The following is a 55,702-nucleotide window of genomic DNA, read 5'->3' on the forward strand; positions in this document are numbered from 1 at the left end:
CGACAGCGCCCACGCCAAGCGCTCATCGCAGGTTCTTCTTCGTGGGCGGCCAACCTGCTAGTCTGCGCCGCGTGCAGAACCTGCTAGTTCACTTCAGTCAACAACAACAGCCCGACCAGCCGCTACGGCCCGGGGTGCAGCGCATCGTGCGCCAGGCAAATGGCAGCGTGCGCCTCGGTGATGCCGGCAATGGCGCACTGCTGCTCGCGCAGTTCTGCATGGACGATCGCGGCCTATGGCTGCAGGTCGGCAACGGTATCCGCGGCATCCATGTGAACGGCCGCCCGGTACGGCGCATGGCCCTGCTGCGCGCCGGCGACGCGGTATACGTGGACGGCGTGGAAATGGTCCTGCAGGGCGAGGTCGACACCCTGCTGCAGGCACCGGCGCCGGCCTCCAGCATTGAAGGCAACGGTGACGAGCAGCGCCTGCTGCGCGGTGTCGGTGGCCTGCATCACGGTCGCAGCTACCCCCTGTCGCGCACGCGGGTGATCGGTCGTGGCAGCGATGTCGACATCGAGATCGATGAGCCTGCCTTCGCCGAACAGCACGCGCGGGTGGAAGTGCACGGCGAGCGGGTATTGCTGCGTGACCTGGGCAGTGCCGATGGCACCCGGGTCAACGGTGTTGCCGTGCGCCACTGCTGGCTGCAGGCTGGCGACCAGGTGGTGTTCGATGGCCAGCACCGGTTCGTGCTGGAAGTGCCGCACGACCCGCGCCGTCGCCCGCCGCTGGCCGATGACGAAGGCAACGACGAAGCCGAACAGGCGCCCGTGGTGCCTGCGGCCCCACGCCGGGTGCGCCGCTGGCCGTGGCTGCTGGGCAGTGCGTTGCTGCTGGCGGCGGTGCTCAGCCTGCTGCTCTGGTTCGGCGCGCGCTGAGCCGCATCCGCCGGGCATGGCCCGGCGCTACCGGCCTTCGCTCTGGTAGATGCCAACCTTGGTTGGCACGTTCCCTCCGCACCCATGACGCCTGCCGGCGTACGCCAACCAAGGTTGGCGGCTACCAAGACCATGCACGGCCCCGCACCGCGCGCGGCCAATGGATACGGATGCAACCAAATTTCCCTTGCGCCACAAGGCCGCAAGGCTGGTGCAGTGCGGCATACTAGGGGTCTTGCCCCACAGGTGTGCCATGACGCGCGCGTTCAACTTCAGTGCCGGCCCTGCAACGTTGCCGGAATCGGTCCTGCGCCAGGCGCAGGCGGAAATGCTGGACTGGCACGGTAGCGGTGCCTCCATCGTGGAAATGAGCCATCGCGGACCGGAATTCATGTCCGTGGCGGCCGAGGCCGAGGCCGACCTGCGTCGCCTGCTCGACATCCCCGAGGACTATGCGGTGCTGTTCCTGCCCGGTGGCGCCACCACCCAGCAGGCCTTGATCCCGCTCAACTTCGCCAGCCCCGGCCAGCGTGCCGACTACGTGGTCACCGGCCACTGGGGCAAGACCGCAGTCAAGCAGGCCAGCCCCTACGTGGACGTCAACGTCGCCGCCAGCAGCGAGGCCGAAGGCTATCGCCAGCTGCCCGAGCGCGCCGGCTGGCAGCTGTCGCCCGATGCTGCCTACGTGCACATCACCGCCAACGAGACCATCCACGGCGTCGAGTTTCGTGATGTGCCCGAGACCGGCAACGTGCCGCTGGTGGCCGATTTCAGCTCGTCCATCGCCAGCGAGCCGCTGGATGTACGCCGCTATGGCGTGATTTACGCCGGTGCGCAGAAGAACCTGGGTCCGGTCGGCATCGCGGTGATGATCATCCGTCGCGACCTGCTGGAGCGCAGTGGCCAGCCGCGTGCGGACATCTTCGATTACCGCTCGCACGTCGCCCGCGATTCCATGCTCAACACGCCGCCGACCTGGAACTGGTACCTGGCTGGCCTGGTGTTCAAGTGGATGCTCGCCGAAGGTGGCGTGGTCGAGTTCGCCAAGCGCAACGCCGCCAAGGCCGCGCTGGTGTACGGCGCCATCGATGCCTCCGGCGGTTTCTATCGCAACGAGGTCGCGCATTCGGCGCGCTCGCGGATGAACATCCCGTTCTTCCTGCCCAACACCGACCTCGATGCCCGCTTCGTCGCCGAAGCCAAGGCCGCCGGCCTGCTGGCGCTGAAGGGCCACAAGGTGGTCGGTGGCATCCGTGCGTCGCTCTACAACGCCATGCCGCTGGCCGGGGCCGAGGCGCTGGTCGCCTTCATGGCCGATTTCCAGCAGCGTCACGGCTGAGCAATGAACGGCGCGCATCGTCGGGTGCGCGCCCCGCAACAAGGAATTCCGATGGCAAGCAAACCCAGCAAGAAGGCGTCGAAGAAGGCCGAACCGGCCAAGGACAGCGCCACCTCCAAGCCGAAGGGCAAGTCGAAGGCAACCGCGGTGCCGACCCTGGCGCCACTGGCGCTGGCCGATGTGCGTTCGAAGATCGACCAGATCGACCGTGACATCCAGAGCCTGATCGCCGAGCGCGCACAGTTCGCCCACCAGGTCGGCAAGGCCAAGGGCAAGCTCGCCGCCGCCGTCGATTACTACCGCCCCGAACGCGAAGCGCAGGTGCTGCGCATGGTGGTGGACCGCAACGAAGGCCCGCTCAGCGATGAACTGCTGGTGCATGTCTACCGCGAAATCATGTCGGCCTGCCTGGCCCAGCAGGAGCCGTTGAAGATCGGCTACCTCGGCCCGGAAGGCACCTTCAGCCAGCAGGCCGTACTCAAGCACTTCGGCCGCTCGGCGCTGGGCCTGCCGATGGCCAGCATCGAAGAAGTGTTCCAGGAAGTGGAAGCGGGCAACGCCGATTTCGGCGTGGTGCCGGTGGAAAACTCGGGGCAGGGCACCATCCAGATCACCCTGGATATGTTCCTCACCTCCAACCTGAAGATCTGCGGCGAAGTGGAACTGCGCGTGCAGCAGTACCTGATGTCGCGCAGTGGCCGCATCGAAGACATCGAACGCGTCTACGGCCATCCGCAGTCGTTCATGCAGACCTCGGCATGGATGCGCGCCAACCTGCCCAAGGCCGAGAAGATCCCGGTGGCCAGCAATGCCGAAGGCGCGCGCCGTGCGCGCAATGCCGACGACGCTGCAGCCATTGGCGGCGAAAGCGCAGGCCACGTGTACGGCCTGAAGAAGGTCGTCACCAAGCCGATCCAGAACGATGCCGACAACACCACCCGTTTCCTGGTGGTGGGCCGCAACATCTTCCCGACCTCCGGTCACGACCGTACCTCGGTGCTGGTGTTCATCCATGACAAGCCGGGTGCGCTGTTCGATGTGCTCAGCCCGTTCGCGCGCCATGGCATCAGCATGAACCGCATCGAGTCGCGGCCCTCGCACCATGGGAAGTGGGAATACGGCTTCTTCATCGACCTCGCCGGCCACATCGACGACGCGCCGATGCAGGCCGCACTGGCCGAACTGGAAGCGCACTCGGCGCAGATCAAGGTGCTTGGCTCCTATCCGGTGGCCGTGCCCTGATCCCTGCTGCGGCGGCTGCGGCCGCCGCCCCTGATGCACCGCCGGTGACCCGGCGTTTACGGAACAATTCAACGATGAGCAACGTGCAGCACTGGATCGCCCGCAAGGGCCAGCCCCTGCAGGGCAGCCTGACCATTCCCGGCGACAAGTCGGTCTCGCACCGCTCGGTGATGTTCGCCGCGCTGGCCGACGGTACCTCGCACATCGAAGGCTTCCTGGAAGGCGAAGACACCCGCGCCACCGCGCGCATCTTCAGCCAGTTGGGCGTGCGCATCGAAACCCCCAGCGCGTCGCAGCGCATCATTCATGGCGTCGGCATCGATGGCCTGCAGGCACCCAGCGCGCCGCTGGACTGCGGCAATGCCGGCACCGGCATGCGTCTGTTGGCCGGCCTGCTGGCCGGTCAGGCATTCGACTGCACGCTGGTCGGCGACGAATCGCTGTCCGGCCGTCCGATGCGCCGCGTCACCGGTCCGCTGTCGCAGATGGGCGCGAAGATCGACACCGAGGCAGACGGCACGCCGCCGCTGCACGTGCATGGCGGGCAGACGCTGAACGGCATCGACTTTGCCTCGCAGGTGGCCAGCGCGCAGATCAAGTCCGCCGTGCTGCTGGCGGGCCTGTACGCGCATGGCGAGACCAGCGTGACCGAACCGCACCCGACCCGCGACTACACCGAGCGCATGTTGTCCGCGTTCGGCGTGGACATCGCGTTCTCGCCGGGCAAGGCGCGCCTGCGTGGCGGCCAGCGCCTGCGCGCGACCGACATCGTGGTGCCGGCCGACTTCTCCTCGGCCGCATTCTTCCTGGTCGCGGCCAGCATCATTCCCGGTTCCGAGCTGCGCCTGAAGCAGGTCGGCCTCAATCCGCGCCGTACCGGCCTGCTGCACGCGCTGCGCCTGATGGGCGCGGATATCACCGAAGAGAACCCGGCAGAGCAGGGCGGGGAACCGGTGGCCGATCTGGTGGTGCGCTACGCGCCGCTGAAGGGCGCGCGTATTCCGGAGGAACTGGTGCCGGACATGATCGACGAGTTCCCGGCACTGTTCGTGGCTGCTGCCGCCGCTGAAGGGCAGACCGTGGTGACCGGCGCCGCCGAACTGCGGGTGAAGGAATCCGATCGTCTGGCGGCGATGGCGACCGGCCTGCGCGCGCTGGGCATGCAGGTGGACGAAACCGAAGATGGCGCCACCCTGCGCGGCGGGGTAGCGCTGGGCAGTGGCACCATTGAAAGCCACGGCGATCATCGGATTGCGATGGCCTTCGCCATTGCCGGCCAGATCAGTCATGGCGAAGTGCGCATCAACGACATCGCCAACGTCGCAACCTCCTTTCCGGACTTCGACGGCCTGGCCCGCAGCGCCGGCTTCAACCTGTCCTGACCGGCACCGCATCCGCCGGGCGTGGCCTGGCGGATCACATGGCCTGGTAGGTGCCAACCTTGGTTGGCACGCTTCTGCGCACAAAAAAACGGAGGCCGAAGCCTCCGTTTTCATTTCAGATGCTACCGACGATCAACGCTCGGTACGGAAATCCACCGGTACACGCACCACGCTGGCCACGGCACGGCCCTGCTGCACCGCCGGCTCGAACTTCCAGCCCTGCACGGTATTCAACACGGCACGGTCGAGGTCGCGGCTGCGTTCGCCGCTGCGCGACACGATCGCCGCATCGGTCACGTTGCCACGGGTATCCACGTTCAAGCTGGCAACCACGCTGCCCTGCACCCCACTACGCAGAGCGGCGGCCGGATAGCTGGGCTTGCTGTTGCTGGCCAGCGGACGCGCCTCACGGTTGCGTACGGCCGGGGCCGCCTTGCGCTGGCTCTGCACAGGCGCGGCCTGGCGCGTAGCCGGCGCCGGTGCGATGGCAACCGGCGTTTCAGTGGCCGGCAGCATGTCAGTGGCCGGCAGCATGCGCTCGCTCACCGGCGCAGGCGCAACGTCGTCATGGTTGGCAAAGCGCAGCCAGACCAGTGCCGCTGCGAACATTGCCACGATCAGTGCCAGCCACAGCCAAGGAGACGCCGAGCGGGGCGCAAGCGTGCCATCCTGCTGCAGCTGCGGGGAATGAAGGTTTTCGTGGGTAGTAGCAGTCATCGCAAGCTCCTCGCGTCAGTAACGACGCCCAGAGTGTTGCCCGAGGCGGCGTCGCAGCGTGTCAGCATTGCGTCAACGCAACTTGCAAGGTTCAGCTTTTCTGCGGGGAAACGTTCAGTTACTGCGGCTTGAAGTCGAACGGCACTTCAATGCTGCCGGGCACCGGCTGCCCATTGCTCACTGCCGGGCTGAAGCGCCAGCGACGCACCGCATCCGTTGCCGCACGGTCCAGTTCACGCGAACCGCTGCGCTGGATCACCGTCACGTTGTTCGGGTATCCGGTGGCGTCCACCTCCACGCGCACCACCACGCTGCCGGCTTCGCCGCGTCGCAGGGCGGCGGCCGGGTAGGCCGGCGGCGGCGACTGGCCGGCAATCGGCATCGGCTGCGCATTGGCAGTTGCCGGTGCCGCAGTACCCGGCGCGGCCGGGGCGGGTTCAATCGTGGCTGGGGGCGGCGGCGGGGCCGTTTCCACCAGCTTCGGCGCATCGTCTTCGTCCGGCACCGGGGCCGGCTTGGCGTCGGGCATGTCGCTGGAACCCGCCGCTGCGGCCAGCGGCTCGGGCAGCGGTTCCACCTGGGCGGTTTCCTGCGGCGTCTGCGCGGCCGGATCGGCGCGGAAGAATTCCTTGTCGCGACCGGTCAGCCAGACCAGCACGAACAGCAGGATGCCCACGCCGAAGGCGATACCGGCGATCTTCAGGGCGTTGCGCGGGATATGCACGGTGAACGACTTGGCAGGCGACGGACGGGGAGCAGACATGGACCAGACCAGTACGGAATGCTTCGATTCTGCCACGGCCGGAATGAACCGGGCGGCAGAATTCCGTATAACAGGCGATAATCCCGTTCCTGTTACCCACCACGACGCCCGCCATGCTTGATCCAGCCCTGCTCCGCCACCAGCCCGCCGACCTCGCCGAACGCCTGCGCACCAGCCGCGGCTTCGAGCTCGACGTGTCTGCCCTGGAGTCACTGGAGGCGGATCGCAAGCGCATCCAGGTGCGTACCCAGGAGCTGCAGAGCCTGCGCAACAGCCGCTCCAAGGCCATCGGCCAGGCCAAGGCCAAGGGCGAGGACGTTTCGGCCATCATGGCCGAGGTGGCTGCCTTCGCCGATGAGCTGAAGGCCTCGGAAGTGGCCCTGGACGAGCTGCGCGAGAAGATCGACACGATCTCGATGGGCATCCCGAACCTTCCCGCCGATGACGTGCCGGCCGGCGCCGACGAGAGCGAGAACGTCGAGCAGTCGCGCTGGGGTACCCCGCGCCAGTTCGATTTCAAGGTGCTCGACCACGTTGAACTGGGCGCGCGCAACAAGTGGCTGGACGGCGAGACCGCGGCCAAGCTGTCCGGCTCGCGGTTCACCGTGCTGCGTGGCCCGATCGCGCGCCTGCACCGTGCCCTGGCCCAGTTCATGCTCGACCTGCACAGCGGCGAGCACGCGTACCAGGAAACCAACGTGCCGGTGATCGTCAACGCCGACAGCCTGTACGGCACCGGCCAGCTGCCCAAGTTCGAAGAGGACATGTTCATCACCGAGCTGGGTGAGCAGAAGCGTTACCTGATCTCGACCTCGGAAATCTCGCTGACCAACATCGCCCGCGACGAGATCCTCGACGCCGAGCGCCTGCCGCTGCGCATGACCGCCCACTCGCTGTGCTTCCGTTCCGAAGCCGGCAGCGGCGGCCGCGACGTGCGCGGCATGATCCGCCAGCACCAGTTCGAGAAGGTCGAGCTGGTCTCGATCTGCCGCCCGGAAGACAGCGACGCCGAGCACCAGCGCATGACCCGCTGCGCCGAAGTGGTGCTGGAAAAGCTCGGCCTGCCGTACCGCAAGGTGCTGCTGTGCACCGGCGACATGGGCTTCTCGGCGATCAAGACCTACGACCTGGAAGTCTGGCTGCCGTCGCAGGAGACCTACCGCGAGATTTCCTCCTGCTCGAACTGTGGCGACTTCCAGGCCCGCCGCATGCAGGCGCGCTGGCGCAACCCGGCCACCGGCAAGCCGGAACTGGCGCACACCCTGAACGGCTCGGGCGTGGCGGTCGGCCGCGCGATGATCGCGGTGATGGAGAACTACCAGAACGCCGACGGCAGCATCACCGTGCCTGAAGCCCTGCGCCCGTACATGGGCGGTATCGACACCATCGGTTGAACCCGGTAGATGCCATGCTTGCATGGCACTACTCTGGCTTTGGTGGGTGCCATGCTTGCATGGCCCCGCATCCACTCATGGCGTGGATCTACTGACGCGGTGCTGCATCCACGCATGGCGTGGATCTACTGAGGCGGTGCGGCCTCCACGCATGGCGTGGATCTACTGAGGCGGTGCGACATCCACGCATGGCGTGGATCTACTGAGGCGGTGCGACATCCACGCATGGCGTGGATCTACTGGGGCGGTGCGGCATCCACGCATGGCGTGGATCTACTGACGCGGTGCGTCATCCTCGCATGGCGTGGATCAACTGGGCGGTGCTGCATCCATGCGCTAGGGGCCCGAGGCTTTGCAGTAGATCCACGCCATGCGTGGATAGCGCAATCCATCAACCCACTACGCGCAGCTTCTCCAGCGGCACCCAGCCCGCCTCCCCACTCTCCGGCACGCACCACGCCCACCCATTGAGCGTGCGCACGCCGCGCAACGGCTGCCCCGGGTCCACATCCAGCTCCCGCGCGCAGTAGTCCTCCGTGGCAAACGCGCCGCCCTGCGCATCGCAACCGATCACCGGCGCCGGCACGAACCCGGGCTGCTGCCCCTCGGCCTCGCACAGAAACCAGTCTTCCCAGCCCTCGGGCCCTTCATAACGCTCACCCACCACCAGCGCCTGCCCACGGTGCAGGGTGATCGGATGCGGAAATTCGCTGCGGTGCGCAGCCGTCACGATGTAGTTCATCGCGCCATGGTGACAAAAAAAAGCGGCCCCGCAAAAGCAGGGCCGCTAGGGTAGGGTGGGCCGGGATGGGGGAGGGAATCCCGGCCCGCGTTCAGCGCCCAGACGAGGGAGAGAGGCGCCGAACGATGGAACGCGTTACGCCGCTGCCACTTCCGCTGCCTCATGCGACGGCAGCGCTGCCAGCGCACCGGCAATCGCGTCTTCGCGGTGCTGCGGCGAATAGGCAATGCCCTCGGCACGCACGAACTCGATGTCGTTGATGCCCCAGAAGGCGAACGTCTGGCGCAGGAAGGGCTCCTGGAAGTCCGCCGGCGAGTCGGTGTAGATGCCGCCACGGCTGCTGACCACGATCACCCGCTTGCCACCGGCCAGGCCCACCGGGCCGTTCTCGGTGTACTTGAAGGTGCGCCCGGCCACCGCCACACGGTCGATCCAGGCCTTCAGGGTGGAGGGCACGCTGAAGTTGTACATCGGCGCGCCGATCACCACGATGTCGGCAGCCAGGAACTGCTCGAGCACCTGTTCAGCATCAGCGGCCTCGGCCGGATCGGTCTTGGCCAGCGAGCCACTGCGCAGATGCGGTACCGGATTGGCGTCAAGATCGCGATAATCAACCTGAAGGCCGTCGATCTGCTGCTTGAACTGGGCCACCACGGCGGCGGTCAGGTGGCGGGAGACGGAGTTGTCGCCAAGCACGCTGGCGTCGATGTGCAGAAGCTTCATGGCAGTACCTATGTTCGGGAGAGGTGGCGGGCTTGCCGCCGACGGAGAGAACAATAGGTTGTTGCAAGGGCGGGATAAAGGTGGTTGAATGCCACGTATTGTTCTACTAATGGAACTCGGGTATGCATGACCTGAATGATCTGTACTACTTCGCGATGGTGGTCGACCACGGCGGTTTCGCCGCCGCCGAGCGCGCACTGGGCATCCCCAAGTCGCGCCTGAGCCGCCGCATCAGCCAGCTGGAAACCGACCTGGGCGTGCGCCTGCTGCAGCGCTCCACGCGGCGCTTTGCCGTTACCGACGTCGGTACCAGCGTGCATCGCCACGCCCAGACCATGCTGGCCGAGGCGCAGGCCGCGCGCGAGGTGGTGGACCGCCTCAGCGCCGAGCCACGCGGCCTGGTGCGCGCCAGCGTGCCGGTCTCGCTGGCGCAGATGCAGCTGCCCAAGCTGCTGCCCAAGTTCCTGGAGCAGTACCCGAAGGTGCGGCTGCAGCTGAACATCAGCAACCGCCGCGTGGACATCATCAACGAAGGCTACGACGTGGCCCTGCGCGTGCGTTCGCGCCTGGACGACGACGGCAGTCTGGTGATGCGCAGCTTTGGCCAGGTGCAGGAACTGCTGGTGGCCAGCCCGAAGTACCTGGACCGCGCCGGCCGCCCGAAGGACCCGGAAGAACTGGCAAACCACGTCACCTTGAGCATCAGCGAAGACGAGGCACGCCAGCGCTGGGAACTGCACGGACCGGAAGGCGCGGTACGCCGGGTGGACCTGCAGCCGCGCGTGGCCGGTTTCGACTTCCCGCTGCTGCAGAGCATGGTGAAGGACGGTTTCGGCATCACCATGCTGCCGGAAACGGTCTGCGCCGATGCCGTGCGCAATGGCGAGCTGGAAGTGGTGCTACCGGACTGGTCGCTGCCGCAGGGTGTGTGCCACGCCGTGTTCGCCTCGCGCCGCGGCCTGCTGCCGGCGGTGCGGGTGTTCATCGACTTCCTGGCCGAGCACCTGCCGCCGCAACTGGAGGCCTCGCGCCTGGATTGCGGTGGCGCCTGCGAAAAGGCCAAGGAGCGCATCAAGGCCAGTGCACTGGGTGCGTTGGCGGTGGACGCGGGCTGAGGCTTGCCTCCGATGGAACAACGGTCTTGGGCAAATCGCCCGGCCGTGCGAGAATGCGTGCCCGGCCAGCAGGCTGGGCCGATACGGAGAGATGGCCGAGCGGTTTAAGGCACCGGTCTTGAAAACCGGCGAAGGGTTAAACCTTCCGTGGGTTCGAATCCCACTCTCTCCGCCACTGAATTAATTCAAATCATTGATTTAAGAAAAAATATCTATCCTCCGGTTTTTCTGGTATGCCATCGGGTATGCCGCGACGGATTGGCTGTGTGTGGAGAGCCCCAAACGTCCGTGGACGTCATCTATCAGTGCGGAAGCCTAGCGTTTTGGTAGTGCTGCCAGCCAAGGACTTAGCTAGCGCGTCTCGCTATGCCACTCGGGCCGGAATTGGGCCTACTTGGTGTGGAGGATGGGTTCGATGCTGACGGAACATGGCAGGGTGCTGGTCAGTGCGCAGCACAAACTTCTTGTTTTTCCTCCTCAAATGAGGGAGGATTATCGGAAGTCCCCCTGAGGCAGACCCCGATGCTCCCAAACATCCTTCACGACGCTCCCGAAGAAATCGCCAGTCGCCTGGAACAGTTGGGGGTCACCGAGGTGGCGCTCCGCGAAGCCATCTATCAGGGGCACTTGCAGCGCTCCCGATTGACCCCTAACCACCCCCGTAACTTCCCGGGCTTGGTCATGTGGGGCGAGGTCGTTGCCGCGCTGAGGGACCAGCTGAGGCCGCTGGACTGGATTCGGCAGGATGTCGGCAGCTTCCCGGTGACCGTGAACGAGTCATTGAACCTGGCTATCGCCGTGGCCTCGGGCGACGAGGGGACGGGCAACCCGTATGCCCATCCGTCGAACCGTTCGAAGAAGGGTCGCAACACCGTTGAGGCCATCGAGGCGAATCGTCAGATGGTGCTCTTCGAAGAGTTCATGCAAGAGATCAAGGACGACGCCGAGGGCAACCAGACGTGGATCTTGATGCACCACACGGATACGTCCAAGGGTGAGATCCGCTTTGAACTGTCATTGCCGGCTGAAATCGGTAATGACGGCAAGATCACTTCGTGGTCGGAACGCATCGTGCTCGGTAGCATTCCGTTTGACGATGACCTGACGGAAATCCTCGAGCCGGGTGGTCCTGACATCGACATCGAGATCCGCCGCAAAGCGTGACGAGGTTGCTATGTTCAATGCTTTACGGCTTACCCTCGCCCGCAAACGGCGAGGGATGAAAAAGCGTGAGTTGGCCGAAAAAATTGGGGTAACAGAGAAGTCCGTCTCCAACTACGAGACGGGCTCCCAGGAACCAGAGGCCAATACGCTTAGAAAGCTTTCGGAAGCGCTTCGGTTCCCCGAAGCCTTTTTCTTTGGTGTGGACCCGGAAGTTCCTCACCCCGATGTGGCGAGTTTCCGTTCGCTTTCGAAGATGACAGCCAGCCAGCGCGACACCGCGCTTGGTGCGGGCGCTGTTGCCCTGATATTGAACGATTGGATTGAGGCGCGGTTCGCCCTGCCAGACCCTGACGTTCCGGATTTGGGGCGCGAGGGAGGGGACAGTCGCCCCGTTAGCGTGCACAAACACGCTCAAGAGCCAGAAGCCTATCCGACATCGTTCTCTTCCCAGACCCCGGAGACGGCGGCAGAAATGCTGCGCGCTCACTGGGGCATCGGCGAGTTGCCGGTCAAGAACATGATTGCCCTGCTGGAATCCAAGGGCATCCGGGTCTATTCCCTGGCAATCGATGCCAAGGAAGTGGATGCCTTTTCGATGTGGAATGGCGGCCGGCCCTACGTCTTCCTCAATACGTTCAAGTCGGCCGAACACTGCCGGTTTGATGCCGCGCATGAGTTGGGCCACCTGGTGCTACACCAACATGCCCAACCCCATGGTCCCGACCTGGAGCGCGAGGCAAATGCGTTTGCGTCCGCTTTTCTCATGCCGCGGGCGAGCGTGCTTGCCATGGCGCCGCGTGCCCCGACGCTATCGAGTCTCATCCGGCACAAGAAGCACTGGGCAGTCTCCTTGGCAGCGCTGAACTACCGGATGCATGCCCTTGGCCTGACAACTGACTGGACCTACCGAACGCTTTGCATCCAGCTGGCGCAAGCGGGCTACCGCAAGTCGGAGCCTGAAGGTGTGCCGCACGAGAAATCATTAGTGCTTGAAAAGGTATTCGGAGCACTTCGCGAAGAAGGCTTGTCGAAAGCGGATGTTGCCCATCAGCTAGCGATCTTTTCTGACGAGATTAACGAACTTACGTTTGGGCTGATGCTCAACGCGCTGAAGGGTGGAGCGCCGAGAATGGCTGAGCCCGCTGCGAGAAGGGCCAACTTGCGTTTGGTCAAGGGCTAGTATCGGGAGTGAGACTTGGGCGGGGCCCTCGTAGCGTACGCTTGTTTTGGATTCGCGAAGGAACATCGGTCTGCTGATGGCCGGTAACGGACATAGGAGGAGCAAATGGGTTGGGGATGGTTATTGGGATAGGGGAATAGCAGCTTTCGACCCGAAGCGGACATAGGTGCAGCCCCTGAGCCTGCTGTTTGATTAGTTATACGTTGGCTTGTTAGCCGGCTCCAGCCACCCTATGATCGAGTTGTATCAGGGGGAGAGCCAACGTACGGTGATTTGGTGATAAGTCGTATAATCGGACTCACAGGTTCGTCTATTGGGTTATTAGATCAATGGTTGAAATTCACTGGACGGCCTATGTAACAGCGCTCACCGTGCCGGTTCTGGCACTGGTCGGTGCAACAATTGCGTATCGCCAATGGCGCACTGCGCAGAACAAGCTGAAACTTGACCTTTTCGACAAGCGAATGCACGTGTATCAAGCAGTTCGTGACGCCCTTGGATACATTGGCTCGCACGGGGCAATTGGCAGCGAGCAACAGATCGCATACCTGTCAGGGATACAAGCTGCAAAATGGCTATTCGGTCCTGAAGTCGATATGTATCTGAGTGAGACTCTTTGGCACAAGATTGTCGATCTTGAGCTACATCAAACAATGGTCTACGAGGGTCGGAATGATCACCCTGAGCGGAGCAAGCATGTCCAGCTCAAGGCGGAGACGCTCAAATGGCTTATTGCGCAGTACTCGGTTCTCGACAAGAAATGCGCCAAGTACATGATTCTTGGCCATTGACCTAAAAATTAATTCAAGCCGAACCGGCTTCGCGGGTCGGCTTAATTCCAGAGTTTGCACCTACATGAGACACATGATCGAAGGCCAGTCACCCTACATCGCACGAAAACACCGACTCGCGGACTTGGTAGCTGCGATCCAAGTGATGGGTACTTACAAATACTCTGGCAGAAAAATCGAGTCATGGTCGAAAATTCTCGGCGAGAAACCTAAAAGCGCGGATAGCTGGCTGATGGTGTTCAACGAACATCCTGAGTTCTTCCGTGCTGGAGTTGATGGCGCGGGATTTCAAACACTAGCTCTTCGCCGAGCTCAGCCCCGCGTCTACAACACAAGGACACGAGAAGAGATGACGCTGGAGCAACTTAAGGCTGTACCGCGGGATAATCGGTCGCATATTTCTCGCCGTCCGCTGTCTTCGGAGCAAATACTTTCTCTCATCGATGTGGCAGTTAAGCTTCACACCCAAGCTATAGCGAGACGCCAAGAGCTCAGGTGGTTGGTGGTGATGCTGATCGGGTTGACATCGTCTTTTGTCGGCGCATTCGTGGCAGCGATTATAAATGGTGGCTAGTGGGTGCTAACAGTTCATTCAAGCTGAACTCACTATGCGGGTCGGCTCAAATCCGGAGTTGAACATCGCGGCTGGCCCGAAGCGGACGGCTGCATTCGGCGTTATCCTAGGGCTCTTTTCAAAGTGATCAAGACGAAGCGAGTTGCCTTTGGGCCGAAATTGCGCTGAACCCTAGCGACTCGTTTTTCCAACCGCTAGATCGTTAGCCTGCTGGTGCGTTTCAGATAAAAGATTTCACACGCGCTCTCATGTGCATCAACATCTTGCGGATTTGCTGAGACTTCGGCTCAGCATTAATGCTGCACCACGGCATTTCTCGCTTGTGAATTTGCGCAACCGCAAGGCGATCAGCCGGCGGTCAGGCGAACCCCCATGTAGTGCTGTGATGGCGACGGGTTCTCCAAACCCGAAACTTCAAGATCCTTCCCAGGGGGCTCGTGAGTACGTGAGCAAGGAGAAATGCCTGGAGGCGGTCAAGAAGTGGCCGAGGCGGCCCCGCTCTTTTCCGTGTGGACTCCTGAGGGGGCAGCATGGGAGATGGATAAGAGCCAGCCTCTGCTCTCTGGCGCATCCGGAATTGAGAGGAAATCATCTCCACAATCGGCGAGGTGGAGCGGGGTACCGCTCTCTGGCGCTCCACCCGGGCTCTTCAGGCTGCTCGTGGGCGCGGGTTCTCTCTATAATTCCGCTTCGTCCAGAAAGGGGGGGAAGGGAATCCTATGCGCATTGAATCCGTCCGGATTTCGGGCTTTCGTTGTTTCGGGGCAAAACCGACCAAGATTTCCCTGGCCTCGGGTGTGACTGCCATCATTGGTCCGAATGCCGCCGGGAAGACGGCAGTGTTGCAAGCGCTGACCAAGCTGTTTGGCGTGTCTCGCGCGCAGCGCACGATTTATCGATCCGATTTCCATGTAGGACCGAGAGACAGCCCGGATGACCGTGACCACAAGGCGCTATTCATCGAAGTAGTCATTAGCTTCCCTGAGCTCAAGGCGGGGGGCGCGACTGCCGAGGGAATCGCGCCATCCTTCCGGCGAATGCAGGTTAGCGAACCGGGTCAGGCACCGGTCTGTCGGATGCGTCTGGAGGCGGCATGGCAGGACGATGGCACCGTCGAGGGAGAGGTGTCCCAAGAGCTGTATTGGATGGAGACCTTGGACGACGATCCAGTCGCCCCCGTCTTGACCCCGGTCCTTGCATCGGAACGTGGGCTCATCCAGCTCTACTACACTCCCGCGAGTCGGGATCCCATTGCACAGGTCAAGGCTTCGGCCGGCGCATTGGCGGCTCGCCTGCTTCGTGCGATCGAGTGGACCGAGGCAACCACCGGTGCCGTGGAGCAGGCGCCGACAGAACTTGCCGCCGTGTTCGGGAGCGAACCGGCGATTCACGCCATCAGTCAGGCTCTTGGTGAGCGCTGGGATACTCTTCACGACGAGGTGGTGGACACGCGTCCCCGGCTGAGCCTAGTTAGCACTCGCTTTGAGGAGGTCGTCAACAAGATTGCCGTGGTCTTTGCGCAAGGCCCCGATGGTCACGAGCGTAGTCTCGAGGCCCTCAGCGATGGACAAAAATCGCTGTTCTATTTTGCGCTGGTCGCGGCCGTGTTCGATCTGGAACGCCAAGTGGCAGGTGGAACTTTGGCTGGATTTGCCGACGACAGGCTGCGGGTGCCCGCGCTGAGTCTGTTCGCGATCGAAGAGCCGGAAAACCATCTGTCCCCGTTCTTTCTGAGTCGGATCATAGAGCAGGTGCGTTCCCTGACCGAGAGTGGTGGTAGTCAGGCGCTGATCACCAGTCATTCGCCAGCCGTGCTGAGCCGTGTGCAACCGGAGGAGGTCAGGTACTGCCGTCAGGATCCGAAAAAGAGGACCTCCACAATTAGGAGAATCAAGCTGCCGGCTGCAGCAGACGAGGCGGCGAAGTTCGTGCGTGGCGCACTTCTGGCCTACCCGGAGTTGTACTTCGCGCGTTTCGTTGTGTTGGTTGAAGGCGACTCGGAGCGGATCGTCCTGCCGGCGCTGGCAAGATCGCTGGAACTAGCGATCGACCCCGCGTTCGTTGCCATTGTGCCGCTGGGCGGTCGCCACGTTCAGCATTTCTGGCGACTGCTGAAGCAGCTGAAGATTCCCTATGTCACGCTGCTGGATCTGGACCTTGGCCGGTTGGGAGGTGGCTTTGGCCGAGTCAAGACCGCGATTGAGCACCTGATCGAAATGGGGGAATCGAAGGACGAACTGCTCAGGATCAAGAACGGTGTTCTTCCTGATGAGCGCTTCGCGAAGATGCATACATGGCAGACTCCGGAAAAGATGAAAATCATCTCCGGCTGGGTCGTGAGGCTCAGGGAGTACGGTGTATTCTTCTCTGGTCCGCTGGACCTTGATCTGGCGATGTTAAAGGCGTTCCCCGAGGCCTACGAGGCGATTGTTCCTCCGGGAGGCGGACCGAAGCTCACAATCCAGAGCGCGGCTGACGTAGTCCTTGGTACCACGGGCCCTGGGACGCTGCTTTATGTAGACGAATTGGAGGCGTATCCAGCTCTCTTCCCTGACTATCGGTACCATTTCCTCACCCATAGCAAGCCCGTTACTCACCTTGAAGCGCTGACGCATATTGGGCAGACCGACTTGGCGGAGAACATGCCGAAGGTGCTGAAGAGGCTGCTGAAGCATATCCAAAATGAGTTGCGGGGCAATTGAGAATGGTTGCCTCGCCCAGGCGGATGAAGCCCGAACACTGGACACCAGTGGGTGTAGGAGGACTGGAGAAGAACGCACTTGACGTCGTTCGCTCGGGGGGGCATTGCTCGGTGATCGCCGGACCCGGCGCGGGCAAGACTGAGCTGTTGGCGCAGCGTGCCGCGTTCCTGCTGCAGACGGGTGCTTCGAGATCCCCCCGGCGAATTTTAGCGATCAGTTTCAAGCGTGACGCCGCCGAGAATCTGATGGCACGAGTTCGTGCGCGTTGCCATCCCCGTCAGGCAGAACGCTTGGATTCGATGACGTTCTCGGCGTTTGCGAAAAGCTTGGTAGATCGCTTCGGCCAGGCGTTGCCGGACGCATGGCGGCCAGCCCCCGACTACCAGATTCTGATTCCGCACAGGGGATATTACGAGAGGTTCCTGAGTCGCCTGCCGAAGGTGCCGCCAGAGGTCGGTACAGAACGAGACATTCGCGCTATCTCGGACACGTCATTCGAGAGGGACTTTGTGCTGGCCAATTCGCTTCAGGAGGACGGTTTCGAGGCACCGACGCCAGAGCAATGGGCCGCTGAGTGCTTCTGGATGCAATCGCTCCATGGGCAGGAACCGAGCCAACTCACCTTCGAGATGTTGGCGCGCTTGGCAGAGTTGCTCGTACGGCTGAATCCACAGATTCGTGGCGCGCTGCAGGTTACGTACTCCCATGTGTTCATGGACGAGTTCCAGGACACGACGAGGGAACAGTACGAATTGGTGCGTGCCATCTTCCTGGGCTCGGGCACCGAGATCACCGCGGTTGGAGACAATAAGCAGCAGATCATGCGTTGGGCCGGAGCTATGCGTGATCCCTTTGTTGCCTTCGAGCGAGATTATGGCGCACAGCGAGTAAGGTTGTTGAACAACTATCGTTCTTCTTCTGATCTAGTAGAGATGCAGACCGTCCTCGCTCGGGCACTCGACCCGCAGGCGATCGTGCCTGTTTCGATGGCGCCGGCGGTGCGAACAGTCGGGACTTGTGAAGTGTGGAATTTCACAACCGCGGAACGGGAGACTCGAGGCCTTGCTGAGTTCGTTTCGCGTGTGATTCGTGATGAGGCTCTCGATCCCGACGAGGTGGCGGTTCTTGTGCGTCAGCTCCCTCAGAACTACTTTGCCGACCTAGAGCCTGCTTTCGCAAGCAAGGGTCTGAGTTTGTTCAATGCGGCGGGAAAGATTGGTGAGATCGCCCTGCAGGATCTGCTGACGGAGGAAGCCTCTCGGTGGATCATCGGTGTGCTTCGCTTGGCGATGGTCACAGATGCTGGGCGGCACTGGATTTCGAGTCAGGCAACGCTGCGACGGCTGTGGGGAGTCTCGAGTGAGGATGAACGCGCGCAGGGCCAGCTTGCCCATGATCTAGACGCCTTTGTGACTCAACTCAGGGGTCAGCACGCCGACCCTCCAGCGTCGTTGGGTGCTGTTGCCTCTTTGATTGGCGAGATCGCTGACTTCTTGGGGCGCGAATGCTTGGCTGCGGTGGTTTCCACCTACGGACAGGGCGACTGGTTGGAACAAGTGCTGGAGTGCATTGTTACTCATCTCCATCAATGCTCCGAAGGAGGCAAAGGGTGGAAGGGCGCCTTAGATGCGTATGAGGGAATTGGGGCAACACCTTTGATGACCATACACAAGAGTAAAGGCCTGGAGTTCCACACGGTGATCTTTGTCGGTCTTGATGACCAGGCGTGGTGGAATTTCTCCAAGGACGAGCACGAGGCAAAGGCGAGTTTCTTTGTCGCGTTCACGCGCGCGAAGCAGCGGGTCATCTTCACCTATTGCCATGAGCGAGGGGGGCGGGCTGACATCGCTGCACTCTATAGGCTCTTGGAGGAGGCGGGTGTAAGCAGTAGGAGCTTGACATAGATTCGTACGCTGGAAGGACGAGCGTTGTTTACGGACGCCCCTCCGTGCCACACTCGCAGCTGCGCGCGGCCTTGTCGCGGATTGAGAGGGTGTCTGCCCGCGCCTCTCGAAAATTCGGCCAATACCTGAAGTTGCGTCGTTTCCAGAGTTGAGTAAAGCGGAAGGCGGCGGGGCCTTCAACGGGTGGACTGGCCGCAGGACATTGGCAGACTTGTCGCTTGAGAGGGCGTGCTCCAAGCCCGGAGGGGATTCGGTTGCCTAGTCCCTATAGTCCTCGGGGTACTCAGCGCCATCCAAGAACCATTCGCTCTTGGCTTGGCTCTCCTTTGGCGCCTGATTGAACAAGAAGGCGGGGCACTCCTCGTGGGCATTGTCGATCAGTTGCGACAGCAAGGCGCGATTGCGGCGCTGCCGATCGGACAGGCTCGAGGTCCATGCCTCCAACTCTTCGATCGAATGCTTTTCCATGGAGCTGAAGTGCTTTCCGAGCAGCCCACACAGGACATCCGAGATCTGAATGGCGGGCTCACTCTTGGAGTTTGCGAAACAGTAGTCGACGGTCTGGCCGTCGATGACCACTCTCCTTTCGTACAAGCGTCGACGGACCTGATCCTCTTCGTCGAACACATGCTTGGCTCTGCGGAAGGTAGCCATGCGTTGAAGGAACACGTCGTCAAACCGATCCACGAGCACGTCGGACTTGTTGTCGGTCAGAAAGACGAGCGTGACATCAGCCGCGGCCTCTTGCAGGAGGTCGGATAGGGTCATCGTGTGAAAATTTCTGAAGATGAAACCATTGCGAAACAAGAATGCGCGAACCGCGTGTAGGAATTCTGCGTGTCGTTCCGGCGCGATATTGGGATAGTCAAACGTCTTCAGCAATTGGAAGTAGCCCAGAGGGTCGGTTCGAACCAGGGCATGTAGCTCAGTCTTCAAATCCTGGTGGATTTCCTGCAGCGGTCGATAGCGGTCAACCGCTAAGATGGAGTCGACCAGGTCCACGATAGCCCAATTCAGGACGCTGAAATTGGAAAAGTGTAAGTGCACGGGCGCGTCCAGCACCCACGTCAAGAAGATCTCTAGCTTGGCCGAGTCGAGGCAGGCGGCGTAATCGCCTTCTGCAAAGTGTTTGAGCTTGAGCTCTTTCGTCGATGGTTGGATGCGGGCCTTTCTTCTGAGTGATTCGATTTCTGGAAGCCGCGCTCCGGGTCTAAGTGCGATGCCACCGAGCACAAAGCAGTCCAGCGCTTGATGGTTCAGGCCTGACTCGGTCAACGCCAAGCGACGGATGTTGTTGGTCTCGTCGTAATACAGCGTAAATGGAGTGTCCGTGTTTGGGATCCAGGTCAGCTCCGGCGACCTAAAGTGGCGGAGTTCCAAGAGCGGCAGGTTCGATTTCGTGATATTCATGGATGGAACTAGCGCCTACTCAATGCGAATTCAGCTTCTGCAGCTACAGGAGCGATGGACGTTCGGGTCATATCTGGTCAGGACACAGGTCAATCAGGCATCACTGAGTTCAGGTTTTCCGTCGAGGCGTCCACCTTCGCTGCCAAGCTGACAGACCAGTGACCTCCGTCCTGCTGGTGCGCGATCAGCAGATCGTAGGTCTTAACCATGCTCAGCAGCCCAGAGTGACCGTAGGTTTGCGGGGAAAACGCAGGGTCGGTGCGTTTGAGGTACTGGCCGAGTAGGCCCATCGTGACCTTGCCGTCCGAAGTGCTCCCGGTCAGCAGAGCGACGGCTTCAACGAGGAAGCGCGGCCGGCGCTTAACGACGGGCTTAGTCTGATCGTTGGATGGCTCTGTCTTGGGGAGAGTGTCCTTTGCTGGTATTGCGGCCGTGGAGCCCGCCGTTGTGTGGGGATGCTCAGGGCGTGTCCATTCGAAGAATTGGTCGCTGGCATTGCGCAGTGCGTCAGGCGTCTTGCTCTCGCCGACGATGCAGACCGATGCACCGCGCTCTCGCAACTTGCGACACAAATAGGCGAAGTCCGAGTCACTTGTCACTAGACAGAAGGTGTCGGCACGCTGCATTGCCAATTCGGGCATCCCGGTCAAGGTTGGCCTGGCGCTGACGGCGCACAAGACTGTTGTGATGTTCATGCGCTACGTCCACACGGAAGACAAGCCAGTGCGAGACGCAGCCGAATTGGTGGCGAATCGGCGCAAGACGATCAACGGGATGCAGCGAGCCAAGGAGGTGACAGCATGACCCGGCGTAAAGCATCCGTCGAGGCACCAACGTCGGTGGCGCTGCTGGGCGACATCCGGGGGCTGATAGAGGCGTCGCACCAGCGCGCCGACTCGGCGGTCAATGCCGAGCTGACCTTGCTGTTTTGGCGCATCGGGCAGCGCATTCATACGGAAGTGCTAGCCGGTCAGCGTGCCGGATATGGCGAGGAAATCCTGCCTACCCTGGCTGAGCAACTTGCCCGCGATTATGGACGCGGGTTTGGAGAGAAGAACCCGCTCCACTTCGACTTTCCGGGGAGCTCCAAGAACGTCCACGGAGTGTTGCATGTCATTGCCACGGTTCGGTTTTTTCAAAATTTCCGATCCAGTGACATCCAGCGAAAGCCACTGACGGCCGGTCCAAACTGGTACAAAAAGTGGCCCAAACAATGCGCGAGCTTCCCGTGCCGCATTGTTGCTGGAGGAGCCGGGGATCGATGGGAAACATGGCACTCAACTCGCTTTCCAGGAGTTGGGATCATGCTTTCAGACCTCATGGTTCGGCAGGCCAAGACCACTGGCAAGCCGTACTCGTTGGCCGACTTCGAAGGCCTCTACCTCTACGTTTCCGCCATCGGCACCAAGACCAAGGACTGGCACTTCCGCTATACGTGGGCAGGCAAGCGTGAGCGCATCACCTTCGGCCGCTATCCGGCACTCTCGCTGAAGGAAGCCCGCGACCTGCGTGACGAGGCCCGTTCGTTGCTGGCCAAGAACGTCAATCCCCACAGCGAACACAAGCGCAAGCGGCACGCGATCGTCCTGGCCGGCGAACACACCTTCAAGGCGGTCTACGAGCAGTGGCTGGACCACCGCCGGCCTTCGTTGGAGGAAGGACGGCAGACCAGCCTGGAGCAGATCGGACGTGTCTTCAAGAAAGACGTGTTCCCGATGCTGCGTCACCTGACCGTCTACGACATCACCCGTGCGCACCTGCTGGACATCATCGGCAAGGTGGAAAAGCGCGGATCGTTGTCGGTCGCCGAGAAGCTCTCCCGCTGGGGCTGGGGCATGGTCAACCTTTCTTTGTATGGCCCCATTTTCGGCTCGGCATCCCATCGCATGACCGAATCGAATGTCAGGCGGGGAATCGCGTCGGGCGACGACACCTGCGCTTCGGTCAGTGCAGGCTGCGACATTGCTTCCGGCACATTGCTGGCTGCGATGATGCGCATCGTTAGAGAAGGTAACGACAAAAGCTATATTCCAGAGGTCGTGCGGGGCATCATGCTTGCGCTGGGAGTTCCGGAAGCGCGTGCAAAGGCATTAGCCAGGAAACGATTGCCTTTCATGTTCGATTTCGCCGGCTAGTATGAGCGCATCATCTTGCAGTACCGCGTCCAATGGTTCGTCACGCATGCATTCGCGAAGCGGTGGATTGATGAAGTGCTGGCATTCGGCTGGGCCTACGGACCGGGGGGGGCATGGTCGAAGGCAAGGAGTTTGGGCTTGCCTATTCGAGCGGTGGCCTTGCGGAGGCCTATCGCGCTGGTGGCCAGAATCGCTTCTCGCCCGGCGAACTGACCAAGCGGCTGGAAGCCACAGCCGTTTTCGTGCTGGCCAGACTCTTGCCCAGCTGTATCTTTTTCGGCGCCGGTCACGGCGCGAGCGACGACGAACAGGAGGCGAACCCCAGGCCTGTGCCGTCTTCCCAGAGGCGGCGGTTGAAGCTGAAGAATCGTCTCGTGGATCCGGCTGGCGGGGTATTTCCCACCAGCCGGACGGCGTTCATTTCGGTGCGAACGCGGCGAAAGCCTGTTCAAGGAACGCGCGGTTGGATTCGCTGAACGGCGGGCTGACCAGGGCCGCGGCCGGCACCAGATCGGCCTGCCGATACACCGCCTTGGCATGGCTGAAGGTGCGGAAGCCGTAGACGCCGTGGTAATGACCCTGCCCCGAATCGCCGACGCCGCCGAACGGCAGGTTCTCGTCAGAGAGATGGCTTATGCAGTCGTTGATGGTGACTCCGCCGGAGGTGGTCCTGTCCAGCACCAGACGTTCTTCCAGCGCATCCTTGCCAAAGTAATACAGCGCAAGCGGGCGCGGACGGGCGTTGACGTAGGCGATGGCCTCGTCGATCGTGGTGTAGGTGATTACCGGCAGCAGGGGGCCGAAGATTTCCTCTTCCAGGATCTGTTGGCCCGGCTGGGTATCCAGCACCAGGGTCGGGGCAATGCGGCGCGTGGCAGGATCAACCGGCGCTTCGCCGGCGGGGACCAGCGGGACGATCTTCGCACCTTTGGCGCGTGCATCCTCGATCAGGCCATTGATGCGGTTGAAGTGGCGTTCGTTGACGATGGTGGTGTAATCGGCGTTGTCCGTCTGGGTCGGGAACACTCGCGCAATCGTCCTATTGGCGATTTCGACGAAGGCCTCGCGCTTGTCCTCGGGCACGAGCGTGTAGTCCGGTGAGACACATAACTGGCCCGAGTTGAGTACCTTGGCGGTCAGCAGGCGGCTCACCGCCTGTTCCAGGTCGGCCGAATGGCTGATGATCGCAGGCGACTTGCCGCCTAATTCAAGGGTTACCGGCACCAAGTTGTCGGCAGCGGCGTGGGCGACGTGCTTGCCCACAACGGTGCTGCCGGTGAAGATCATGTGGTCGAAGGCCAGCGCGGTGAAGGCTGCGCCGACCGCCGGACCGCCGGTGACGACCGACAGTTCGCTCTCGTCGAATGCGGCAGCGATCAGTTCCTTCTGCAGTTCCGAAGTGGCCGGGGTCAGCTCGGAGGGCTTGAGCAGCGAGCGGTTGCCGGCGGCGAGGATGCCCACGATGGGGCCGATGGCAAGTTGTACCGGAAAGTTCCACGGGCTGACCACGCCAACCACGCCTTTCGGCTGATATTCGACGCGGGCATAGGCCCCTGGTGCCGGATCCGGATGCAGGTCCGGCTGCATCCAAAGGTGCAGGTGCTCGCGGGTGTGGGCGATGGAGCCGAGCAGCGCCAGCACGTCGTACAGCAGGCTGGTGGCACGGGCGCGATTGCCGAAGTCCTGCGACATCGCGTCCGCCAGCTTATGGCGGTTGTCGTGCAGCAGCGCTGACAGCCGGGCCAGACGATCCCGACGCAAGGCAAGGTTGGGAGCGCCGTCTTTGAGTACGGCGTCTTTCTGAAGTTTCAACAGCCGTGGCAGGTCAGCGATCACCGTTTGGTCTGCGGCGGGGATTTCATTGCTCATGGTCAAGAATCTCGTGTGATTGGACTTGTGAATGAATCCAAACTAGGGCGTTCCAGAGAGGACTGCGTCCTGACTTGGACATAACGACTTCGAAAAGAACACGGCCTCAGAACGACGTGATCACGCTCCGCGCGATCTTGCCGCCGTTCAGCTCCGCATAGGCCTCGTTGATTTCCGAAAGACTGATCTCCTTCGACACCAGGTCGTCGAGGTTGAGCTTGCCCTGCAGGTACAAATTGGCGTACATGGGGATATCGTGCTTGATGTTGCTCGAGCCCATGTTCACGCCCTGCAGCCTGCGCTGGGCGGAGAGCACTTCTTCGGTCACCTTCAGCTCGATAGTCGAGCCGGGCTTGTGCACGCCGATCACATAGGCGCCGCCGCCGACGCGGGTCATGCGCACCGCCTGCTCGGTGGTCTGTTTCAGACCGACGACCTCGAAGGCGTGATCGACGCCGCCACCCGTGAGTTCGAGTACTTTGGCCACGGGGTCGCCTTGCGAGGAATCGACTACGTCGGTCGCGCCGAAGGTCCGGGCCAGTTCGAGCTTGGCCGGTTGCAGGTCGATGGCGATGATGCGGGTGGCACCGGCTAGTTTGGCGCCGGAAATCGCGTTCAGGCCGACCCCGCCGACGCCGATCACCGCGACCGAATCGCCGGGGCGCACGCCAGCCGTGTTGATGACCGCGCCTGCGCCGGTCACGGTGCCGCAGCCGAGCAAGCAGGCTTGCGGAAAGGGCAGTGCCTCGGGCACCTTGGCCAATTGGTTCTCATGGACGAGGGCGCGCTCGGCGAAAGCCGAAGTGCCGAACGCTGGCGTCAGGGGTTTGCCATCCTTGCTCAGGCGATGGCCCAGCGCCGGGTCGCGCAGGGTTTCATTCGGGTGCTTGCACTGGTAAGTGCGGCCCGCCAGGCAGGACTCGCAGTGCCCGCAATACTGGATCAGGCAGGCCACGACGTGGTCGCCAACGGCGAATTCGCGCACATCCGGGCCAACCTCCAGCACCACGCCGGCCAGTTCATGACCGAACACGGCCGGTAGCGGGATGCCGTAGTCGTGCGTGGCCATGTGCAAGTCGGTGTGGCACAAGCCCGACGCTTTGACTTGCACCAGCACCTCGCGTCCGATGGGTGCGGCGATCTGTATGTCCTCGATCTCGAATTTGTTGCCGGTTGCATTGATGACGGCTGCTTTCATGAATGTTCTCCAGGTTGGCACTTAGTCGGCTGAGACGGCTTGCGTAACAGCATGGTGATGACGCCAGATCAGACCCGGCGTTAGAAACTTGAGACCGGCCCGGCCCGGATGAAGACTTTCATGGCCGTAAAGCCATGACCTTGCCTTCCATGAGAGCAACGTGCTTTGCAGACGTTTGAGCTGGCACTGCTCAGGTTCTTCCAGGTCCGGCTACTTGCAAGCACCAGGTTGGCGTAAAGTGCCTCGGTTTTTTCTGGCACCTTGTGCGAACGGACGTCAGCGGACGACCACGTCCAGCGCGAGCGGCTGGAGAATTTAGTTACGGAATCAAACATGGTCTTCTCCGAAAAATCGACTTGAGTTCCATGGTTAATGCATTGGCATGCATCGGGAAGGAAACTAGGGGAAATGACCTTCACTCACTTCCCCTTCCTGGCAGTGCCGCTCCCGGCCGCCGTCGCGACGCCTTCCTCCTTCTCCAGTCCCCCTCCGCCCAGTGCCTTGTACAAACTGACCAGTGAGGCTTGACGAGAACTGTGAACCGAGATCAGGCTTTGCTGGGTGGCCAACAGGGTGCGCTGTGCTTCCAGCACTTCCAGATAGGTCGCCAGACCAGCCTTGTAGCGTCGTTGGACCATGTCGTGCACCTGCTGGGCGACCGTTACACGGCGCTCGACCACCTGCAGTTGTCCGGCCAGGCTGGAGCGCTGCACCAGGATGTCGGCGACCTCGCGAAATGCGGTCTGGATCGACTGCTCGTATTGGGCCACTGCGATGTCGCGCTCGGCCTCGGCGACGGCCAGATGGGCCTTGCGCCGCTCGCCATCTAAGATCGGAAGACTGATCTGTGGCAGGAAGCTCCAAGCGCGATTGGGTCCCTCGAAGAGATCGGACAGGCCGTCGCTGGCGAATCCGGCCGAGCCGGTCAGCGTCACTGTCGGAAAGAAGGCTGCGCGGGCGGCTCCGATGTTGGCGTTGGTGCCGATCAGACGATGCTCGGCGGCAAGGATGTCCGGGCGGTTCAGCAACAGGTCCGAAGGCAAGCCCACCGGGACTTCCTGCACGGCCAGGACCTCGTCCACAGAAGCGGCAGGTGCCAGGTCCGTCGGCAGCGGGTGGCCGACCAGCAGCTCAAGCGCATTGCGATCCATGGCAACCGTGGAGGCGGCTGTCAGCACTTGGGCACGGGCTGCTTCCAGTTCTCCTTCGGCTTGACGCAGATTCAGTTCCGCGGCACTGCCCGCCTTCAAGCGTCTTTCCTGCAGGTCGAAGGCGCTTTGACGGCTCCTCAGCGTTTCTTTGGCGAGGCCCAGCTCTTGGGTGTCCGCCGTCCATTGCAGATACGCGGAGATCACCTCCCCGACCAGGGCCAGGTGGGTGCTGCGTTGGGCCTCTTCCGTGGCCAGATATTGCTGCAGGGCTTGGTCGCGCAGGCTGCGTACGCGCCCGAACAGATCCAGTTCGTATGCGCTGACCGCCACGTTCGCGCTCAGTGCATGGGTGACGAGGGTGGTACCTGTGGACGAAACGGGAGCCGGCGTGCGCTGCGCGCTCTCGCCGGCAGCGGCGTCAACGCCCGGCAGCAGGTCGGCGCGGCGGATGTCGTACATCGCCCGTGCCTTATTGATGTTGAGTACCGCGATGCGCAGGTCGCGGTTGTCTTGAAGCGCGTGACGGATGAGCTCGCGCAGGTCCCGGTCGGCGACGAATTGCATCCATAGAATTTTCACCGCCGCATCGCCACCCGCCACCGTCTGCTGCCCAGACCAGTGATCTGCCACCGGTAGAGCCGGACGCTTGTAAGTCGGCTGCAAACTGGTGCATGCCGTCAACGCCAGTAGTGTCAGCGACATCGCTCCAATCCATAGGGGCCGGTTCATTTCGCCTCCCCCCGAGCCGCTGTGCGGGAAGAGTTTCCGTCACTGGCTGCCTGCACATAGACGCTAGCAGTCATACCGGAAGCCAATATCAAGCCGTCTGGCAGCTGCCCGATACGGATGCGCACGGGGATGCGCTGGGCCAGGCGTACCCAGTTGAACACCGGATCTACACTGGGCAGACCGAGATGGTCGCCAGCGGTGTTGCCATCGGCGATGCCGCGACCGAAGCTTTCCACTTGGCCGTTCAGCGGGGTATGGAACCCCATCAAGCGGATCTCGACCGGATCTCCTACATGGATGCGACTTACCTGTGTTTCCTGGAAATACCCCAGGATGCGAAAGCTGTTGGCATCAACCAGGGAAATCGGATTGCTGCCGGCGGCAGCATAGTTGCCCGAGCGCAGATTCAGGTTGGTGACATAACCATCGACAGGCGCACGGACTGTGGTGCGCTCCAGGTTGAGTTTGGCGACATCCAGAGCGGCGGTGGCATTGCGGTATTCGGCCCGTGCCACGGTAGCGTCGCTTCCGGCTTGTTCGATACTCTCAGCGGTCTCTGCACCTGACCCTTCCAACTCGGTGCGGCGTCGCGCTGTGGATTGCCTCAGTTGCAGAGCTTGACGCTTAGCATCGAGGTTGGCTTGCGCCTGCTGCAGTGCCAATTGAAAGCGTTCCGGGTCGATCTGGTACAAGACGTCTCCGCGACGCACAAACTGGTTGTCGACGACGGCGATCTCGGTGATGGTGCCAGAAACTTCCGGCGCGATCCGGACCACATCGGCGCGTACACGGCCATCTCGCGTCCAAGGCGCGTTCATGTAGTAATCCCATAGATGGCGGCCCAGCACGATGGCGCAGGCCAACATCGACAGGGTCAAGAGGATACGTCCCCAGTGAGCGCGGAACGGAATCATCGCAGCAGTTTCTCCAGAAGCAGCACGGTGGCGCTGAGCAAGGTTAAGTAGAGGGAAATGTCGAACAGAGCGCGGTGCCATACGTGTCGGTAGAAGCCCAGCCACCCCAGCAACCGCTGCAAATAGCGGTAGGCGATGTAGCAGGTCAGCGCCAGCAGGGCAAAGCTCGGCACATAGATGCCGTAAATGTCGGTGACCGGGTTCATGCGGGGGCTCCGGCCGGGCTGGCCGATGCACCTGCGCCACCGGCGGCGGGGGGCATCGTCAGCACGGCGGTGCGCAGGCCGACCAGGGCATCGCGCACACGCCGTGGGGCGTGGCTTTCTCCGTTGGTCGGCAGCAGCGCAGGCAGGGCGGCGTCGATGGCCTCTCCCAGCGCTTCGCGCGACACCGGCTGGCGGCGCTGCATGCTGCGGTAGAACCCGGCCACGTGCTCCAGCAAGCGCTCTGCGGCCGCGCACTGGTCCACTGTGAGTTGAGCCTTGTTGCGTTGGATCTTCAGTACGCACAGGCCTACACGCAGATCGCGCAGCAGGTCGTTGCCATGCAGGTCGGAACCGGCCGGCAGCGCGGCCACACGGGGTACCAGCAGACCGACCTGATCGAGCATCCGATGCATCATGTGTTCGCCGACTCCGCTCGAGCGCGAGGTGGCGACGGTGACGATGCTGTTCCAGCCGGCGTGCAGCAGCCGGCGCACGCTGGCTTCAGCGCCGACCGAGCGCACCGTGCCGATGGTGGCGATGGCGATGAAGATGCCGACGAAGGTCGCGATGGAGGAATTGGCGAAGGCGGCGAAGTCCTGTGCCGGACGGTCGTGCAGCTGCAGCATGTAGATCAGCAGCACGCTCAGCTGGAAGCCGAGCAGCCAGCGTGCGGGAATCGCCAGCAGTACCCCGGCCGGGATCAGGAACAGCCCCAGCGCGCACACCAGTGCGAGAAAGCCGTCGAGCGCAGGCAGGATGCCGAATTCGTAGACGAAGACTGCACAGGTCGCCCACAGCACCATCCACAGTACCTTGCGTATCACCGGTACGGCATCGTCGAGGGTTGCCAGCACGCTGCAGAGGATACTGGCCATCTGCACCGCACCCAACCCATAGCTCCAGCCGGTGCCAATCCATAGCGCGCAGGAGATCAGGATCGCCAGCACCACGGCAATGGCCGACAGCAAAGCCATGCCGTAGTCCGTGTGCAGGGTCACCGGCGTACGCGCCCCCGAGCCAAGCACATTGCTCAATGGATGCTTGGTGCCATTGGCCAAATCGACGCGCAAGTCGTGGCAATCGCGCCAGACTTCTACCAGATCACGCAGGCGCTTAGCCAGACGGATGGCGGACAGGCTGCGCCAGTCGGCGGCACGGGGGTTTTGTGCCAATGCCTGCAACTGTGCCAGCAGGGAGCCAGTCTCGGCCACGCCTTGGTCGGAATGATAGTGTGCAGCCCACTCCGAGACTCGTTCCAGCCAGGGGCCTTGTTCGCCACGCCCATGCGGGCTTTGGTCGAGGCTGGCGACCATGTCGGCGATCTCCGACAGCAGCGGCAGCAGTGCCACCATGCGTGCTTGCAAGGCATGCATGCGCTCGACCAGTTGTCGGTCCTCGCGGGTCTCGTAGCCGAGATGGGTGGTGAAGCTGCGCAGATCGACCGCGTCCGCAGCCAGCGCTTGGCGCGCTTTCAGCGCCTGTGTGGAGGTCCCGGCGCCAGACAAGGCATCTCGTGCCAGTACCGCGGCGTTCCCGAGCCAGGCATCGACCCGCACGGACATCACCTTGCCGGCGCGTTGCGGTAGCACCGCACGGCTCACCAGCGCCGCGCACAGGATGCCCAGGCCGATTTCCTCCACCCGCGCCACCGCAGTGTCGAAACTGGTCTGTGGCGTATTGACCACCGACAGCCCGGTGAGCACCACGGTATAGCCGGCGAGTACGAAGACATAGCTGCGCGGCGTGCGGTCCAGGACGCCGACGAACAGGCAAGCGCCGGTCCACAGCGCGACTGCCAGCGACAGTAGTTCCGGTGAGGACACCAGGTTGGGTACCAGCGCAACGGTGGCGACCGCACCCAGCACGGTACCGGTCAGGCGAAAGACAGCCTTTGAGGTGATCGCGCCTTCGAGCGGATGCGCAATGATGTACACCGTGCCGACGGCCCAGAAGGGATTCTTCAGCCCAAAGCGCAGCGCGAGCCAATAGGCCAGCATCGCCGTAGCGAACGTCTTCAGAGAGAAGACCACCGCCTCAACCGTCACCGCGCTTGCGGCTGGCTTCATGTTTTTTTCTCTTCAAGAATGCATATGTCCAGGGTATTCCGCAGGTGTCTGAGACCCCTCTCCATTGCGGCAATATCCTTGGACGGAATATCGGCCAGCAAGTGTTCGCGGAATGCGCTGGCAATTCTGTCCACCCTTTCCCCGAGGCGACGCCCTTCTTCCGTCAGCTCGGGCAACTTGGCCCGCCGGTCGGCGGGATCTTCCCGCCGGCTGACCAGTCCACTGCTCTCCAGTGCATCCAGCAGACGGACCACCGCTGAATTCTCGACTCCCATCCGCTGCGCTAGCTCGCGTTGTCGCAGGGGCTGGTGACCGGACTGCCGCATGACCAGCACCAGCAGGGCAGTGGCATCGGAAAGTCCTTCTTCGCTGAGCCGCTGCGCCAGTAGCCGGCGCCATGACTGCCCCACTGCGAATAGCAACGGCCCTAAGTCTTGCCAATGGCGAGCTTGCATCGATGTGCCCTTCTGATAGATGAATGATACGTCATGTAATGATACATCATGTGGTGTGATGCGCAAGTGGGGCGGGAGTACCGAGCGACCCTGTCGCCTTATGGCAACCACTTGAAGTCTTCAGAACGATGTCTCGGAACTAGCCTCAGACAAGGAAACGGTATGAAAGAACAGCACAAACTGGTCATCGTCGGCGGCAGCATCGCCGGACTTGAGATCGCCACCGTGTTGGCTCGACGCTGGCACCACAAGCCGGATGCGCATTCGGTAACGCTGGTCGACCGCGACTCGGCGCATGTTTGGAAGCCGATGTTGCACACCCTTGCCGCCGGGACCAGCGACATCTCGCAGCAGCAGACGCCGTTCGTTGCCCAGGCCCACGATGCCGACTTCATGTGCCAGTTCGGCGACCTGCAAGGGCTGGATCGCAGCAGAAGAAAGCTTCTGGTCGGCCCCGTAATCTCGGCTGATCAACGCTTGCTGGTGCCTGCACGTGCGCTGGACTACACCACCTTGGTGATCGCCATTGGCAGCCACGCCAACGACTTTGGCACTCCCGGCGTGGCCGAGCATTGCTTCATGATCGACTCGCGGCTGCAGGCCGAAGCGTTCAACCAGGAGGTGCGACTGCGCATCCTGCAATGCATGACGCCCGTCGAGCGAGCCAAGCAGATGCTTGTTGAAAGTGACGAGCGCCGCCACTAGGAATGCGCTGCAGCTCATCAATTTGAAGTCGGGCGGCGCCCGCGAACTTCGTTCTGCTTGACTAGGTTCATGGACGGCTGACTGCCGTCCATCGCGCCTATAGGTGCTCCGCACTCTATCGCACACGAGGGCCTCGGTCCGCGAGATTGTTAGGCGCAGTGTTATCTTCAAACAGGGCAGTGATCCCAGAACTGCCTCACAAAGCTATTCGCCAAGACCTTTACCGGACGCCACTGCGTTCTTGATTTGCTGCAGCTTTGCTCGCAACTGAGCGATAGGTGGCAGCCCCATGGATTCACGCAGCTTGTCTACATTGCTCTCGTCTTCAATTGGATATAGTTCAAAAGACTCATTTGCCTGGGTGCCAAATCGCTGTGGCTTTCCGTCGTAGACCAGCTGGCGATCAACGAATGTAGCGAAGGCATCCTTCGGGAAGTCTCCCTTGTCTACAAGATCTTGCATCTGGCGGGCCATATCCGCTTGTAGGGCCCGGTCGCCAGAGTGTTGCAGCAATAGAAATTGTGCGGAGACAGCGGCTTCACCAACTTCGCTCAGGCCCAGCAGCTTTCCAGGCGTGATCTCTAGCCATGCTGCCTCGCGGCGCCGGTCTGCCTCTGCCAGTCGCGCGTCATCAAATCCAGGCATCATGGCTTTCGTACGATCACGCTGATCTTCTTCGCCGAGAGCAATCAGCTGCTGCGCTACCTCAGCCAATGATTGGCTGTCAGTTGGATGGCCCGCGACCTCGGTAGACCCATTCGACAAGTTCGATGCAGTCACCGTTCCGGCTCCCAAACCAATTGCAACAAGAAGAAGAGATGCCGCTCGTGGTTTCATGACTGTTCCACCCACTGATCATTTCGTTGCCTAGTCGAGAATTTACGACAGCGAGGCGCTGGTCAAAAGTAACATGGGTACTTATGTGCTGGACGGGTGTCTGGGGTGTCGATACAACGAACGCCGCAAAGTGCTGGCGAGCATCGGCGTCTTCACTGTCGAGCCCACTAAGAACCCCTTCTGATTCGGCGACGATCTTGCGATCTGGCTGGTGCCTATGGTGGGGAGGCAATGTCGATGAAGCCGTTTCTCCCTAGATGGTGGCGCGCGCCGATTCCAGCCAATCCAAGCCCTCAGTTACATCCAAGCGCAGCGAAGCGTAGGAGCGCTTGAGAAGGCGCGGGGGCAGCAGGCTATCCCATTTTTGGCTGGCGAGGTTCTTGGCTTTGACCAGCAGTTCCTCGCTCGTTGGTGCAGGCTGTGACGCGATGGCTGCGATCTCTTCCAGCAGATGGTTGCGGGTCTGCGAGCCTTTGGTGACCTCAACGCCGAGCCTGCCGGCCTGTGCGCTGAAGTCTCTCGCGCCGAGGAGGCACGCAATTGCTTCGTTGGCAGCGTCCCCAGCCCATGTGAGGAGGAGGAAATGGCTTCCTTGGTCCAGTAAGACGTTCTCGTCCAGCCCCAGGTGCTCATAGGCGTTCCTGCCTTCATCCAAGAAGCGGCTCGCCGTAGTGTCCAGAAATTTTGGACGTAGTTCACCGCGATAAAGCGCACGCATCGTCTGACGAATACGGGTATGCACACGCCCTCCGCTTCCGTTAAAGATCGGGGGGCTTCCACCTTTGGCTGACAGGACGTAGATCGTCTTCTGTGCCTCATCGACCTGCTCCACTAGCCAGGTGCGTCCACCAAAGAGGATGCGCTGGCCGGCCGCGAGCATTTGCGTGATTGGCAAGGTTCCCAGAGTTTTTTCCGCCGCCACAATACGGAACTCCTCGTCAGCCACGAAAGCTGCATAGAAGGAGTAGTGATTGACTAGCTTGTCGCCGAGCGGCCCGTGGAGGAGCAAGCCAGAGCTGTCCTGGGTGAGCACGTCCTGCTTTCCAAGATGGCGCAGGAGTTCTACGAAGGATTCGCTTGAAAGCCCTTGGAACGGCGCGCCGGACGCACACAGCAGCTGATACGCTTGGGGGGCGCGCAGCCCGCCATACTGGGCGATTGCAGACAGAAGCTGCTGCACCAACGTCGACAGATGAGCGCCACCGGCGACGGGTGGTTCGAACCACTTGTCGATGAGGAGCAATGCAGAGGCGATGGATTGAACCGTGTCCAGCCTTAGGCGGGTCTTCAGGTCGGAGTTGGAGTCGATCGCATCTTCGATGACGTATCCGCGGAGGATGGCCGGCTCGCCTTTGCGCCGCCCTGATCGGCCCATGCGCTGCCGGAGGCTGGCGACTGAAGGGGGCGTCCCAATCTGAGCCACGCTCTTAACGGCGCCTATGTCGATCCCCAGTTCCAGCGTATTCGTGCAGATCGCGGTTGCTGGGCGCTCCTTCTGCTTCAGCGCGGCTTCCGTGTCTGAGCGAATTTCCTTGGAAAGATTGCCGTGGTGCGGCCAGAACTCCCGCGGGCGATTGGCCTGCTCGCTTATCTGGTTCAGGAGGTGGGTGTAGCGCTCTACTTCGCGTCTGCTGTTGGGAAAAATTAGATTGTTCGTGCCGCAAAGCACCTCATGCAGATGCTTGGCAACGGCTAGCGGCGCCACTTCTTCGTGCTTGGCATCTTGGGGGGCAGGAGGCTCTTCAAATCCCTTGAGTATCAGCTGAAGTTCGTTGTTGCCCGACGGGGCATCGACGATTGCCGCCCTGCCGTCCGAGCGGAGGAAGGTCGCTGCTGCTTGCATGTCTCCCAGAGTTGCCGACAGCCCAATCCGAGGGACTCTCCGCCCCAGGACGACCTCCATGCGATGCATGAGCGACTGAAGTTGTTTCCCTCGCTCACTTCCGATGAATGCATGGAGCTCATCGACAATAACGAAGGCTGCTCCCTTGAAGATGCCCGCCACAGACGTGCCGCGATTGCACAGCATCGCTTCCAGGGATTCCGGGGTGATCAGCAACACGCCCGTTGGCTTCCTGAAGAAGCGCTGCTTTGTAGTTGAGCCGATGTCTCCGTGCCATGGCCAAACGGGGATATCCAGATCTTCGCATAGGCGATCCAGTCGCCCGAACTGGTCATTGATCAGTGCTTTGAGGGGGCTGATGTAGACGATCAGCCCATCTGTATCGCCGTTCAAAAGGTGGGTCAGGGCCGGAAGGAACGCTGCTTCGGTCTTTCCTGATGCTGTGCTGGCTGCGATGACGACATCGTGGTCTGCCGGCAGGATGACCGGGATGGCCATTTCCTGCACCTCCCGCAGCGCCTCCCATTGCTCCGCCCACAGGTAGCGTTGGATGCCGGGATGAAGCGAATGGAACGCGCTGGAGGTGCTCATGTGTTCACAGCTTGAAAGAGGTCAGTTCGTCATCTTCGACTACATCAAGGTCGCCCTGGCCGCCAAGGTCAGGCTTGACCTCGACAGCGCCGATCAAGGACTGCCAGTCGGTGCCAGGATTTTGCTCAAGCACTGCAAGCAGATTGATGAAGGCGGTGATGGTGGTCCGAGGGGTGCGGAAGAAGCTGTCGCCGATGCGGTTGGCGCAATGCTCCATGAACTGATGTACGGCCTCGTCAGGAAGGAGATACTTGGCTTGGTCGCCGCCGGCATAGACATGGCAGATCTTGGTCAATAGAACGTAGAAGTCTTCTGCAGTAAGGCTGGAGAGGCGGACCACAGGTCCGCTGAAGTCCACCAAGCCGTTTGTGGCAAAGGTGTTCTGTGCGAGTCGGCTTTGCAGTGCTTGGTAGCTGTAGACGCCGCGGCGGGTGTCCATAAGGAAATCGGGTGTCCCGCCAAGAACGAAGCCCAAACCAACCGCCGTTCCCTGGAGCGAGTCGTTGAGCATGCGCAGGAGCTGCTCGTAGTTGGAGTTTCGTGCCTGAGCGTTGGCCAGCTTGTAAAGGTTGACCAGCTCATCCAGGCATACGAGCAGCCCGCTATAGCCGGCGAGGTGGATGAACCTGCCCATGAGCTTGAGCTGGTCATAGACGGACGCGTCGTCAACGATTGTGCGCACGCCGAGCGCGGCCTTGGCATCCGTACGGGTCGTGAACTCACCACGAAGCCACCGGATGGCATCGGATTTTAGCTGTTCATTGCCTTCCTCGAACCCTCGCCAGTAAGCCGCAATGACATCCGCAAAATCGTAGCCGTTGACCAGCTCCGTCAGTTGTTCCAGCTTGGCGCGGATGACTTGTTCGGTAGGGACGTCTTTTGCCTTGGATTCGGACTTTGCGGTAGCAATGAACTTCTCAACCACTGCGGGCAATGCACCGCCTTCGGGCTTGGTTCGAGTCGCCAGATTCCGCATCAGTTCCGCATACAGCGAACGTGCTTGCCCTCCTGATGCGTGAAGCCTGCGATCCGGGTTCAGGTCCGCGCTGGTTACGACGAGCTTTCGCTCCATGGCAATGGCGCGAACCAGGTTGAGGAAGAACGTCTTGCCGGAGCCGTACTCTCCGATCACCAAGCGGAAGGAAGACCCACCATCGGCGAGCCGGTCGATGTCGCCGACCAGGGTCTCGACCTCGCGGGCGCGGCCAACTTGAATCAGGTGCTGTCCTGCGCGGGGGACAACGCCTGCGCGAAGAGACTGGACTACCGCGTCGCGGTCTTTGGTTCTAATAAGGCTACTCATTGCTCGATCTTCTCAAAGAACTCGGGATTGACCTCCAACGGATCGTCCCCGTCGGAGAAGGGAATGTCGTAGGCGTCGAAGGAAGCATCATTAATCTGCTCCAGCGCACCATCCAGCATCAACTCAAGGTCTGCCGCACCGTCCTCGAGCTCTGCACGCGTCCAGCTCGGGCGAGACAGCATCAATCGGAGCAATGCGCTGTGGCACTCATCCAGGCCCAGTAGGCCGTTGCTGACCACAGGCTTTTCCTCCACAGATGAAGAAAGAGCATCTTCGTGGCTGGAGTTCGGCTCGTCCTCCGTGAAGATGTTCGCAAGGAGGGCGGACACCTTAGCCGTGTCGCGCTGCAGCGCGGCTATGCGCTCTGGATCCAGCTGGAACGCTGCGGACTGAGTGGACTGGGGCTGGGTTTTGGCCGATCTCGGCGCATGGATGTCGCTGAAGACCCGCTTGGGTTCGACACCCAGGGCCTTGTAGACCTTCTCCAGAAAGCGCACCTCCTCCGGCGACACCATTCCGTCCACTTGGGCAAGAGTGGCCATGGAAGCCGCAATGGCCTCTTTGGTGGCACTGTCCAGCGGATCGAGCTTTTTCCGCAGTGATGGCAGGGCAATGGGAGACGCCGCAAGCAAGTCCAGGTGAGCACGCAGTCGCCCGTGGTCTGCCACGCTAAGGTGTGACCAGCCGTCAATCTCTAGGGAGAGGTGCGCCAGCTCTTGTGCGCTGAAGGAACCGTCCGACTGGGCGACCGCCGAGGCGAGCTGCAAGGTAAGGATGGCTGTTTGATACGCCGCGGCATCTGTTTTGTGCGACTGACCTGGTAGGAGCGCAAAGATCACGATCGGATCGGCTTCAGACGGGGCACGTGCTCCTTCCAAGACATTTGGCTCCATCCCGACATTCACGCTTTCCAATACCCGGGCGAGATCGCGAACCCTTTCCCTGCCAAGAGGGCCGAGGCTTGGGCCCAACCGAGCGCTTAGCTCTGTCAACTGGATCGTCATGTTGCCTGCTTGGACGTCCTCTGCAATTGAACGGAGGATGTTCCTTTGGCTCTCAGGCCAAATGGTGGGCGGCAGCAAAAGCAGCGCTTCCAGCGAATCCTTTGAGTCGGAAGATCTGCCAACCAATCGGCTGTAGGGGCCGAGCTCGTCGGTACACTGCTGAACGAGCTCGAGTAGGCCCTTCAGTGGGGCACGAAGGGCCGTGACGTCAGGAACGTCTCCGAACGTCTTGGGCTTGAGGGAAGCGCCATACAGGGCGGGCGAAGCTGGTTGTCGTGCGAACTTCAGCTTGGTGCGGTTCTTGGGAAGCACCATGCCGCTGCCAAACAGCTCGTGATAGCGCTCTACAAACAGGCGATCGAACTCATCGGCGCACCGGACTGCCGCGGTTCGCAGCGAAACCTCCGGGTTTAGCCGAATCCAGGCCAGAGCCAGTGGAGCAGGAACGGGCGCCCGGTCAAGCGAACACTGGCCCAGCGCCAAGCGGACGTAGAAGGGAAGTTCGTAGGAGCGATCAAACGGAGGAATTGGCTTTGAGTAGAGCTTCTCTTCGACCGAATCCAGCTCCATCCAGTCCAGCAGGCTGTTGGTGTATCCACGGATAGGACCGTAGATCTCCCCATAGGCGGAGCCCAGCTTTCGGAGGGCCTGCTTGATAGCAGGCCAGTCCTTTCTCGATTCTGGGTCGGTCACCGAATCAAGCAGGACGCGGCGCTCCAGGCCGAAGAAGTAGAGACGGACGTAGCTGATTGAGCAATTACTGTCGGTTCGGTCCGATGCCAGCCAAGTCAGGTAGGCCCGCCGCTCGCTTGGTGACAGCTGAGCGTAGGCGAGCCAGTAGTTGGTGGAGCCTCTGTAATCGCCATATGGAGCGACGGCCAAGACGCTGTTGACAAGGCTGGGCTCGGTGTCGCCATTGGGGGAGTCGAGCTTGACGCCCGTGTAGAAGAGGCCGCCTCGAATGGCTACGCCCCCGATCTCGACCGTCTCATCGGCGCCTAGCCATCGGGTCTTCGCCCAGCCTTCGGGCGGGAGAGGGACGGTGAACTCCTTTAAGGGAGTGTCAGAAGCGATGACGACGCGATGCAGTTCTTCCATTCCGGTAGCGGGCCCCGTTGCTGACGGCAATGGTGGAGGGACAGCTCTGGGTATGGCAGGCGGCGCCTGCTGACCTTGAGACGGTCCGCGATCATCGTCAGCGCTGGTCCTCAGTTCCGTCTCAACTTGGGTGGGGTCCGTGTAGGAAGCTCCGTGCTCGGCAATACGCGCTTTCACTTCCTTCAAGTTCCCGGGCCGGCTTGCGCCAGTCGCCTGGGCCCCATGGGCCGTCAAAGCTGCTGCGAGCCTTTGAGCTACGTCTGCTGCTCCGGGAATTTGGACCTGCACCTGTTCCGTAAAGGTCTGGGCAGCCTTTCCTGCAGCAGAGCGTTCGGCTACGGCCTTCATTGCCTCTGCCAGATTTCCAGCTTTCTTACGGGGGGCGGAATGAGTGGAGGTCTCCAGGTTCAGGTTGCTTGGCTCTAGCTGTGAGACCGAAAAGTCCGGGCCTAGGTCGTGCTCATCGGCCATAGCAAGGGCGGCACTGGTGAGAACCCCCGGGGACGTCCCCGCGTCTGGAGGCGAAAGGGCCATTTCAATTGTGCTTGGGCCGCCGGCCGCCGACCTGTGAGAAACCGGTCCGGGCACTTGGGATACTGATCCACCCAAGCCGGCAGAGTGGAGGGCCGGCAGGCCAGAACCCTTAGATGACCCTACAGGAGCAATAGCTGCCTCGTCGCGAATGGATGTCGGCCGCCTGATGGGCACCTTGGGCACCGCCTTGAGCGCCGAAGACTGGATCAGCTCTGCTAGCGTGGGCTCTGATAGCGGTGCTATGGCTGGCGCTTCCTTCTTCTCAGTCCGCCATCTGAGCCAGATCCACAGGACTAATCCTATGAGCGTGGCGATGCCGAGGCCGATCAAAATCTCTTTTGGAATCAGCCAAATAACGACCAAGACACCGACGATCCAGCCCGCGGCGGATTGCTTCCTTCTCGCCATGTGACCCTCTGCCTACGGCGCTTCCTTGAAGCACATAGTATCGCTAGAGGGAGGTCGAGATTGATACGGCCAGCCGCTGTATGCAGACAAGAAGCCGTATGGTCCCACGTGGCATTGGACTGCCTCTCACACACGATCACCGGGCTGCTCTCGCTGAGCGAGCCAAGCAGCAATCTGCAGCGCTGTTTCTCGTGGTCGGCGATCTCAAGATTGAGGTAGTGATGGGCATCCGCCAGCCCCCCCCCATTTAAGATGGCGTGTTGGAGCCGGAGCGGCCGCCAAAGCAATGGAACAGCCTCGAGTGGATTGATGTCGCACTGAGAGCCTCTGGGAGATTACCCAAGCCCGCGCGGACTTGGCTTTGGGCGTTGTTCGGGAGTGGCTTGCGGGTGTGTGCCGTCACGTTGTCCGCTTTGGTGACACAGCTCAGGCACGCTCTTGGTCGCATCTGTTGCAGTCATGATCGGGACGCTCAAGCAGGCGTTGCTGAGAAGAGGCGGAGGGAGAGCGCGGTTCGACGAGCAGAGCGGCTTCACCACATGGCGCAGCAGCAGTGGGAGGGCTTCAATGCGGACCACCCACGAGAAGGGAGCCGGTGGTCGCCCTAGGAATGGGCCAAACGCCGACGGAGGCGCCTGGCTGCGCTCGAGATGCGGTCAAGCGAGTTGGCTAAGGCCCAAGAGAGCGCGACTCAGCAGGTGCTGGACGCCGCCGAAAGGAACATTCTTCAACAAGCGTCGGAGTTGGCTCAGTCCTGCGGTGAGCCGCCCGCATTCGTCGCGCCATCGGGGGCAGAGTTCAGGAGGTACCTCGGCCTGGTCCGGCATCGCGTCCGTCGGTCCCGCCGAGTCCATAAAGCGAGAGGCCCCGCAGTTGCGGGGCCTCTTCATACTCAATGCAGGCCAGGCCGTCTTCCCAGCTTTGGCTTCGGACCGAGCATCGGTGTGGTGATCCTGCTGCTCCGCCATTGCTCCATTGATTCTGGCATCTCCGGTAGCCCCCACATTGACGATGAAGAAATCGAGTGGCGGAAGCAGCGTCTCAGCTAGCAGAACTACTAGGGCCAGCCAGCGGCGCGGATCAGAAACGGTTGCTGACTTTCATACTTCCGATGCTGCTGCGCGATTATCCCAACCAAGCATGGTTTCCGTTACCGCTGCATCCAGCACAGCACCGGGCACGCCGTCTCGTGCCATCACTGAAAGTCCTAGCAGAAACCCGTACAAGCTCGCGGCATAGGCTCGCACTTCGGTATCGACAGGTAGCTCAATTGCACTAACTGCCTCTTGGACGCGCTTAAGGATTCCATCACGAGTATGCGCGCGCTGTTTGGCTAGCAACTTCTGTACATGTTCATGTTCAGGAGAGCAGGCGGTGGCAGACAGCACCAGTAAGCAGCCCTTCGGGTGGCTTCGTTCAGTTTGCATTTTTGCTGAGCGACGCAGGGACAGTTCGATGGCCTCGCGCGGCGGTAGGCTCTCATCCCACAAGCTGGCGTTGACTTTGCCGTGCGTGGCGACGTAGCGATCTACCACCTCCCGGAACAGGCCCTCCTTGGAGCCAAAGGCGGCATAGAAGCTGGGCGCGGTGATGCCGCCGCCGATGTTCGCCTTGAGCAGCGACACGGATGTCGAGTCGTAGCCGTGCTCCCAGAATAGGTGCATGGCCTGCTGGACGGCTTCATCACGATCAAAGGTACGCGGGCGGCCCATCTGCGCCATATCAGACTCCTCTTCTTCTACATACATACTACTCGCTATAAAACTCGTTGACGAGTGCGCTTTCGTGCTCTATATGTGTACCATTCGGTACATATCTGGATGGCGCAGGCCACGGCTGAACAATGCCTACAGGCACGAGGCATCCAGGCAGGAGTTCTCTCATGTTCCAAAGATTGCAGATCGAGTTCGTCTCCGACGTTTCCCGCATCTGGTGCGACGTTGGCTTGCGCAACTTGGAGCAGGTCCTCAATGGGATGGGCGACGGTGTCGAAGTCGAGATTCGCTTCCGGCGGCTCGAGTTAAATCCGCAGACGCCAGCCGGCGGCCGGAACTTGGTCGAGCACCTGCAAGAGAACGATGGCTGGGCGCGCCAGCGCACCCTGGAGACGCTGGCCCACATCCGCCGCAGCGGCGAGTCGGTTGGCATCGGCTTCCGACTGGGCGAGAGAATCCGCATCTACAGCACCTTTGATTCCCGCCGGCTGCTGCACCGGGCAGGGTTGCATGGTCGGCAGAAGGAGCTCAAGCAGGCGCTGTTCATTGCCCACTTCACCGATGAAGGCGACCCGAGCGACCAGACGCTCCTGGTGCGGCTTGCCGAGCCGATCGGGTTGAATGCGGCAGAGGCTCGCAATGTCCTTGCCAGCGACGCCTACGCGCAGGACATATGGCGCGCAGGACGTACGGGACGATGAACGGAATTAGCGCGATGCATGCGTCAGCGCCGTGCCCACGATGGTGTTCAACGGGCGCTATGCCACGACTGGCGCGCAGCGGCCAGTCGCCTTTGAGCAGGCGATCCGTCGGGCACTGGTCGAGAAGGCCATGGCAGTCCTGGAAGGATCGGCGACATGAGCAAGGCCCAAGCACCTGCCTGGTTCACCGTGGGCGAGCCCTTGGTGCCGCTCTGTTCCGACGGCGCTTGCAGCAATCCGGGCTTGCCCGAGTACAGCGAGCCAACTGCTGAAAGCTCATCCGTAGAGCAGTCACCAGGAGCCGCGGAGCAATTTTCACCCGACATCTTGAATGGAAACGACTCTGCATAGAGCGAAGCGCTTCAACCTACCTCTTCAACTATAGGAATGACCATGACCAACACCATCATCGAATCTATCGCGAGCCGCACGACCACCAGTCTGTATGACTCCTCGGTTACATTGAGTGACGAGCAAGTCCGCGAGCTGGTGCGGATCGCGACCACCGCGCCGACATCCTTCAACTTGCAAAATTGGCGCTTCATCGCCGTGCGTACTCCCGAAGCCAAGGCACGACTGCGGGCGATCGCGTGGGATCAGCCCAAGATCACCGATGCCGCTGTCACCTTCATCGTCTGCGGCCAGTTGGCCGACCACAGCGTAATGTCGCAGCGCCTGGCGCCCGCGGTGGAAGTGGGCATCATGCCGGCACAGATGGTGCCGGGATGGGAAGGTGCCGCACGCGGCCTGTATTTCGAGCAACCGCAGCGCCAACGCGACGAGGCAGTACGCACCGGCGCCATCGGTGCAACCGCACTGATCTATGCGGCCCATGCTTTGGGCCTGGGCTCGACACCGATGATCGGCTTCGACGCTGAAGCGGTGGCCCGCGAGTTCGCACTCTCCGAGGACGAAGTGCCGGTCATGCTGTTGTCCGTAGGGAAAGCCCTGCCCGAGAACTGGCCACAGAAGCCGCGTCGTCCAGTAGCCGAAGTGCTGGACTTCGCCTGACCGAGTGCCCGCCGCAAACCTCGAAGGATTGAACTCATGAAGGCTTACGTCATTGATGAATCTGGCCCCCCGGAAGTCCTGCAACTGCGAGAGGTTGCCGACCCGGTACCACGCGAGGGCGAGGTAAGCGTTCGCGTGTGCGCATTCGGCATCAATCGGTTGGAGGCCGATATTCGTGCTGGCGCCTATGGCCCCATCACTGCGTCTACGGTGCTGGGCATCGAGGCCGTGGGCGAGGTCATCGAAGATGCATCCGGCACCTTCCAGCCCGGCCAGCGGGTGGCGACCGCAATGGGCGGCATGGGGACGGAACACAGCGGCAGCTATGCTGAGCAGGTTGTGGCGCGGCGCGAAAATGTCGTTGCCCTGGGCGATACGGACTTGCCGTGGGAAGAGTTGGCAGCATTGCCCGAAGCCTTTCTCACCGTCTGGGGCGCGTTGGTTCCCGCCATGAAGTTGCAGTCCGGCCAGCGGCTGCTGGTGCGCGGAGCTACCGCATCGGTCGGGCAAGCTGCCATCGTCTTGGCCAAGCAGATGGGCGCTCAGGTGATGGCGACCACCCGCCGCGAGGCACAGCGCGAACGGCTGCTTTCACTGGGTGCCGATGCGGTGCTCGTTGATAACGGGGCGGTGGCTGCCCAGGTCCGCGAGCATTGGCCGAAAGGAGCCGATGCCGTGCTGGAAGTCGTCGGCGCCTCGACGGTGCGCGACAGCCTGCACGCCGTGCGTTCGTTTGGCGAAGTGGTCGTGGTGGGCCTGTTGGGTGGGCGTGTGATCGAGCAGCTGGACTTACTGGCGGACTTGCCCGAGGCCGTGGGACTGAGATTTTTCAAGACGCAGATGCTGGGCACGTCTGCGCTGCCGCTCACTGATGCACCGCTGGCGGGGTTGGCTGAACTGCGGGCGAAAGACGCCATTCCTTCGACCCTCGCCCACACCTTCGATTTCAACGATCTTGCGAAGGCGCATGCGCTCATGGAAAGCAACCAGGCCGTCGGCAAGATCGTCGTGCGCATGCCAGGGGCGCCGCAATGATCTACGAGTTGCGCATCTATCGAGCTAATCCGGGCCGCATGACCGATTTGCTGCGACGGTTTATCGAGCATGTGTTGCCGCTCTGGGAAAAGCATGCCATTCGCCAAGTCGGCTTTTGGACAACACTGGTGGATGAGTCCATGTTCGACCTGACGTACATGCTTGCATGGGAGTCGCTGGCCGAACAGGAGGCGAAATGGGAGGCATTCATGCGCGATCCGACATGGATCGCAGCCTACGCCGCCAGTGAACAAGCAGGCCCGCTGTTGGCGAACGTCAGCAACTCCTTCCTGAAACCCACTGAATTTTCAGCGTTGCCCTGAAGGCAGATTGACACGAGGCAAGGAAATGGAACTCCGCCACCTTCGTTGTTTGCTGGCCGTAGCCGAAGAACTGCATTTCGCCCGGGCCGCCGAGCGGCTGCACATCGGGCAATCACGCTATCTCGTGCCATCAAGGAACTGGAGGAAGAACCGAGCCTGGTGCTATTCGCGTGCACCATACGCATCACTCGGCTGACCCGTACGGGCAAGTCCGTCGCGGCGGTCGCGCTGGCGAACAGCCTCAAAGCGAGCACGCTGCGCAAGTGGTTCATCAATGCCCAGCACAACCCTCCAGTATTGCCGCCGGTAGGTTAACCGCACGAAGCGCCGCCACTTCCGCGCCGACCTTCATTCCTCTGGCACTGGCGGCCCGGCCGTGGAAAGCGGCATCTGCATTGAGCTCCAACGCCCTAGCATGATTCTCGCCGTCTTTGGCCGGGCTCAGCCTCAGCGGCTTGCGCACCCTACTTGCGTAACTGGCATCGGTGATCCGCATCGATGCCGTTTCCAAAGAAGCGCCGATGCGACGCCTCGGCCATTATTTCTCCGTCGCGTAGTACAGGAGTCCGGCGATAGGAAGGGCCAGTCCAATGCAGGACGCTAATACCCAACCGCCTTGCGCGTAGGACCATCCTCCGATTGCGGAACCAATCGCACCACCGATGTACCAAGTTGTCATGTAGATCCCATTGAGCCGTCCGCGTACCTCTCCTCCAACTGCGAAAATCTCTCGCTGTCCGAGTACCAAAGTGGCTGTGACACCAAAGTCTAAAAGAATGGCGGCTGCGACTAGTAGAGCCAGTGCGAGCGTTGACCCAGGCTCGGCGATATGAGTGATCAGAAACGCTCCAGCGACAGCGAGTATGCCCAGCCCGGTGGCCCGGTCGGTCCATCCCCGGTCCGCTAACCTACCTGCGATCGGTGCCGCGACAGCACCAGCCACCCCTGCAAGTGCAAAAAGAGCGACGCCGGTTTGCGACAAGCGAAAAATCGGCCCTGTCAGCAACAAAGGGATTACTGTCCAGAACAGCGTGAATGCACCGAATTGGAAGGACTGGTAAATGGCTCGTCGTTGCAAGACCGGTGTGGTTCGGAGAAGTGTCGCCATCGAGGCTAGTAAACGTCTGTAGCCCAATTTTCCGTGAGGCTGACGTACTGGCAGCGCGACGCGTAGGAGAACGGCGAGCAGAGCCATGGCAACTGACGAGAAAACGAAAACCGTATGCCAGGAGCCATAGTCAGCCATCACACTAGCAACCGGTCGTGCAAGCATGATGCCGAGCATTAAGCCGCTCATGACGTTGCCCACTGTACGGCCTCGAACGGCCTCAGGAGCAAGGTGTGCGGCATAGGGCACTAGTATCTGGACTGAAACCGAACCAAAGCCCATGAATAGTGAGGCGATCAGGAATGTTTGGGCATGAGTTGCCATTGCCGCACCCATAAGTGCGATGACACCGACACCGATCATTCCCACCGCCAGACGGCGGTTTTCGATCAAGTCCGCGAGTGGGACGATTAGTACCAGACCTGCTGCGTAGCCTAACTGTGTCAAGGTAATGATCAACCCTGCAGCTTGAGGCGAAAGCCCAAGATCTGAACTGATCATCCCGATCAAAGGTTGCGCATAGTAAACGTTGGCGGCAATTAGGCCGCAAGCACCGGCAAGCAAGAAGGTCAGCCAGGATGACAAGCGGTGCTCCACTGATGGCACATCGCTGGGGATCGTTTCATTCGACATGGGATACCCGATCATGAAAGAATAAAAAGGAAATATACGTTTCCGAAATAGGCAAAAAATTAGTCCAACGTTTTCATCGCAGCGTCGACGACGGCCATCATTTCATTGCGGGTTCTGCCCGTTTTTCCTACTACACGAAGCCCCTGAAGTAAACAAAGCATCAATCGTGCAGTGCCTTCGCCATCAACACTGCGCGGGATCGATCCATCCACCTGACCCTGTCTGATCAGTTCGGCAATGAAAGTTTCCCGGCGCCGGAACGAGTCGCGGGCACGCTCCGCGATTTCGGCATCGAAAGTGGCCAGATCTACCGCGGTGCTGACCATGAGACAGCCTTGCGCCCCTTCAGCGCCATGTGACAGCCCTACATAGAACTGCAACGCCGCACGCACGCTGTCTCGTCCAGACCTCGCCGCATTCACCGCTTGCCGAAGTTCGGAGTTGCGAAGTGAAGACTGTCGATCCAAGGCCGCAAGAAAAACACCCCGCTTGTCTTTGAAGGCTTTGTAGATGCTGCCTACAGTCAATTGCATGCCATCAGCCAAGTCGGAGATAGACGCTCCATGGAAGCCACGCTTGCAGAGGACCGGGATTGCTTTGTCCAAAGCCTCGTCCATATCGAACTCGCGCGGGCGCCCGCGTTGGCCAGATCTCGATAAGGATTGCGACGTGGTCGTTTTCTTCATTGGCTCAGTATGGAAGCGAACGTTTCCTATGTCAACACGCCGCAACATGATCTGCCTATAGGGTCGAAGGGAAGGACATGCTGCGAATCCTCGCCGATGACGGAGGCGCGGTGAAGTTCCAGGTGGAAATCAAGGAAAGAACGCCTCTTCGCATCCATCTGGAATGACGGAGATTCTGGGAGCTCGCTGGCCAGCGGTTTGTCGAGGTCTTGTACGCCGCCCATGGGCGGCTGTCGCAGACAGCAAATCGAACTTGCAGCTACACCAGCGAAATGTCGATAGGCTTCGTGCGGCTGTGCGGACGCTGGCTCCATTGCCTTGGCATCAAATCCGGCTGCCCGCAGCCGCAACGCATTGCCGACCACCGAGGCCGAACTCAGGCTCATCGCGAGCGCGGCGAACATCGGCGACAGCAGCAAGCCGGTGAACGGGTACAGCACCCCGGCAGCGACCGGAATGCCAAGGCCGTTGTAGAGGAAAGCGAACCCCCAGGTTCTCCTTCATGCTGCACACGGCCTCTACCGGCAGCCCACGCACCGTGCGGATTGACCGAGCGCGACAACCATTCATGGAAGTACGCCGCATGGAGGCGGTGGGCCTTGACGCCGGCGTTGGCGAGCCCGCCGACAAGACGGTCGCAGACCACGGTCAAGGGCTGTTCGAGCGACCTGTCTCGCCGGACTGACGACTGGCCGGCGCGCCGGTACACCACCAGCCGGGTACACCGCGTCTGATCCGGCCACGGCAGGCGGGTGTGGTTCTACCGCCGCCCTGCCTGGGCACAGCAGGCAGGGGGGCGTCGGCTCGAACAAGCCCAAGGCAGCGGTATCGCCGCTTTGCGCCTGTTCGCACAACGCCTCACAGTCCATCTGCACGGGATCCTGTCTCATTGCCGGCAATCGCTCAATACCAGCATCGTCGAAGGCATCAACAACACGATCAAGGTCATCAAGCGCCGCGCCTACGGAATCCAGGATCAGGAATATTTCTTCCTGAAGACCGGTGCCCACGGCCTGAGATTCATTCTTTCCTGCCTTTCGCAATTGGCTTTATCGTGGCGGTAGATATACGCTTGCCGCCCCTTTCATTGGAGTAAGCCTGTGGCTCTGACCACACTTAAATCACTCGATGCTGAAATCAAACAGCTCGAGGCGCAGAAGAAGCTCGTGGAAAAGCGTGACGGAGAGGTGCCACAGGCAATCGCTGTCCTCCAGAAGTACTCTAAGGTTCTGACCCCTGTTCAGCGTCGCCAGATTGCCAAGATTGTCGGAGGCATTGGTGGGGCCGATCTGGATTCGCCGGCGCGGGTTGCGAAACCTGCAACGTCCTCAGCCAAGGGACGCTCCTTGGGCAAGGTGGCGCCTAAGTACCGACTCCCTACCGGCGAGACGTGGACTGGGCGGGGACTGGCGCCGAAGGTATTCGTTGCCTGGAGCAAGTCCGCAGAAGGCAAGGCCTGGGGTGCTGCGAACTTGGGTGAGAAGTATCCGCCTGCGAGTTCGGCCAAGTCGCCCGTCGAGGTAGGGAGGGCCGTGCTCAAGAAGGCGCGCAAGGTCGGGGCCAAGGCAGTCAAAGCTCCTGCCAAGAAAGTTGCCAAGAAGATCGCTCGGAAACCTGTTCGCAAAGCGAAGAAGGGCTGAGGGGAAAGCCGCGGACAAGAGTGTTCAGGCTTCGGCCACGGTTGCAGCGAAGTGCTGCCCGTGCGTCTTAGATCTCAGTTGGATTGACTAATCCAGGAAGGATTGGCATCTCCTTCTGGACTGCCCTGCCAAAGTTGGTGCCTGTGGAGACCGACTTTGCCTTCTGTGTGCAAAAAGCTCGATCCAAAGAAATTTCAAACCTGTATTACCACAGTGAGGACGCTACCAAGAGTCCTTGCGGATAGGGCTCCGCTGGCAGCCCTAGGAAAGTACACGCGATGACGAACAGCAAGATCGAATTGATCTACTGCGTGATGGTGGTCGCCACGGCAGTACTGGCGGGGGTGGTGAAGTGCACCGCCCCAAACAACTGCATCAACTGCAGCTTCATGGATCCCTGATCCCAGTTGACGACACACAGAGCGCACAAGGCCCGGCTAGTCCGGGCCTTGTGCGTTTCTGCTGTCCACTACGAAGGAAACGAAGATGGATAACTCATTTGAAAGCATCGCCAAGCGCATACGAGTCCTCTGGTTGGCAACCATAGGCAGGAGACTTGGGCGCTGTAACTCCCCGACAACTGCCGATCGAGGAGGTGGAAGTGGAAAAGTAAAGATGCCGCGTAGGGCTCTGTCAAAGAGCGTTACCCGTGCGGGCATTGCCACTGGCAGCAAGACAGGAGGTCGATCATGATGCGAACGCACGCTCGAGTAGATCCACTAGACCGTAGCCAATGCGCTGCGATGGAGGCGGCCTTGCAGCTTCGAGATGACAGGGCGATCGCTCGAGCACTGCGAATACTGCAGCGCCGAGCTTGTAAGCCAGGGCAAGCTATGAGTGACGTCGCCACCTGTGGTGCATTCTTCCGCCTTCGACTAGCTCATGAGACACGAGAGCACTTTGAGGTGGCGTTTCTCGACGCACAACACCGGCTTCTGGCGGTGGAACGGCTGTTCTCAGGAACAATCGATGGTACGAACGTGTATCCAAGGATTGTGCTTCAACGAGCATTGGCCCTGAACTCAGGGGCTGTGATCCTGGCCCACAATCACCCCAGCGGGAACCCTGATCCTTCCGCGGCGGACAGAGCGATTACGGCCCGCCTCAAAGAGGCTCTGGGCTTGGTCGATGTGAGGCTGCTGGATCACTTCGTTGTGACGGCAGACCAGGCGCTATCGCTGGCCGCGCGGGGAATGCTCTAACGAAGCGGCCGCCGCTTCATTGATACCTGTCAAGAAAACTTGGTGCGGTGGACCCGCAGTAAGCGTGGCCCGGCTGTTAGAGGGCGGGCCCGGAGGTCTCAATTTTGTCTATGAACTCCTGGCGCCTATCCGGGGGTAGCTTGGCCAAAGAAGCAAGTGCCATAGCTAGCTCTGCCTGCTGCTTCTCGCCGAGTGTTCCCAGGCACAAGATCGCATCAGCCATCGCTGAGCTGCCTGCAACAAGGTAGGCGGGTGGGACCTCAAGGGCAGCTGCCAGCACGAAAAGCGAATCAAGGCTGACGGCCATTGATTCGCTTTCATATCGGCTTATACGTGCCGACGCTGTGTCTTTATCCAGCCCCATGCGAACTCCAACTTCACGTTGACTAAGCCCCCGTAAAGCACGGGCTTGTCGCAAGCGTGCAGCAACCACGCCGCGAGGAACGGGCGTATGGCTGTTCATGAACGGTTGGAGGGCTTCGGCCGCATGCCAACAGGATGACGCCACTTCTACGCACGGGGTAGACTCTACGTCGCACGTAAGTTTGTTGCAACCTCAGGGCCAATCAAATGACCGTTCGCAGCGGGTTACGTGTCGCTAGCAGCGGGAATCAGTCAAACGGGCAATTCAATTAACAAGGAGCAACACACCATGGGCGTCATTCTCTACAACCTGCTGATGACTTTTTTCCTAATCCCTCTGACGATCAGGGCATACCTGAGTCTGAGGAACAACCGGCTACCGCTGCCGCATTTCCAGAACAACGTGGTGGTCAACCGGGTCAAGCTGCAGAAGGCAATCGGTATCTGGTCACCGATCCTGTTCTGGGTCTTCCACGTCGCCTGGCTGATGTGGAACTGGTCCATCAATGCTTGGATCGGCGTTCTGGCGACGACCGCCTACATGGTCTCCAGCGCCATGCTCTCCGGCCAGATCAAGGCCAAGCAGATCGGAGTCATCCCCGACCAAGCCGCTAGCGTTAACGATCAACCCTGAATGCCTTTGAACGGCCAGCTATCGGCCGGGCGCTTCGTATGATTGGAATAGAAATGAAAAAAAACGATAGATGAGCAGCGGGCGGCCTGGGCTAGGGAGCGAGCTGCGGAGTTATGGGCCAGGGTTAGTGTCTTGGAAGCTGATTTGAGCGGCTGTTGGCGAGCTCGTTCTCGTCGGCGGCGCGCGGCCTATCGGCTTATTAAAGAGGCGGGGTTCTATGAGCGGCTCGCGTCGCGACTCGATGGGTTGATGATCGGCGACGATTCGTTGCCGTTCTAGTCCAAGGCCTGACGCAGAGGAGAGGCTGGCAGGGGGCGTTGCCCCCTGCCAGGTTGCCCGCCATCTTTTTTTACATTGCAGACGTACCAGTCAGCCTTGGGTTGGCCGGACGTGGCGGAGAGTCAGCCAGACGGGGGCTGGATGCATATCGGCCAGGCGGCTTACCCAGCCGCTTGGACTGGATCATCGCTGTGCCCTCTGGCGCCGCAAGTCGGCAATGCGGCGAATATGGCAAGGACGTAGATTGGGGTCATCACTGGTGGGCAAGACCCCATGCCCAAGAAGGAAGATGGCGCAGTTGACGTTTCGCTTGATCAGCTTGGCATCAAGCCGGTCGCACCGGCAGCAGAGCACGCCTCCAAGTCGCTTGCAGATGGCATCGCTGAGATTGTTTCAGCTATCTGCATGCCGGCCGCTGAGGAGATTGGACTGGCCCTGCGTGGGTTGCCTACTTCCGCTAGAAGAACCTGGCCGCCATTGTTCAGAAAACCCAGGAGTGACTCGAGAAGCAGGGGGGCACCCCTACTGGCGAGTGCAGTTCTCCACTTGTAAGGCTGATCATTGAGGAAGCGTCCTGGGTTGACGACCCCTGCATTCAAGACATCTGGGCTGGCTTGTTGGCTACTGCATGCACACCCGTAACTTGCAAGGCCACGTATTTAGCCAAGCGCCGGTAGGCCAGTGCCAGCCCTCCACGTGCGCTCTCGCATATATTGTCTTTCGCCTCGTCATCCACGTGCACAGGTTCGAGAGCTTCGAAGCGCCAGCAATGCTATCGACCCTGCAGCCGCGTGGTCTCTGCGTGCGGTGGCAATGGCTTGACCGGGTCTGCTGGCCGGGCGGGGCTAAGGCTGGCCGGTCAGCCTTAGCCCCGCCGCAATCTGCTGCACACAATGGCGCAGGACGATGGGGGAGGGCGCTTCGTTCGCGGTAGCGAAGCGGCTTCCAATGGCTGGGCCAGTTTTGGCGACAGATGCATAATGGTCTGACCAAGGGCGACGGCCAGATATGTGCGCCCGCCTGTCGACCTGCATAGCAACGACAGGGCCCTGCGGTGAACCTGCTCGCACGCTTTGTGCTGCCGGCGTCCTCTTAACTTACCGACCTCGTTCCAACGAAGGGCGCATGGGACAGCCGTAGTATTGCGTGCCGGGGGAGGATCAATTGCTTGGCGGTGACGTAATGAGCTAGAAGCGCTAGAGCACCGTGACCATTCCGCACCGAGATGGCTTCAGAACCGAATCCTTGAATTTTTGACCATGTTGTTCCTGGCCACAGACGGATCAAATGCATCCCGACAGGCACACGGCCTGTCGGGAATCCGGCCGGACTCCTTCACATTTCCACACGAAGGTTTCCAACATGAACAAGAACCAGATGCGTTCGGCGCTGATGCCGGACCGTGGCACCGCTTTGCCCGCTGATGCAGCACTCGCTCATATCCCCGAAGGCCTGAGGGACCGCCCTGCCCTGAGCCTGAAGGAACTGCTCCGGGTGATTCCGGTCGGCCGTAGCAAGGCCTACATGCTGATGAAGGAGGATCCAGCCTTCCCCAAGGGCGTGCCGCTCTATGACGGCGAAAACTCCCCCAAGTTCTACTGGACCCACGAGGCTATCGCCTGGTTGGAGGGCCGCGCCGCCAAGTTTGGCGCCAACAAGGGAGGGCGGTGAACATGAACAGCATTACCGACGCGCTCGCTGGCATTCACACGCCCCTGGACAGGCTCCAGCACGCCTTGGCGCAGGATCTGAGCCTGGGCAAGAGCAAGCTGGAGATGGACTTCCGCCAGGCCTATCCCGTGCTGGAACAGCACTTGATGCAGCGGCTGCGTAAGCGGATGGCAATGGAGCGCTTCAATGCTGCCTACAGCTACGAACTGAGCCTGGCCCAGTTCCGGAAGCTGTTGAATGCGGAACGGGTGCGCCGACAGGAGACGGGCGACATCGTGGTCTGCTCTGGTTGCGGGCAACCCGTCCTGGGCTCGCCCGCGGCCGAACAGGGGGTGTCCGAATGACGACCACCTTTGGCCGTGTCGCCCCCCGCTACCCACTCAACGCCTTTCTGGTGGTGGTGCGCGAAGCGGGTTACGAAATCTCCCGCAACGTTCAGGCACCGGAGGCGCTGATCGGGATGAGCTTGATCAACGCCATCTCCATGGCGTGCCAGGGACTGATTGACGTCAAGCTGCCCACGGGCCTGATCAGGCCCATATCGCAGAACCTGCTGATCATTGCCGAATCGGGCGAGCGCAAGTCGACCGTGTCCTCGTTGCTGTTTGCGCCGTTCCGCGACGCGGACACGAAGGCACTGGCAACCCATAAGGAGAAGAAAGAGACGTACCAGGCCGAACTGGGTGCATGGGAGGCCAAGCTGAAAGGTCTGCGCAGCGCAGTTGCGCGAGCGGTCAGTCGCGGCCAGGACAGCGACGAGCTGGAGGCTCGCCTGCTGGAACACGGCCGCTGCAAGCCTACCGCACCCCGACTGCGCTACTTCATGCGGCAGGAGATCACCGGCAAAGCGATCACCGAAGCGCTGGTGGGTGACGGGGAGTCGATCGCCATCAGCACCGACGAAGGCCATGTCCTGTTCCGAAGCGAGGCGATGTCTCATCTCGGGCTGTTGAACAGGTTGTGGGATTCCCCCGGCGTGCTGATGCGCGACCGTGCGGACGAGAATCTGCTGGCTATGAATCCCCGGGTGTCGGTCAGCATCATGACCCAGCACGAACCGCTCAAGGCCTTCCTGGAACGCAAGGGATCGGTTGCCAAAGGCAGCGGTCACTGGGCGCGGTACCTGGTGGGCTGGCCGCAATCGAACATGGGGTTCCGCCAAGTGAGCGCCGAGGAACCGAGCTGGGACCATCTGCCGGCATTCCAGAGGCGGATCGGCGTGCTGCTGGAACGTTACCGGACCCAGATCGAATCGGGATCGATCGAACGCGAACTGATCGAGTTCAGTCTCGATGCGAAGAGTCGCTGGGTTGAACTGGCACAGGAGACCGAGCGTCTGCTTCGCCAGGGCGAGTACCTGAGCGACATCAACGACTTTGCCGCCAAGGTAATGGAGATCCTGGCACGGCTGGCGGCGGCGATGCACTACTTTGCTGAGGAGGCTGGCCCGATCTCAGTGGATACCCTCAATCGAGCGTTCGAGATCGTCAAGTGGCACGAGAGCGAGTACAAGCACTTGTTCTCGCCGGATTCGGTAGTGCCCCAGGACCTTGTCGATGCTCGGGCCTTGGCTCACTACCTCAAGACCCGGATCTGGCGCGGCCCCTTCTCTGATACCTGGGTGCCGCGTAACCACGTGCTTCGCAATGGTCCCGTCAGGAGCCGTGGCCGTCTTACTGCAGCTTTGGACCTGCTCCAGGTGCGTGGTGCTCTATGGATCATGACCGGGGCGATGGACCGGAAGTGCTACCTGCGGCTGGCCGACAACTTCTTTGGCCAGATGCAGATGTCCCTGTAGGATGGGGCAGGGCTCGGTGAAGGCGAGGGCGCTCGCCTTCACCCAATCCCTGCTAAGGCCACTTCTTTCTCTGCAGACCCGCTCAGGCCTGAGCGACTCTGCGACAAAATCGCAAAGTCGCCCTTGTTCAACAGGACGCCGGCAGGGGGCGGGCATCATGGCCAGCTCGATACGCCGCGTACTGGGCCTTCTCCCCGTCGGCCATCCCCTTGACCAACAACGGCCCCAAGTGGCGCTCTGCCCGTCGCTCCAGTCCCTGGTCCCGAAGGCTGCGGTGGTCGACCCTGGTACTGTAGCCGCACTCGGCCAGCATCTCGTTCTGAGTATCAGCCACCAGCTTGCGTCTGGCCGTGACCTCCTGCCGCAGCTCCAAAGGACTCTTGCCCCCGCTGTCCTTCCTGCAACCGCCTTCACTCGGACGGGCGGGGTTGAAGCGCGAGAAGGTTCGATCTGGAGTGCGTTCGATTCCATCCGGAACGCGGTCCGAGCACATCAGGTGCACGTGCGGGTTCTCGATACCCCCAAGTGCGCCCTCTGGCGCATGGAGTGCGTACTGGTACGGTTTGGTTCCGGCCAAGCGCTGAGCCAGTCGCTCAGCCAGCTCAATCAGTTGGGGTTGGGTCAGCTCGCTGGGCAGTGCGATCTCATGCTCGCGATAGGCCGCACCATTGGCACGCTCATGGCGATCGGCCATGCTCCAGAACGCTTTGGGATCCTCAAGGGCCCAAGCTGGCAGGTTGCCGTGACTGGCATGGACCAAATCTTCTCGTTCGCCATGCGATCCCTCACGCAGGATGTACCCGCTATGTCTGCGCGCGGTGCCCTTTTTTCCGCTTTTGATACTGTAGTGGAAGCTTGCCATTGATGTATCACCCTTTCTCTATGCGTAAACGGAAAAAGGCCGACAAGATTGCTCTTGTCGGCCTGTGTGAAGTGCAGTGCTTCGTTAGCGGATGTGGTGCGATAGAGAAACGGTAAGTGCGCGTGCTGCCGCCCCCTGTATCGATTATTTCTACAGTGATCCACTACTGCCCTATACCGATTCTCCTATTGAGGCGCTTCTCTCTCAGTGCCTCCTGCTGCTATCGCCTCTATATGCCTATCAGCTACGAATCCATCACTCCCATATACATAGGACTGGTGATGTAAGAAATTAATGATCTGCCCGGAAGTGATCGATGACCAGGTCCTTGGCTAGGCTCACGCAGTAGAAGTTCAGCGCGTTCAGCCCAGTCGTGATTGTGGTGATGTCCTTCAGGTCCAGTACGGACTGGTACGCACCCAATACTGCCACCTGATAGTTCATCCAGGCACGGTAGCTGCCGGTAGTTCCGTTGAATGCAGTTTGGTATTCGTAGAACCGATTCAAGTAGATCTGCATCACACCTTGGTGTTGATACGGCTGGTCGTCACTCAGTCCCTTGTCGAACAGGCGCTGGGGGTTCTTGCCCTGATCGGTCTGTCCGTGCCAGTACGGCTTGTAGTCCTCTCCTCTCTCCTGCTGGTAGCGGAACGAGCAGAACGCAGCCACGACGTCGTACACTGAAAGCACCGTAGCGTCTGGGTCAGTGCAGTCGAACGAGCGATAGGCGTAGGAGGTCAAAAGCGACCTGACGCGATCCCCATGCCCTTGGAGCTGCCTGGCAGTCGTTGGGGCTCCGGTCGCCTTCTGGACCAGTGCACATATGTCCTCCGGATGCTCCAGCAACAGATGCTGGAACGAGTTAACAGAGAACACACGGCTGGCTGGTCCATGGTGATGCTCGGCACCATGGGCTGCTGCTTGGCAGAACCGTTCCGCTTCCTCGGTGATGACTCCGATCTCGCCTCCGAC

General features: G+C 61.0%; 51 protein-coding genes, 1 tRNA gene and 5 pseudogenes (1 of these 57 cut by a window edge). 31 read left to right on the top strand and 26 right to left on the bottom strand.

The window, feature by feature from the left end:
- Nucleotides 1–71: 71 nt before the first annotated feature.
- The 4 genes from HFK18_RS12700 (at nucleotide 72) to aroA (ending at nucleotide 4,844) form a co-directional block, all read left to right on the top strand.
- Nucleotides 72–881: an FHA domain-containing protein gene (locus HFK18_RS12700; RefSeq protein ID WP_180166504.1), complete on the top strand. Its 810-nt coding sequence runs from the start codon at nucleotides 72–74 to the stop codon at nucleotides 879–881.
- Between the two features lie 253 nt (nucleotides 882–1,134).
- Nucleotides 1,135–2,220: a 3-phosphoserine/phosphohydroxythreonine transaminase gene (gene serC / locus HFK18_RS12705; RefSeq protein WP_180166505.1), complete on the top strand. Its 1,086-nt coding sequence runs from the start codon at nucleotides 1,135–1,137 to the stop codon at nucleotides 2,218–2,220.
- Nucleotides 2,221–2,271: 51 nt separating this feature from the next.
- Nucleotides 2,272–3,462 (top strand): prephenate dehydratase, encoded by a 1,191-nt coding sequence (gene pheA / locus HFK18_RS12710; RefSeq protein WP_025878757.1) that lies wholly within the window; start codon nucleotides 2,272–2,274, stop codon nucleotides 3,460–3,462.
- A gap of 74 nt (nucleotides 3,463–3,536) precedes the next feature.
- Nucleotides 3,537–4,844, top strand: a complete 1,308-nt coding sequence (aroA, locus tag HFK18_RS12715; RefSeq protein ID WP_180166506.1) for a 3-phosphoshikimate 1-carboxyvinyltransferase — start codon at nucleotides 3,537–3,539, stop codon at nucleotides 4,842–4,844.
- A 132-nt stretch (nucleotides 4,845–4,976) separates the two neighbouring features.
- Here the strand turns inward: aroA and HFK18_RS12720 are convergent, their stop codons facing one another.
- Together HFK18_RS12720 and HFK18_RS12725 are read right to left on the bottom strand one after the other, a co-directional pair.
- Nucleotides 4,977–5,561 carry an energy transducer TonB gene (locus HFK18_RS12720; protein ID WP_180166507.1) on the bottom strand — a complete coding sequence of 195 codons (585 nt, stop codon included), beginning with the start codon at nucleotides 5,559–5,561 and terminating at the stop codon, nucleotides 4,977–4,979.
- A 118-nt stretch (nucleotides 5,562–5,679) separates the two neighbouring features.
- Nucleotides 5,680–6,324, bottom strand: coding sequence for an energy transducer TonB (locus tag HFK18_RS12725; RefSeq protein ID WP_180166508.1), 645 nt, complete (start codon nucleotides 6,322–6,324; stop codon nucleotides 5,680–5,682).
- Nucleotides 6,325–6,437: 113 nt separating this feature from the next.
- Between HFK18_RS12725 and serS the strand changes: the two genes are divergently transcribed.
- Nucleotides 6,438–7,718 (top strand): serine--tRNA ligase, encoded by a 1,281-nt coding sequence (gene serS / locus HFK18_RS12730; RefSeq protein WP_180166509.1) that lies wholly within the window; start codon nucleotides 6,438–6,440, stop codon nucleotides 7,716–7,718.
- 391 nt (nucleotides 7,719–8,109) lie between these two features.
- Here serS and HFK18_RS12735 read toward each other — a convergent pair whose 3' ends face one another.
- Together HFK18_RS12735 and HFK18_RS12740 are read right to left on the bottom strand one after the other, a co-directional pair.
- Complete coding sequence (locus HFK18_RS12735; protein ID WP_180166510.1) at nucleotides 8,110–8,460, bottom strand: ligand-binding protein SH3; 351 nt, start codon at nucleotides 8,458–8,460, stop codon at nucleotides 8,110–8,112.
- 135 nt (nucleotides 8,461–8,595) lie between these two features.
- On the bottom strand, nucleotides 8,596–9,183 hold the full coding sequence (locus tag HFK18_RS12740) for an NAD(P)H-dependent oxidoreductase (protein WP_033831454.1): 588 nt from the start codon (nucleotides 9,181–9,183) through the stop codon (nucleotides 8,596–8,598).
- A gap of 122 nt (nucleotides 9,184–9,305) precedes the next feature.
- Between HFK18_RS12740 and HFK18_RS12745 the strand changes: the two genes are divergently transcribed.
- The 8 genes from HFK18_RS12745 (at nucleotide 9,306) to HFK18_RS12780 (ending at nucleotide 18,613) form a co-directional block, all read left to right on the top strand.
- Entirely contained in the window at nucleotides 9,306–10,298 is a 993-nt protein-coding gene (locus HFK18_RS12745; protein WP_025878750.1) for a LysR family transcriptional regulator, read from the top strand.
- A gap of 85 nt (nucleotides 10,299–10,383) precedes the next feature.
- Nucleotides 10,384–10,473, top strand: a tRNA-Ser gene (locus HFK18_RS12750).
- A 347-nt stretch (nucleotides 10,474–10,820) separates the two neighbouring features.
- Nucleotides 10,821–11,462 (top strand): hypothetical protein, encoded by a 642-nt coding sequence (locus HFK18_RS12755; protein ID WP_180166511.1) that lies wholly within the window; start codon nucleotides 10,821–10,823, stop codon nucleotides 11,460–11,462.
- 10 nt (nucleotides 11,463–11,472) lie between these two features.
- A complete protein-coding gene (locus HFK18_RS12760) occupies nucleotides 11,473–12,642 on the top strand; it encodes an ImmA/IrrE family metallo-endopeptidase (RefSeq protein WP_180166512.1) in 1,170 nt (389 codons plus the stop codon).
- A gap of 329 nt (nucleotides 12,643–12,971) precedes the next feature.
- Entirely contained in the window at nucleotides 12,972–13,433 is a 462-nt protein-coding gene (locus HFK18_RS12765) for a hypothetical protein (protein ID WP_180166513.1), read from the top strand.
- A 73-nt stretch (nucleotides 13,434–13,506) separates the two neighbouring features.
- Nucleotides 13,507–14,007, top strand: a complete 501-nt coding sequence (locus tag HFK18_RS12770) for an N-carbamoyl-L-amino acid amidohydrolase (protein WP_180166514.1) — start codon at nucleotides 13,507–13,509, stop codon at nucleotides 14,005–14,007.
- Between the two features lie 719 nt (nucleotides 14,008–14,726).
- Nucleotides 14,727–16,709, top strand: a complete 1,983-nt coding sequence (locus tag HFK18_RS12775; protein ID WP_180166515.1) for an AAA family ATPase — start codon at nucleotides 14,727–14,729, stop codon at nucleotides 16,707–16,709.
- Nucleotides 16,710–16,732: 23 nt separating this feature from the next.
- On the top strand, nucleotides 16,733–18,613 hold the full coding sequence (locus tag HFK18_RS12780; RefSeq protein ID WP_257216194.1) for an ATP-dependent helicase: 1,881 nt from the start codon (nucleotides 16,733–16,735) through the stop codon (nucleotides 18,611–18,613).
- Nucleotides 18,614–18,871: 258 nt separating this feature from the next.
- On the opposite strand, the gene HFK18_RS12785 is transcribed toward HFK18_RS12780, so the two are convergent.
- Nucleotides 18,872–20,023, bottom strand: coding sequence for a DUF3800 domain-containing protein (locus tag HFK18_RS12785; RefSeq protein WP_180166517.1), 1,152 nt, complete (start codon nucleotides 20,021–20,023; stop codon nucleotides 18,872–18,874).
- An 89-nt stretch (nucleotides 20,024–20,112) separates the two neighbouring features.
- Nucleotides 20,113–20,718, bottom strand: a complete 606-nt coding sequence (locus HFK18_RS12790) for an NYN domain-containing protein (protein ID WP_180166518.1) — start codon at nucleotides 20,716–20,718, stop codon at nucleotides 20,113–20,115.
- Between HFK18_RS12790 and HFK18_RS21830 the strand changes: the two are divergent.
- From HFK18_RS21830 to HFK18_RS12800, 3 genes and pseudogenes are all read left to right on the top strand, one after another.
- Nucleotides 20,648–20,827 (top strand): annotated as a pseudogene (locus HFK18_RS21830) (integrase); the annotation flags it as partial. The gene HFK18_RS12790 and the pseudogene HFK18_RS21830 overlap by 71 nt on opposite strands.
- Nucleotides 20,824–22,158, top strand: a complete 1,335-nt coding sequence (locus HFK18_RS21835; protein WP_180166519.1) for an integrase arm-type DNA-binding domain-containing protein — start codon at nucleotides 20,824–20,826, stop codon at nucleotides 22,156–22,158. The pseudogene HFK18_RS21830 and the gene HFK18_RS21835, both read left to right, overlap by 4 nt.
- Before the next feature lie 113 nt (nucleotides 22,159–22,271).
- Entirely contained in the window at nucleotides 22,272–22,634 is a 363-nt protein-coding gene (locus tag HFK18_RS12800; RefSeq protein WP_180166520.1) for a hypothetical protein, read from the top strand.
- Here HFK18_RS12800 and HFK18_RS12805 read toward each other — a convergent pair.
- The 8 genes from HFK18_RS12805 to HFK18_RS12840 form a co-directional block, all read right to left on the bottom strand.
- Nucleotides 22,576–24,027 carry a coniferyl aldehyde dehydrogenase gene (locus HFK18_RS12805; protein ID WP_180166521.1) on the bottom strand — a complete coding sequence of 484 codons (1,452 nt, stop codon included), beginning with the start codon at nucleotides 24,025–24,027 and terminating at the stop codon, nucleotides 22,576–22,578. The genes HFK18_RS12800 and HFK18_RS12805 overlap by 59 nt on opposite strands.
- A gap of 106 nt (nucleotides 24,028–24,133) precedes the next feature.
- Nucleotides 24,134–25,225, bottom strand: coding sequence for a Zn-dependent alcohol dehydrogenase (locus HFK18_RS12810; protein WP_180166522.1), 1,092 nt, complete (start codon nucleotides 25,223–25,225; stop codon nucleotides 24,134–24,136).
- Between the two features lie 80 nt (nucleotides 25,226–25,305).
- Nucleotides 25,306–25,644, bottom strand: coding sequence for a hypothetical protein (locus HFK18_RS12815; RefSeq protein ID WP_180166523.1), 339 nt, complete (start codon nucleotides 25,642–25,644; stop codon nucleotides 25,306–25,308).
- Entirely contained in the window at nucleotides 25,645–27,078 is a 1,434-nt protein-coding gene (locus tag HFK18_RS12820; protein WP_218946695.1) for an efflux transporter outer membrane subunit, read from the bottom strand.
- 23 nt (nucleotides 27,079–27,101) lie between these two features.
- Nucleotides 27,102–28,019 carry an HlyD family secretion protein gene (locus HFK18_RS12825; protein ID WP_180166525.1) on the bottom strand — a complete coding sequence of 306 codons (918 nt, stop codon included), beginning with the start codon at nucleotides 28,017–28,019 and terminating at the stop codon, nucleotides 27,102–27,104.
- On the bottom strand, nucleotides 28,016–28,225 hold the full coding sequence (locus HFK18_RS12830) for a DUF1656 domain-containing protein (protein WP_180166526.1): 210 nt from the start codon (nucleotides 28,223–28,225) through the stop codon (nucleotides 28,016–28,018). Before HFK18_RS12830 ends, HFK18_RS12825 begins: the two co-directional genes overlap by 4 nt.
- On the bottom strand, nucleotides 28,222–30,291 hold the full coding sequence (locus tag HFK18_RS12835; RefSeq protein WP_180166527.1) for an FUSC family protein: 2,070 nt from the start codon (nucleotides 30,289–30,291) through the stop codon (nucleotides 28,222–28,224). Before HFK18_RS12835 ends, HFK18_RS12830 begins: the two co-directional genes overlap by 4 nt.
- The gene (locus tag HFK18_RS12840; RefSeq protein ID WP_180166528.1) at nucleotides 30,288–30,746 is read right to left on the bottom strand and encodes a MarR family transcriptional regulator; all 459 of its coding nucleotides are present in this window, start codon (nucleotides 30,744–30,746) and stop codon (nucleotides 30,288–30,290) included. Before HFK18_RS12840 ends, HFK18_RS12835 begins: the two co-directional genes overlap by 4 nt.
- A gap of 162 nt (nucleotides 30,747–30,908) precedes the next feature.
- Here HFK18_RS12840 and HFK18_RS12845 point away from each other — a divergent pair, with 162 nt between their 5' ends.
- Nucleotides 30,909–31,451 (top strand): FAD-dependent oxidoreductase, encoded by a 543-nt coding sequence (locus HFK18_RS12845; protein WP_180166529.1) that lies wholly within the window; start codon nucleotides 30,909–30,911, stop codon nucleotides 31,449–31,451.
- Between the two features lie 204 nt (nucleotides 31,452–31,655).
- Here the strand turns inward: HFK18_RS12845 and HFK18_RS12850 are convergent, their stop codons facing one another.
- The 5 genes from HFK18_RS12850 to HFK18_RS12870 all read right to left on the bottom strand — a co-directional run bounded on the left by HFK18_RS12850 (nucleotide 31,656) and on the right by HFK18_RS12870 (nucleotide 40,817).
- Nucleotides 31,656–32,288, bottom strand: a complete 633-nt coding sequence (locus HFK18_RS12850) for a DUF6624 domain-containing protein (RefSeq protein WP_257216195.1) — start codon at nucleotides 32,286–32,288, stop codon at nucleotides 31,656–31,658.
- A gap of 253 nt (nucleotides 32,289–32,541) precedes the next feature.
- Complete coding sequence (locus HFK18_RS12855) at nucleotides 32,542–34,722, bottom strand: DEAD/DEAH box helicase (protein WP_180166530.1); 2,181 nt, start codon at nucleotides 34,720–34,722, stop codon at nucleotides 32,542–32,544.
- 4 nt (nucleotides 34,723–34,726) lie between these two features.
- On the bottom strand, nucleotides 34,727–36,025 hold the full coding sequence (locus HFK18_RS12860) for an ATP-binding protein (RefSeq protein WP_180166531.1): 1,299 nt from the start codon (nucleotides 36,023–36,025) through the stop codon (nucleotides 34,727–34,729).
- Nucleotides 36,022–38,127, bottom strand: a complete 2,106-nt coding sequence (locus HFK18_RS12865) for a TerB N-terminal domain-containing protein (RefSeq protein ID WP_257216196.1) — start codon at nucleotides 38,125–38,127, stop codon at nucleotides 36,022–36,024. The genes HFK18_RS12860 and HFK18_RS12865 overlap by 4 nt, the downstream gene beginning before the upstream one ends.
- A 2,042-nt stretch (nucleotides 38,128–40,169) precedes the next feature.
- Complete coding sequence (locus HFK18_RS12870) at nucleotides 40,170–40,817, bottom strand: TetR/AcrR family transcriptional regulator (RefSeq protein WP_257216197.1); 648 nt, start codon at nucleotides 40,815–40,817, stop codon at nucleotides 40,170–40,172.
- A 134-nt stretch (nucleotides 40,818–40,951) separates the two neighbouring features.
- Between HFK18_RS12870 and HFK18_RS12875 the strand changes: the two genes are divergently transcribed.
- The 6 genes and pseudogenes from HFK18_RS12875 to HFK18_RS12900 all read left to right on the top strand — a co-directional run.
- The gene (locus HFK18_RS12875; RefSeq protein WP_180166533.1) at nucleotides 40,952–41,485 is read left to right on the top strand and encodes a DsbA family protein; all 534 of its coding nucleotides are present in this window, start codon (nucleotides 40,952–40,954) and stop codon (nucleotides 41,483–41,485) included.
- A 156-nt stretch (nucleotides 41,486–41,641) separates the two neighbouring features.
- Nucleotides 41,642–41,836, top strand: a complete 195-nt coding sequence (locus tag HFK18_RS12880; RefSeq protein ID WP_180166534.1) for a hypothetical protein — start codon at nucleotides 41,642–41,644, stop codon at nucleotides 41,834–41,836.
- 42 nt (nucleotides 41,837–41,878) lie between these two features.
- Nucleotides 41,879–42,496, top strand: a complete 618-nt coding sequence (locus HFK18_RS12885) for a nitroreductase family protein (RefSeq protein ID WP_180166535.1) — start codon at nucleotides 41,879–41,881, stop codon at nucleotides 42,494–42,496.
- A 36-nt stretch (nucleotides 42,497–42,532) separates the two neighbouring features.
- Complete coding sequence (locus HFK18_RS12890; RefSeq protein WP_180166536.1) at nucleotides 42,533–43,531, top strand: zinc-binding dehydrogenase; 999 nt, start codon at nucleotides 42,533–42,535, stop codon at nucleotides 43,529–43,531.
- Nucleotides 43,528–43,854 (top strand): NIPSNAP family protein, encoded by a 327-nt coding sequence (locus HFK18_RS12895; protein WP_180166537.1) that lies wholly within the window; start codon nucleotides 43,528–43,530, stop codon nucleotides 43,852–43,854. The genes HFK18_RS12890 and HFK18_RS12895 overlap by 4 nt, the downstream gene beginning before the upstream one ends.
- Before the next feature lie 25 nt (nucleotides 43,855–43,879).
- A pseudogene (locus HFK18_RS12900) lies at nucleotides 43,880–44,064 on the top strand (LysR family transcriptional regulator); the annotation flags it as partial.
- A gap of 328 nt (nucleotides 44,065–44,392) precedes the next feature.
- Here the strand turns inward: HFK18_RS12900 and HFK18_RS12905 are convergent.
- The 4 genes and pseudogenes from HFK18_RS12905 to HFK18_RS22030 all read right to left on the bottom strand — a co-directional run.
- The gene (locus tag HFK18_RS12905) at nucleotides 44,393–45,595 is read right to left on the bottom strand and encodes an MFS transporter (protein ID WP_180166538.1); all 1,203 of its coding nucleotides are present in this window, start codon (nucleotides 45,593–45,595) and stop codon (nucleotides 44,393–44,395) included.
- A gap of 59 nt (nucleotides 45,596–45,654) precedes the next feature.
- Nucleotides 45,655–46,212 carry a TetR/AcrR family transcriptional regulator gene (locus HFK18_RS12910; protein ID WP_180166539.1) on the bottom strand — a complete coding sequence of 186 codons (558 nt, stop codon included), beginning with the start codon at nucleotides 46,210–46,212 and terminating at the stop codon, nucleotides 45,655–45,657.
- 401 nt (nucleotides 46,213–46,613) lie between these two features.
- Nucleotides 46,614–46,794: pseudogene (locus tag HFK18_RS22025) on the bottom strand (hypothetical protein); the annotation flags it as partial.
- 25 nt (nucleotides 46,795–46,819) lie between these two features.
- A pseudogene (locus HFK18_RS22030) lies at nucleotides 46,820–47,035 on the bottom strand (TraC family protein); the annotation flags it as partial.
- Here HFK18_RS22030 and HFK18_RS12925 point away from each other — a divergent pair.
- The 4 genes and pseudogenes from HFK18_RS12925 to HFK18_RS12935 form a co-directional block, all read left to right on the top strand.
- Nucleotides 47,028–47,345, top strand: a pseudogene (locus tag HFK18_RS12925) (transposase); the annotation flags it as partial. The pseudogenes HFK18_RS22030 and HFK18_RS12925 sit on opposite strands and share 8 nt — an antisense overlap.
- A gap of 36 nt (nucleotides 47,346–47,381) precedes the next feature.
- Nucleotides 47,382–47,921 (top strand): H-NS histone family protein, encoded by a 540-nt coding sequence (locus HFK18_RS12930; protein WP_180166540.1) that lies wholly within the window; start codon nucleotides 47,382–47,384, stop codon nucleotides 47,919–47,921.
- Nucleotides 47,922–48,199: 278 nt separating this feature from the next.
- A complete protein-coding gene (locus HFK18_RS21850; RefSeq protein WP_257216198.1) occupies nucleotides 48,200–48,322 on the top strand; it encodes a hypothetical protein in 123 nt (40 codons plus the stop codon).
- 342 nt (nucleotides 48,323–48,664) lie between these two features.
- Nucleotides 48,665–49,123, top strand: a complete 459-nt coding sequence (locus HFK18_RS12935) for a JAB domain-containing protein (protein WP_180166667.1) — start codon at nucleotides 48,665–48,667, stop codon at nucleotides 49,121–49,123.
- Between the two features lie 76 nt (nucleotides 49,124–49,199).
- Here HFK18_RS12935 and HFK18_RS12940 read toward each other — a convergent pair whose 3' ends face one another.
- A complete protein-coding gene (locus HFK18_RS12940; RefSeq protein WP_180166541.1) occupies nucleotides 49,200–49,586 on the bottom strand; it encodes a helix-turn-helix transcriptional regulator in 387 nt (128 codons plus the stop codon).
- Nucleotides 49,587–49,775: 189 nt separating this feature from the next.
- Here HFK18_RS12940 and HFK18_RS12945 point away from each other — a divergent pair, with 189 nt between their 5' ends.
- From HFK18_RS12945 to HFK18_RS12960, 4 genes are all read left to right on the top strand, one after another.
- On the top strand, nucleotides 49,776–50,120 hold the full coding sequence (locus tag HFK18_RS12945; protein WP_180166542.1) for a hypothetical protein: 345 nt from the start codon (nucleotides 49,776–49,778) through the stop codon (nucleotides 50,118–50,120).
- Between the two features lie 1,641 nt (nucleotides 50,121–51,761).
- Nucleotides 51,762–52,070, top strand: coding sequence for a hypothetical protein (locus tag HFK18_RS12950; RefSeq protein WP_180166543.1), 309 nt, complete (start codon nucleotides 51,762–51,764; stop codon nucleotides 52,068–52,070).
- A 2-nt stretch (nucleotides 52,071–52,072) separates the two neighbouring features.
- Nucleotides 52,073–52,414, top strand: coding sequence for a hypothetical protein (locus HFK18_RS12955; protein WP_180166544.1), 342 nt, complete (start codon nucleotides 52,073–52,075; stop codon nucleotides 52,412–52,414).
- Complete coding sequence (locus HFK18_RS12960) at nucleotides 52,411–53,868, top strand: YfjI family protein (RefSeq protein WP_180166545.1); 1,458 nt, start codon at nucleotides 52,411–52,413, stop codon at nucleotides 53,866–53,868. The genes HFK18_RS12955 and HFK18_RS12960 overlap by 4 nt, the downstream gene beginning before the upstream one ends.
- Before the next feature lie 127 nt (nucleotides 53,869–53,995).
- Here HFK18_RS12960 and HFK18_RS12965 read toward each other — a convergent pair whose 3' ends face one another.
- Complete coding sequence (locus HFK18_RS12965) at nucleotides 53,996–54,730, bottom strand: MobA/MobL family protein (RefSeq protein ID WP_180166546.1); 735 nt, start codon at nucleotides 54,728–54,730, stop codon at nucleotides 53,996–53,998.
- A gap of 291 nt (nucleotides 54,731–55,021) precedes the next feature.
- On the bottom strand, nucleotides 55,022–55,702 hold the 3' portion of the coding sequence (locus HFK18_RS12970; protein ID WP_180166547.1) for a hypothetical protein. 651 nt of this gene lie beyond the right edge of the window; only the last 681 of its 1,332 coding nucleotides appear in the window; its start codon lies off the right edge, out of view; its stop codon occupies nucleotides 55,022–55,024.

This window comes from Stenotrophomonas sp. SbOxS2, from assembly GCF_013416715.1.
Classification (GTDB): domain Bacteria; phylum Pseudomonadota; class Gammaproteobacteria; order Xanthomonadales; family Xanthomonadaceae; genus Stenotrophomonas; species Stenotrophomonas lactitubi.

Excerpts from the sequence above, each read along its gene's own strand:
- serC (WP_180166505.1), top strand. The coding sequence starts at position 1,135 with ATGACGCGCGCGTTCAACTTCAGTGCCGGCCCTGCAACGTTGCCGGAA.
- pheA (WP_025878757.1), top strand. The coding sequence starts at position 2,272 with ATGGCAAGCAAACCCAGCAAGAAGGCGTCGAAGAAGGCCGAACCGGCC.
- aroA (WP_180166506.1), top strand. The coding sequence starts at position 3,537 with ATGAGCAACGTGCAGCACTGGATCGCCCGCAAGGGCCAGCCCCTGCAG.
- HFK18_RS12720 (WP_180166507.1), bottom strand. The coding sequence starts at position 5,561 with ATGACTGCTACTACCCACGAAAACCTTCATTCCCCGCAGCTGCAGCAG.
- HFK18_RS12725 (WP_180166508.1), bottom strand. The coding sequence starts at position 6,324 with ATGTCTGCTCCCCGTCCGTCGCCTGCCAAGTCGTTCACCGTGCATATC.
- serS (WP_180166509.1), top strand. The coding sequence starts at position 6,438 with ATGCTTGATCCAGCCCTGCTCCGCCACCAGCCCGCCGACCTCGCCGAA.
- HFK18_RS12735 (WP_180166510.1), bottom strand. The coding sequence starts at position 8,460 with ATGAACTACATCGTGACGGCTGCGCACCGCAGCGAATTTCCGCATCCG.
- HFK18_RS12740 (WP_033831454.1), bottom strand. The coding sequence starts at position 9,183 with ATGAAGCTTCTGCACATCGACGCCAGCGTGCTTGGCGACAACTCCGTC.
- HFK18_RS12745 (WP_025878750.1), top strand. The coding sequence starts at position 9,306 with ATGCATGACCTGAATGATCTGTACTACTTCGCGATGGTGGTCGACCAC.
- HFK18_RS12755 (WP_180166511.1), top strand. The coding sequence starts at position 10,821 with ATGCTCCCAAACATCCTTCACGACGCTCCCGAAGAAATCGCCAGTCGC.
- HFK18_RS12760 (WP_180166512.1), top strand. The coding sequence starts at position 11,473 with ATGTTCAATGCTTTACGGCTTACCCTCGCCCGCAAACGGCGAGGGATG.
- HFK18_RS12765 (WP_180166513.1), top strand. The coding sequence starts at position 12,972 with ATGGTTGAAATTCACTGGACGGCCTATGTAACAGCGCTCACCGTGCCG.
- HFK18_RS12770 (WP_180166514.1), top strand. The coding sequence starts at position 13,507 with ATGATCGAAGGCCAGTCACCCTACATCGCACGAAAACACCGACTCGCG.
- HFK18_RS12775 (WP_180166515.1), top strand. The coding sequence starts at position 14,727 with ATGCGCATTGAATCCGTCCGGATTTCGGGCTTTCGTTGTTTCGGGGCA.
- HFK18_RS12780 (WP_257216194.1), top strand. The coding sequence starts at position 16,733 with ATGAAGCCCGAACACTGGACACCAGTGGGTGTAGGAGGACTGGAGAAG.
- HFK18_RS12785 (WP_180166517.1), bottom strand. The coding sequence starts at position 20,023 with ATGAATATCACGAAATCGAACCTGCCGCTCTTGGAACTCCGCCACTTT.
- HFK18_RS12790 (WP_180166518.1), bottom strand. The coding sequence starts at position 20,718 with ATGAACATCACAACAGTCTTGTGCGCCGTCAGCGCCAGGCCAACCTTG.
- HFK18_RS21835 (WP_180166519.1), top strand. The coding sequence starts at position 20,824 with ATGACCCGGCGTAAAGCATCCGTCGAGGCACCAACGTCGGTGGCGCTG.
- HFK18_RS12800 (WP_180166520.1), top strand. The coding sequence starts at position 22,272 with ATGGTCGAAGGCAAGGAGTTTGGGCTTGCCTATTCGAGCGGTGGCCTT.
- HFK18_RS12805 (WP_180166521.1), bottom strand. The coding sequence starts at position 24,027 with ATGAGCAATGAAATCCCCGCCGCAGACCAAACGGTGATCGCTGACCTG.
- HFK18_RS12810 (WP_180166522.1), bottom strand. The coding sequence starts at position 25,225 with ATGAAAGCAGCCGTCATCAATGCAACCGGCAACAAATTCGAGATCGAG.
- HFK18_RS12820 (WP_218946695.1), bottom strand. The coding sequence starts at position 27,078 with ATGTCGCTGACACTACTGGCGTTGACGGCATGCACCAGTTTGCAGCCG.
- HFK18_RS12825 (WP_180166525.1), bottom strand. The coding sequence starts at position 28,019 with ATGATTCCGTTCCGCGCTCACTGGGGACGTATCCTCTTGACCCTGTCG.
- HFK18_RS12830 (WP_180166526.1), bottom strand. The coding sequence starts at position 28,225 with ATGAACCCGGTCACCGACATTTACGGCATCTATGTGCCGAGCTTTGCC.
- HFK18_RS12835 (WP_180166527.1), bottom strand. The coding sequence starts at position 30,291 with ATGAAGCCAGCCGCAAGCGCGGTGACGGTTGAGGCGGTGGTCTTCTCT.
- HFK18_RS12840 (WP_180166528.1), bottom strand. The coding sequence starts at position 30,746 with ATGCAAGCTCGCCATTGGCAAGACTTAGGGCCGTTGCTATTCGCAGTG.
- HFK18_RS12845 (WP_180166529.1), top strand. The coding sequence starts at position 30,909 with ATGAAAGAACAGCACAAACTGGTCATCGTCGGCGGCAGCATCGCCGGA.
- HFK18_RS12850 (WP_257216195.1), bottom strand. The coding sequence starts at position 32,288 with ATGAAACCACGAGCGGCATCTCTTCTTCTTGTTGCAATTGGTTTGGGA.
- HFK18_RS12855 (WP_180166530.1), bottom strand. The coding sequence starts at position 34,722 with ATGAGCACCTCCAGCGCGTTCCATTCGCTTCATCCCGGCATCCAACGC.
- HFK18_RS12860 (WP_180166531.1), bottom strand. The coding sequence starts at position 36,025 with ATGAGTAGCCTTATTAGAACCAAAGACCGCGACGCGGTAGTCCAGTCT.
- HFK18_RS12865 (WP_257216196.1), bottom strand. The coding sequence starts at position 38,127 with ATGGAAGAACTGCATCGCGTCGTCATCGCTTCTGACACTCCCTTAAAG.
- HFK18_RS12870 (WP_257216197.1), bottom strand. The coding sequence starts at position 40,817 with ATGTATGTAGAAGAAGAGGAGTCTGATATGGCGCAGATGGGCCGCCCG.
- HFK18_RS12875 (WP_180166533.1), top strand. The coding sequence starts at position 40,952 with ATGTTCCAAAGATTGCAGATCGAGTTCGTCTCCGACGTTTCCCGCATC.
- HFK18_RS12880 (WP_180166534.1), top strand. The coding sequence starts at position 41,642 with ATGAGCAAGGCCCAAGCACCTGCCTGGTTCACCGTGGGCGAGCCCTTG.
- HFK18_RS12885 (WP_180166535.1), top strand. The coding sequence starts at position 41,879 with ATGACCAACACCATCATCGAATCTATCGCGAGCCGCACGACCACCAGT.
- HFK18_RS12890 (WP_180166536.1), top strand. The coding sequence starts at position 42,533 with ATGAAGGCTTACGTCATTGATGAATCTGGCCCCCCGGAAGTCCTGCAA.
- HFK18_RS12895 (WP_180166537.1), top strand. The coding sequence starts at position 43,528 with ATGATCTACGAGTTGCGCATCTATCGAGCTAATCCGGGCCGCATGACC.
- HFK18_RS12905 (WP_180166538.1), bottom strand. The coding sequence starts at position 45,595 with ATGTCGAATGAAACGATCCCCAGCGATGTGCCATCAGTGGAGCACCGC.
- HFK18_RS12910 (WP_180166539.1), bottom strand. The coding sequence starts at position 46,212 with ATGGACGAGGCTTTGGACAAAGCAATCCCGGTCCTCTGCAAGCGTGGC.
- HFK18_RS21850 (WP_257216198.1), top strand. The coding sequence starts at position 48,200 with ATGACGAACAGCAAGATCGAATTGATCTACTGCGTGATGGTGGTCGCC.
- HFK18_RS12935 (WP_180166667.1), top strand. The coding sequence starts at position 48,665 with ATGGAGGCGGCCTTGCAGCTTCGAGATGACAGGGCGATCGCTCGAGCA.
- HFK18_RS12940 (WP_180166541.1), bottom strand. The coding sequence starts at position 49,586 with ATGAACAGCCATACGCCCGTTCCTCGCGGCGTGGTTGCTGCACGCTTG.
- HFK18_RS12945 (WP_180166542.1), top strand. The coding sequence starts at position 49,776 with ATGGGCGTCATTCTCTACAACCTGCTGATGACTTTTTTCCTAATCCCT.
- HFK18_RS12950 (WP_180166543.1), top strand. The coding sequence starts at position 51,762 with ATGAACAAGAACCAGATGCGTTCGGCGCTGATGCCGGACCGTGGCACC.
- HFK18_RS12955 (WP_180166544.1), top strand. The coding sequence starts at position 52,073 with ATGAACAGCATTACCGACGCGCTCGCTGGCATTCACACGCCCCTGGAC.
- HFK18_RS12960 (WP_180166545.1), top strand. The coding sequence starts at position 52,411 with ATGACGACCACCTTTGGCCGTGTCGCCCCCCGCTACCCACTCAACGCC.
- HFK18_RS12965 (WP_180166546.1), bottom strand. The coding sequence starts at position 54,730 with ATGGCAAGCTTCCACTACAGTATCAAAAGCGGAAAAAAGGGCACCGCG.